The sequence below is a fragment of the Streptacidiphilus melanogenes genome, assembly GCF_000787835.1.
Lineage (GTDB): Bacteria > Actinomycetota > Actinomycetes > Streptomycetales > Streptomycetaceae > Streptacidiphilus > Streptacidiphilus melanogenes.
Map to the genome: position 1 here is coordinate 1 of NZ_BBPP01000052.1, position 52,963 is coordinate 52,963.

Below are 52,963 nucleotides of genomic sequence, written 5' to 3' on the forward strand. Positions count from 1 at the left end.
GTCCGGAGCAGCGCGAGCGGCGCAACCCGCCGCGTCAGCGCGGTCCGCGCCAGGGCTGACGGCCGCCCGCGCCGCCGCGCGGCGGCGCGGGCGGAGCGGTTTCCTCCGCCCGGTCCTGCGGGGACACTGCTGGGGACACAGCTCAGCAGGGGGGATCATGAAGTACTTCGCGAAGATGCGTCGCCCTACCGCGATCATCGCCCTGGCGGTGCTCGCCGTCGGCACGGCGATCGGCATCGCGCGGGCCGTCCAGGACGGCCCGGACTACACCGGGGGTCTGGGGCCCGCGCACGCCGTGGTGGGCTTCGGCCACCGGGCGCGCTGACGCGCTGACAGCGCAGAGCACCGCCGGTCGCGACCGGCGGTGCTCTCCTCGTACCCGGGGCCGTGCGCCTCTGTCAGAGGTGCGCCGAGGCCTCCTCCTGCAGCAGGGCGGAGATCTGGTTGGTGTCGTCGAAGATCCGGATCACGCCCTGGAGGTCGGGGGCGGTCGCGGAGTTGACGAGCACCACGAAGATGACCAGGTGGCCGTCGTTGGTCAGCAGGTAGCCCGCCTGGCTCTGGTCGGCCACCACGGGCCGCCCGTTCAGGTCGTCGATGCCGATGACGGTGCCGGGCTTGGCGAAGACCTTGCCCTTGGCCGGGCAGCCCGGGCAGGAGATCGCGTTCGAGCCGTTGACCCCCAGGATGGGCAGGGAGTACCGGAACGCGGTCGCGTCGGGGGTGTGCAGCCAGTAACCGAGGATCTCGGCGAGGCCGACCGGGGTGGCCTTCTCCGTCGCGTCGCCGCCGCGCCCGTCGTCGAACGCGAACTGGGTCGGGTCGACGTGCGCGACCTTGGTCAGGAAGTCGTGCTCGACCGCGAATCCGGCGCCGATGCAGTCCTTGCTGCCCGCCAGCACGGCCATGTTGCACAGGGCCAGGTTGGCGCCCAGGTTGTGACTGACCTTCAGGATGAGCTTGGCGTACTGCCGGTAGGGCGGGGAGACGAAGGCGGCCACCCGCGGGTCGCCGGCGTAGGACGCGGGCAGCGTGCGCTGCGGGTTGGGGCCGGTCGGCCTCGCGGTGACGGTGACGCCCGCGCGGCCGAGCGCCTCGATCAACGCGGTGCGGCCGAAGGCGTTGGGGTCCTTGATGTCGGAGGTCCGCAGCTGGGGCTCGCTCCCGGCCGCGATGGTGCCGGACAGGGTGATCCGGGTGCCGTCACGGGAGGCGCTGACGGTGATGTTCGTCGTGCCCCCGGCCGGGACCGTCTTCACGTGGGACACGACGCGGTACGGCGCGACCTGCGGGCGCCAGAACAGCTTGGCCGTGTGTCCGGGGGTGGTCGGGGTGGTGAGCAGGTCGATCAGGTTGTCGTTGATGATCAGCGGGGTGGGCTGCGGGTCCAGGGCCGGGGGCGTGAAGATCCTGGGGTCGATGACCACGTTCCCGTCGACGCGGGTGATGCCGGACGCGCGCACCTGCCGGGCGATCCGGTTCAGGCCCGCGAGCGGGTTCTCCGGGGTGAGGGTGGCCCCGGGCAGGTCGTTGGCGGACGTGTGGTCCACATTGGTGTAGTCGACCGAGCCGTCCGGCTTGGTGCGGCCGCCCATCGTCAGGTCGCCCTGGGCCACCAGCGCCAGGTTCCCCTGCAGCGTGGAGCCGCGGCGCGTGCCGGTCGCATAGACGGGTGTGGTGAACCGGTGGTCCGGGCCGAGGCTGTGCCAGGCCGCCGAGATGGTGACGAGCTTGGTGTCCGAGCCTGGGACGAAGGACTGGCGCGCGAACTGGGAGTGGATCACCGTGCCGTCCGAGGGGTCGACCTCGTACAGACCCCACTGCGCGTGCTCGTATCCCGGCTTGTGCATGATCGCCTCGACGGCGGGCGGGATGGGGAAGGCGTGGTCGTTCGCGCGCGCGGACGCGGTCGCCAGCGCAGTCGGTGCGGTGGCCGCCACGCTCGCCGCGGTCACGAGCGCGACGCAGGCGGCGGCCCAGGGCCGCAGCCGGCCCCTACGGAACATCGGTTTCACGGGATTCATGCACACCGTCGATTCTGGAAGGCGGACCTGGTCCGATATATCCTTAATTGCACTGATTTCCGCGGCAGCATCGTACGTCCCCGGACCCCGCGCACCCGCCGGCCCCACCGGCGGATGACGGCATGTCAGGCTCAGATCACCCCTTCGGCGGACCGCCTTGACGGGCGGTGAACAGCCGACGCACAGCGGGTTGTCGCACAGTTGTGACGCTGCACGAACCGTTTCAGCGATCTTGGTGCTTAGGGTTGGGCCGTGGCACCGACGCGTTCCGATAACCCAGGCATATCCCAGCAGCACTCGCCCCGACGTGTCGGGCGCACACTCCTCCTCGCCGCCCGGCTGGTCGGCGTCAGCGCACTGGCGGGCGTGGTCGTCGCCGGCCTCGCACTCCCGGCCGTCGGCGGTCTGGGCCTCGGCGCCAAGGGCGCCGCCGACAGCTTCAACAGCCTCCCCGGCGATCTCGTCGTGCCGACGCTCTCGCAGGCCTCGAAGATCTACGACGCCGACGGCGGCGTGATCGCCACCGTCTACTCACGGGACCGGACGGTCGTGCCGCTGAGCAAGGTCGCGCCGGTGATGCAGAGCGCACTCGTGGACATCGAGGACCACCGCTTCTACCAGCACGGCGCCATCGACCTCCAGGGCACGCTCCGCGCGCTGCTCAGGGACGGCGCCAGCGGCGGCGTCTCCCAGGGCGGTTCGACGCTGACCCAGCAGTACGTCAAGAACGTCTTCGTCGAGGAAGCCGGCGACAGCGCGGCCGCCGTCGCCGAGGCGACCCGGCAGACCCTCGGGCGCAAGATCCAGGAGCTGAAGTACGCGATCGAGCTGGAGCAGAAGCTCAGCAAGCAGCAGATCCTCGACAACTACCTGAACATCACCTACTTCGGCGGCGGCGCGTACGGCGTCGAGGCCGCTTCCGAGCTCTACTTCAGCGAGCACGCCGCCCAGCTGACCCTGCCCCAGGCCGCCATGCTGGCGGGCCTGGTCCAGTCGCCCTCCGCCTACGACCCGGTGCACGACCCGGCGGCGGCGCTCACCCGCCGCAACGAGGTGCTGGACGCGATGGCCACCTACGGCACCATCAGCAAGGCGCAGGACGCCCAGGCCAAGGCGAGCGGGCTCGGACTCAAGGTCACCGTCCCGAAGACCGGCTGCATCGCGGCCAAGCCCGGCGACGAGTTCTTCTGCAACTACGTGGAGCACGTGCTGCTGGACGACCCGGTCTTCGGCGCGACGCCGCAGGCCCGGCAGGCTCTGTTCGACCAGGGCGGACTGCGGATCAACACCACGCTCAACCCGCAGGACCAGTCCGCGGAGGAGCAGGCCATGCACGACAACATCTACGCGAGCGACAAGGCCGTCGCGGTCTCCAGCATGGTGCAGCCCGGCACCGGGCAGATCCTGGCGATGGCGCAGAGCCGCCCCTTCGGCCCCGGCGAGAACCAGACCGAGATCAACTACAACGTCGACGCGCTGCACGGCGGCGGCGAGGGCTTCCAGACCGGCTCGGTCTTCAAGGCGATCACTGCGGCCACCGCCCTGTCCGAGGGCTACCCGCTCACCTACCAGATCGACTCCCCCGCCGTGGCGGACTACCCGGCGATGACCGACTGCAACGGCGTGGTCCACCCGGCCGTCAGCGGCGACCGGAACGACACCCCCAAGCCGTACGGCAAGATCGACATGGTGACCGCCATGGCCAAGTCGGTGAACACCTACTTCGTCCCGCTGGAGGCCCAGGCCGGTCTCTGCAACGTCGTGCACATGGCCCAGCAGCTCGGCCTCGGCAACCAGGGCATGCTCAACCCGTCCGGGACCGCCCTGGAGCCGATCGCCCAGGCGCAGTCGCTGACCCTCGGCGTCAACGACCTGGCCCCGCTGCAGATCGCCGACGCCTACGCGGCCTTCGCGGCGAACGGCACCTACTGCGCCCCGACCGCCCTCACGTCCGTCACCAACGCGCAGGGCAGGAGCCTGGCGGTGCCGTCGGGCGACTGCCGGCAGGTGCTCCCGCCGACCGTGGCCCAGCAGGTCAACACGCTCCTCAACTCGGTCGTCTCGGACCAGGGCACCGGCGCCACCATCGGGCTCCCGTACTCGGACGCGGGCAAGACCGGTACGACGGACAGCGAGGCGCAGGCCTGGTTCGCCGGCTACACCGCCGAGCTCTCCGACGCCACCGTGGTCACCGACCCGAACCACCCGTTGAACTCCCTCAACGGCACGGACATCGGCGGCAGGAGCTACGACCCCGCCTACGGCTACCTCACCGCCGGTCCGGTCTGGCACGAGGCCATGGTCGGGGCCATGCGGGGCCTCCCCAACAACCCGCTGACCTTCGCGCCCGTCCAGTGAGCCCGCGCCGGGGCCACCGTGCCCCGGCCGGTTCGGCGCCGCGTCACGCGTAGTGGGTGATGTCCGCGACGGTGAAGCCCTGGGCCTGGATGTGCCGGTACAGGTTCGCCATCATCTGCACCATGGTCTCGCCCTTCAGCTGCGCCGGACCGCGGAAGTGGCAGAGGATGATGTCGCCGGGCCGGAGCCGGTGCGCGGCGGTCTGGTACTGCATGTCGTGGATCTCCATCGACTCCTTCCACAGCATCATGCCCCGCAGTCCGGCCTCCTTGACCGCCGTGACGGTCGTGGCGTTGTAGTTGCCGCCCGGCGGCCGGAAGATGTACGGCGTCGTGCCGTACTCCCGCTTGAGCTTCTCCTGCTGCCCGGCTATCTCCTCCAGCTGGCGCGCGGCGGACATCCGCGGCATGGCCAGCGGGTGGGTCAGCGTGTGGTTCTGGATCGACACGTACCCGGTCGCGTACAGCTCGGCGAAGTAGCGGTAGTCGTCCCTGATCAGGGTGTCCGCAAGGCTCAGCGTCAGCGGGATCTTGAAGTCCTTGACCATCTGGACGAACGCCGGGTCCTTCTCCACCCCGTCGTCGATGGTGACGAAGACGACCTTCTCGGTGATCGGGACCCGCGAGAAGACGAGCGGGTGCGCGGCGTTCAGCGTGACCGGCTTGACCGAGGGCGGGGGCGGCGGCGGGGCGAAGGGCTTCAGCCCCGGGTAGCGCCGGGCTATCAGTTCGGCGTCCACCCCGCTCGCCGGGGTGGACGAACTCGCCGAGGGAGTCGGCGACGGACCCGTTCCCGCGGCGTCCGAGGAGGAGCGGCCCCCGGTGCTGCCGCACGCCGTCGCGAACGAGCCCAGGGAAGCGAGAACCGCCGCGCCGCCCAGGAAGCGCCGACGTGACCACGAGGGTGTCCATAGTTCCGTCACAGGTCAGAAGCTCTCATGGCGTCCACAGCAACTTCAAACCACCCTGGCACAGGGTGGCTGATCACAACCTGATTCATACCGGGCGGCAGATATGTCAAAGTACGGTGCGAATAGGACGGAGTACGACCGAAGAGAGCAGAAACGGGCCGGGCGCCGCCACGATGGCGGCCACCCTCACCTGGGGCCCCTGGCCGTGGCGCCAGTCCGTGACCGTCCGGCCCGGCGGGCTGAGGCGGCAGGCGCGGCCGGCCGGCGGCCGGAATTTTTCGCGATCGTTTGTCCGCGCCCGGTCGATGTTGGCTGCGCACCGCCGCGCCTCCACCCGGCAACTCCCCGGTCCCGGCCGGCTACTGGGTCGCCGCCGACTGCCTCCAGGCCGCGGCCTGCGGGATGTACCAGGCCGAGAAGCTGAGCAACAGCTGACCCACCCCGCCCCGGGCCGCCCCGGCGCGGGGGGCTCGTCCTCCCGCGCCGGGGCTTCGGGATCAGCCCCGTTTGACCGTGATCTGCTGGGAGGTGGTCGCGGTGCGGCCGTTGCCGTCGGTCACGGTGAGGGTGACCAGGTAGCTGCCCGGCTTGGCGTACCTCTTGGTCGGCGAGGCGGCGGTGGAGTGGGTGCCGTCGCCGAAGTCCCAGGCGAACGAGGTGATCCTGGCTTTTCCGACGTCGCCGGACCGGTTGGTCAGGCGCAGCGTCAGGCCGCCGGTGGTCGCCCGGAACGCGGCCGTCGGCGCGCCCGCGCCGACGCAGGCGCCGGTCGCGCAGGCGTCGAGCCAGCGGGCGAAGTCGGCGTCGTAGCGGGTGCCGAGGCCGTCGTAGACCGCGTAGCCGCCCTTGTAGTCGCCGACCCGGAAGCGGGCCAGCATCTGCTGGACGATCGCGGGGTGCTTCTCGACCATGTACCGGACGGCCAGGTAGCCCCACGGGTAGGTGCGGGTCACGTCGCTGTTCTCGTAGGTGTTCTGGAACAGCGTGCTCAGCGCGTAGGTGTGCTTGGCCGCCTCGGCGACCGCCTCGGTGTCGGTGACGCCGCGGTAGGTGTAGGAGACGTACTCGGCCACGCCCTCGATCCACCAGACGTCCGGCACGGTCGTCTCGGCGGTGAAGTCGCCCAGCATGTCGTAGCGGCCGTCGAGGTCGTGGGTGAACTCGTGGTTGAGGTTCCAGACCCGGGCGGTGAAGCCGTCGTCCTTCGGCTGCTGGTAGACGATCGACATCGGCTGGTTCTTCGGGTCGGCCGGGTCGCCGGTCAGGGTGATGCCGCCGTTGTCGGTGTCGACCCCGAAGATCGCGCCCGCGTAGGTCTGGTAGTCCGCCGGGCTCGCGAACACCACGAACCTCACCGTGTTCTCGTACTGGTGGGGCAGCGGCCGGGTCCGTCCCACCAGCTTCTGGACGAACGGGTCCTGGCCGCGCAGGCTGGCGCAGACGGCGGCGAGGTCGGCCGGGGTGAGTGCCTGGGCCTGGACCGTGTGCGCGGCGTCGCAGGTGTGGTTGATCGGCAGGGCCGCCTTGGTCAGCCGCTGCGGCAGGTCGCACACGCCGTAGTAGCCGCAGTCGGACTGGTCCTCTCCCGCGGCGAGACCGGCCACGCCCACCCAGAGCGGTGCGGTCCGGCCGGTGATCGAGGAGGCGTCGAGCAGGCCCTTGACCAGCGGTCGTACCGTGCTCCGCAACGCCGGGTGCTCGACGAACCGCGCGGTCTCCACACCGGCGTTGGCGTCGAGGAACGCGTTCGCCGTGCCGAGCAGGCCGGTGTGGTGCAGGGCGAACGCGTCGAGGGTGCGGACCACCGACGGGTCGGCGGTGACCGCGGCGACGAAGTCCGGGAACTGGTGGCCCCGGTAGAGCGGGGTGAAGACGTCGTTGACGAAGTTCACCATGTACCAGGAGGAGTCGTAGGCGGCGCTGTAGCCGTCCAGCACCCGCTGGTACAGGGGGAGGTAGCGGGCCTGGAGGTCGGCGCTGTCGGTGAGGACCACGACGTCCCCGGCGACCTCGCCATTGGCGTCGCTGACGTCGCCGAAGTGCGGTGAGGCGACGAAGGCGTCGATGCCCCCGGCGACCGCCGAGGTGAGCGCGGAGTCGTAGGCGCCCACGTCGGCGCTGTCGTTGAACTGCACGTAGTAGCCGGCGCGGAGGAAGAGGACCAGCTGCCAGATGCCGGTCGAGTCGTCGCCGGTGTACGCGTGCGCGGCCGCCGTGAAGGCGTCGGCTATGGACGTCATCCGGCTCTCACGGAACACCGCGCCGGCCTCGGGGCCGGTGGCGCCGAAGAGGGTGTCGACGCAGTCGGTCGTCGCGGACTCGACGAAGGAGACCAGGGCGGCGCCGCTGCGGCTGCCGAAGTCGGCGGGCGTGCAGGACGCCGTCGCGGGACGGGCCGGCGCGCCCGGCCGCGGCGAGGTCGGCAGGGTCGGCGAGGACGGCTGGGTACGCGGCGGAAGCTGGGCCGCGGTCAGGCGCCCGGTCTGCACCGCCGCCTGGTCGGCGGTCCCGCCGGTGCGCGCACCGGTCGGCGGCAGCGGGCCGGCCGTGCGCGCGAGGGCCTGGGCGTCAGCGGGGTGTGCGTCAGCGGGGTGGGCGTCACCGGCGGATGCGGGGCCGGGGTCCGCGGTGGGCGCGGCAAGGCTGGGCGCCGCGAGCAGCCCGACGCAGGCCGTGGCCGTCGCCAGGGCGACGGCCAGTCTTCCGGACAGGGGAGATCGGTGACGCATCGTCACTCCTTTGCGGACCGTGCACGGATGCGCCTCGCAGGGGGAGCTGAGGCGTGTGTGGCACCGTCTCACCGCCGCCCGCAGGTCCACAATAAGGTGTGACATAGCATATGTCGGTGAACGGACATAACGCCGAGCCCCGAGCAGTCAGCCCGGAGCCAGTCAGCCCCCGGCGGTCAGCCCCGCAGGGCCCAGCTCTGGAAGTGCGCCGCCTGCGCGATCAGCTCCCGGTAGGACGCGGTGGCGGCGCCGTGGAGCGTCTCGGCGAGCTCGTCCGGCACCCCTTCACGCCGCCAGACGAGCAGATAGCGGCACCACAGCGGAGTGCCCGCCAGCGGTCTGACCACGACGCCCGAGATCGGCCGCAGCGTCGCCTGCACCACCGAGACGCCCAGGCCGTCGGCGATCATGTGCTGCAACTGGAGCTGGTCGCCCAGGAATTCGTGCACCGCCGCGGGGGCGAACCCGGCCCGGGCGCAGGCGGCGTGGAACACCCCAGGCCAGCCCGCACCGTCGTCGGGCGTCACGAACCAGGCGTCCTCGGCGAGTTCGGCCAGCTCGACCTCGGACCGGTGCCGCAGCCGGTGACAGGCGGGCAGCGCCACGAACGACGGCTCGGTCACGATGCCGCGGTGCCGGACCGCCTCGGAGTGGCGCAGGTCCAGACCCGGGTAGTCGGCGGCGACGGCGGCGTCGAGTTCGTCCCGCTCCAGCAGCCCGACGATGTCGGAGGAGGCGTATACGCTGCTCACCTGTAGCGTCAACTCCGGCTCACGGCTGCGCAGTCGGGACACCAGGCCGGGCAGCACGGGCGAGTTGGTGGACGCCAGCCGCAGGGTGCGCCGCGCGTCGGCGGCCGGGGCCGCCTCTCCGGCCGGACGGCCGGCGATCGCGTCCATCCGCGCCAGCACGTCCCGCGCGCGGCGCAGCACCTCCGCGCCGTAGGGGGTCAGTTCCACGCCCCGGTGGTTCCGCTGGAACAGCGCCTCCCCGAAGTGCCGCTCGATCCGGCGCAGCTGGGTGCTCATGGCAGGCTGCGAGTAGCCGAGCCCGGCGGCGGCGCGGCTGACGCTCCCCGCGTCCGCGATCGCGCACAGCGCCCGCAGATGCCGCAGCTCCAACTCCACCCGCGCACGCCCCCTCGGTCGCGCGGCCCGACCGCCCGGACCCGACGCCAACGGATCGTAGTCACCGACCCGTTGTCACGGACCCGCCGATCGGCTGCCGGACCGCGCACATCGGGGGGACGTCGCGCAGCCGGTCAGGGGAGCATGCCCAGGCCGCCGACCGCGCCCGGGACCATGCCCAGCGCGGTCGGCGCCATGCCGATGCCGCCCGTGAGCGCACCCGCGCCGGTGAGGGCGCCGCCCGTGACCAGCTTCATCGGCGAAACGTTCTGGAGGTTGTGCGCGGGCCCGGGCGCGTCGGCCGACGCGGGTGTGGCAGCGCCGAGAGCGGCGGCGGCCCCGGCGGCGAGGGCGGCGGTGGAGAGGAGGCGACGGCGGAGGTTGGTCATGCACGAAGAACGATCCGCCGCCGCGATGGGCAACGCCCATACGCGAAGAACAGCACGTTCGGGCCAGCCCGCCGGCCACCGGGCGCCGCCGCCTCACCCGCCGCCCGCCGCTCTCCACCCGCCGCCCTTCACCCGAGACGGCGGGTCAGCGGTCCTTGAACTCCTCGATCGCGGTCCGGACGGTCTGGCCCAGCGCCTCGCTGCCGGCGTGGCCGGAGTCCTCGACGATGTGGAGCGTGGCCTCCGGCCACCGCTTCGCCAGCTCCCAGGCTGTCTGCGGCGGGCAGCCCATGTCGTGGCGCCCGTGCACCAGCACGGTCGGAATCCCGGCCAGCTTGTGGGCGTCGCGCAGCAGTTGGTCCTCGTCCAGCCACGCGCCGTTGCTGAAGTAGTGGGCGCAGATCCGGACGAAGGCGATCTGCGCGTCGACCTCGCGGTCGCTGTACATGCCGGGGACGCCGTTGGGCTCGTTCGAGATCACCGCGTCCTCCCAGGCGAGCCAGTCGGCGGCCGCCTTCTCCCGGACGGCGCGGTCGGGGTTCTCCATCAGCCGGGAGTAGGCCGCGAGCAGGTCCCCGCCCCGTTCGTCCTCCGGCACGCCGTCGCGGAACCGGTCCCAGGCCTCGGGATGGAACTGACCCGCGCCCCGGTAGAGCCAGTCGATCTCGGAGCGACGGGTCGTCGTGACCGCCGGGATGACCATCTCGGTGACCCGCTCGGGGTGCTGCTGCGCGTAGGCCAGGACCAGCGTGGAACCCCAGGAGCCGCCGTTGAGCAGCCAGCGCTCGATGCCGAGGTGTTCGCGCAGCCGCTCCATGTCGTCGATCAGGTGCTGCGTGGTGTTGAGGCTCATGTCCGCCGCCGGATCGCTGGCGTGCGGGGTGCTGCGGCCGCAGTTCCGCTGGTCGAAGCGGATGACGCGGTACCGCTCTGGATCCCAGGCGCGCGTCGGGCGCTGCGGCGCGCCCGAGCCCGGGCCGCCGTGGACGTTCAGGGCCGGCTTGCCCCGGGGGTTGCCGAGCTGTTCGTAGTAGATGCGGTTGCCGTCTCCGGTGTCGAGGTAGCCACTGTCGTAGGGACCGGTCGGAGGGTAGAGATCAACCATGACCCCTGATCCTAGGCAGCGTTCGCCGTCCGCCCCAGCGGAATTCAGGACGGACGGCGATTCTGTCGGGCGGACGTTCAGCAGAGGTTGACGTGGCGGACGGCCAGGACCTGCCCGGCGGCGTCGATGAGGCGGGCGCGGGAGAGGTGGCCGCCGGCGACGGCGCCGGTGACCGCCGTCGCGATCGCGTTCGTCTCGCTGCTCACGTTGGAGACGAGGCCGAACATGACGAGGTCGGCGCCGGAGTTGAGCGCCTGGACGGCCGCCGCCGGGACGCTGAAGCCGGCCGCGGAGACGGCCTTGGCGGTCAGCGAGTCGGTCAGCACCAGGCCGTGGAAGCCCAGTTTGCCCTTGAGCTCGTAGGTGATCTGGGTCGGCGACAGGCCGCCGGGGTTGGTCGCCAGCCCGGGGACCGTGGCGTTGGACATCATCACGGCCGGAGCCCCGGCGGCGATCGCCGAGGTGAAGGGCGGCAGGCCCACCGCCTTCTCGGTCGCCCACGTCAGGGTGTGCGCGGGCCCGTCGTCGGTGTTGTAGCTGGCTCCGCCGAGGCCGGGGAAGTGCTTGAGCACCGGGATGACCCCGGCCGAGCGCAGGCCGTTCATGTAGGCGACCGTGTCGCGGGCCGCGACGCCCGTGTTCCCGCTGAAGGAGCGCCAGCCGTCCGGATCGGTGGCGCCGGGCGCGACGTTGCGGCCGTCGACGTCGGCGACCGGGGCGAGATCCATGTTCACGCCGGCGGCGGCCATCTTCTTGCCGACCGCAGCGACGTTCGCCTGGATCTGCGCCGCCGTCCAGTGCGCGCCCATGTAGGCGGGCCAGGGCAGCGATCCGACGAGGTTGGCCATGCGCTGGATCCCGCCGCCCTCCTCGTCGGTCATCACGAGCAGTCCGAGGTGGCCCGGCACGTGCGAGCGCAGCGTGGTGAGCTGGGAGCCGAGGTTGGACGGGGCGGAGCTGCCGAAGAGCAGGACCGCGCCCGCGCCTGCGGTGACCTCCGCGGTGACGGCGGACGGCGTGGTCTCCGACACCGGGACCGCGATCGTCATCATCGCCAGCCGCTGGTTCGACCAGGTGGCGAGCCGGCTCGCGTTCGTGCAGGTGGTGGCGGCGACGGCATCCGCCGCTGGTTGCGCGGCGGACGTCCGGGCGGTCGGACCGGACAGGGCGGCGGCGCAGCCCGACAGCAGCATCGCGAAACCGAGGGTGACGGCGGAGGCCCGCACCGGCAGTCCGCGTGAGGCGGAGGCGGTGGGAGAGGGATGCAGTCTCATGGCTGACTTCGTTCGAGGAGAGAAGGGACGAGACCGGGCGAGGCGAGTGTGCCCCATATCTGTGGTGCCGTATACATGGTGCGCCGCCGAGCCGCCTCGCACACGGAGAACTTCCTGCCAGCGGCACGGGACAAGCAGTCACGAGAGGATGTTGATGGCGCGGGCGATCACCAGGCCGACCACCACCAGTGAGACGGCCGCCTGGGTCATCATCAGCAGCTTGGCCCACGGCTTGATCGCGGACACGTCGGTCGGGCTGAACGCCGTCGCGGTCCAGAAGGCCAAGGACAGGTAGTCCACGTAGACGGGGACCCAGTCCGGCGGCCCGAAGCCCCCGTGCTGCATCTCGGGGAAGACGAAGGCCGGGTTCGCGAACGGCCGGTGGGCCCGCGCCGCCGCACCGCCGCGGTCCAGGTCCCAGTACCAGAGGCCGAAGGTGATGATGTTGGTCGCCCAGATCACCCCGCCGGTCTCGAGCAGGCCGGTCGCGTTGTTCGCATACAGCTTGTTGTTGGTGAGGATCTCGGCGACCAGCCGCCCGGCGGCGAAGAGGTTGGCTGTGGTGATGGCGGCGATGAGCAGGCTGGTCACCACGCGCAGCCAGGTGCGGCGCCGGTCGATGCGCCCCGGGTCCCCGACGATCAGCACCGTAAGCAGCGTGATCACGGCCGAGGGCACCAACCAGCGCGGCGCAGCCCGGTAGTCGGTCGGCAGGACCAGGTGCAGCGCCGCGGCCACCAACACCGCCAGCGCCACCGGCCACCAGTGCTCACCGCGCGCCGCCGGATCGCCTGCCGGATCGCCTTCCGCCGCCGGGGTCGGACCGCCCCGCTCAGGATCCGTTGCCACGGCTCATTGTCGGCGGCGGACGGCGGCGGTCCGCGTTGCGACACGCACGCGGACCGGCTCACCGTGCGGCCGTGCTGGCAGGATGACGGCATGGAACGTGTGCTTGGAATCGGTGGTTACTTCCTGCGGGCCGCCGACCCGGCGGCTCTCGGCGCGTGGTACCGGGACTGCCTGGGTCTGGACGCGGACGAGAACGGCCTGTGGCGGCCGGAGGCCGGGCCGACGGTGTTCGCGGCGTTCGAGTCCGGGACGGACTACTTCGGGTCAGGCTCTCAGCAGACCATGCTCAACTTCCGGGTGCGCGACCTGGACGCGATGCTCGCGCAGCTGCGCGCCAAGGGGGCGGACGTCGCCGAGGAGACGCAGGACATGGAGGGTGTCGGCCGGTTCGGCTGGGTGACCGATCCGGAAGGCAACCGGGTCGAGCTCTGGCAGCGTCCCGTGCAGTAGGTTCGGGGGTCGGCCCCGACCGCACGGCCCGGGGAGACGCTCATGCACGCAGGAAGACCGTCCGCGAGAAGATCCGGACGATGGCTCACGGTGGGGGCGGTCGCGACCGCGACGGCGCTCGGCTTCTCGGGGACCGCCTGGGCCGGGGGTGTGCTGCCGAGCGGGACGGCGGTCTCCTCGACGGTGGCTCAGGGGTACGACTACACCACGTCGTACGACTACTGGTCGGTGGCCGCGGTCCAGCCGTCGTCCGGGGCGAACTACGGGCTCACCCTGCTGAACGCCGGCGGCGGCTCGGTGGGCGGCAGCAACGTGGGGGCGAACAGGACCAACTTCGTCGCGGTGGACTCCAACTCCGGCACGGAACCGTTCGGCACCTGGTACCCGCAGGTCGTCCAGCACACGGCGGGCTCGTACTGGGTCGAGGCCCAGTACGGCGCGAAGGTCACGAACATCCCGGCGCCGACGCACCACGGCACCACCGGGGCGGGCGACCCGGACATCGCCTTCTCGGTGCTGAACGGCAACCAGGTGGCGACGATCTCGGACATCTATCTGACCGCGGGCGAGTCGTTCTGGGCCTCGACGCCCACCGCGGCGCAGTCGCTGTACCTGCTGGAGGCCACCCCGGGCCAGTCGTCGACCTACGCGCAGGGCCGGAGCACGGCCGCCGCCACGCAGAGCACCAAGGTGGTCGACAACTGCACCCTGTACACGGCCAAACAGACCGGGTGGCACGCGCTGGTGCTGGTCGGGGACGCCCCGCTGACCGGTAACTCCCAGGCGGGCATTGCGATCGGCGTCCACCAGTACGACCCGAGCCAGCCGACCTACTGCCCGATGGCGGACTTCCCCGGCCCCACGCCCTGACGCCAGGCGAACCGAAAAGTCATATGAACCATCCCCCTGGCCATTGACATGGCCAGGATGAGTCTGAATCCTCTGTCGCACCGCCAGAACGCCTGAACCACAGGCATGTTGACAGGGGAAACCATGCGCCGCACCATCTCGGCCGCGCTCCTCACGCTCGGCCTCGCCGCCACCCTCACCGTCCCGGCCACCGGCTCCGCCTCGGCGGCCGGGACGTCCGCGCCGGTGCCGCACCTGACCCACCGGATCGACCGCCACGCCAGCGGCGACTCCAACTGGGGCGGCTACGCCGTGACCGGCGGAACCTACCGGACCGTCACCGGCAACTGGACCGTCCCGGCGCTGGACTGCTCCGCCACCTCGGGCGACATATCCTTCTGGTCCGGGCTCGACGGATGGAGCAGCAGCAGCGTCGAGCAGATAGGCCTCGACGCCGTCTGCACCCGCAAGGGCGCCGTGCAGTACAACCCGTGGGTCGAGATGTACCCGGCGAACTCGATCTACTTCACCGAGACGGTGAAGGCCGGCGACACCATGACCTCCTCGGTGACGACCAACGGCAGCGGATCGTTCACGCTCACCCTCGCCGACCCCACCCGGGGCTGGACCAAGACCTACACCAAGACCCTGGCGAGCGCGCCGCTGAGCTCGGCCGAGGTCATCGTCGAGGCGATCGGCAGCGCCAGCATCCCGGCCTGCCCCGACTTCCACCAGGTCCAGTTCACCGACGTCACCGCCAACGGCCAGGCGTTCGCCTCCGCCGGAACGGTGAACACCACCAACCTCGAACGCGGCGGTGTCCTGCTCACCCAGGACGGCACCCTGAGCGGCACCTCCTTCCCGGTCTCCTGGCTGCACGCCTGACCCGACGAAGCTCGGCGCGCGAATGACGGCGCGGCAGCCGCGGATTCCGCGACTGCCACGCCGTGTGTTCAAGACGTGCTCAGGTCCTCACTTCCCTACGGTCCGCGTCAGCGACGCTGCCCGCTGCGCTGCCGGGACGGGTTCGGCACCCGGCCGGCCGCGACCACCTCGTGCTCCGCGCCGCGGCCCAGGGAGCTGGGCCACCAGAGCCGGTGGTCGAGGTCCATGGCCAGCGCCGTCACCAGCACCGAGCGGACCACGAAGGTGTCCAGCAGGACGCCGAGGCAGACCGCGAAGCCGATCTCGGCGAAGCTCACGATGGGCAGCGAGCCCAGCACCCCGAACGTGCTGGCCAGGATCAGACCCGCGGAGCTGATCACACCGCCGGTGGCCGCCAGGGCCGCCAGCGAACCCGCCCGGGTGCCCCGGTGGGCCGACTCCTCGCGCACGCGCGTCATCAGGAAGATGTTGTAGTCGATGCCGAGCGCGACCAGGAAGACGAAGACGAACAACGGGAACGCGTTGTCCTCGCCCTGGAAGTGGAACAGGTGCTGGAAGGCGAACGCGCTGACGCCGAGCGCCGCCGCGAAGGACAGCACCACGGTCAGGATCAGCACGACCGGCGCCACCACCGCCCGCAGCAGCAGGCCGAGGATGAGCAGCACGACCACCAGTACCAGCGGGATGATCACCTTGTTGTCGTGGTCGGAGGCCCGGGCCACGTCCAGCTTGACCGCCGTGTCGCCGCCGAGCAGGGCGTGCGCGCCGGGCACCGCGTGGACGGCGGCGCGGGCCGCGTCCACGGTGTTCTCGGCCGCGGTGCTGTCCGGGGCGTTGGTCAACGTGCCGGTGAAGTAGGCGAGATCGCCCTTCACCCGGGGCGTGGTGACGTCGGTGACGCCGGGGACGCCCTTGAGCGCCGTGACGACCTGGTCCGCACCGGAGGCGTCGGAGACCACCTGGAGCGGCGAGCCCGTCCCGGCCGGGTAGTGGGCGTCGATCACCGACTGGGCCGTGATCGAGTCCGGCTTGTTGGTGAAGGTGCCGGTGTCGCTCAGACCGTCGGCCTTGAGGCTGAACAGGCCCAGCGCCAGCGCCCCCAGCACCACCGTGGTGCCGATCCAGACGAACCGCGGGCGACGCGCGACGGCGCCGCCGACGCGGGCCCACACACCGGTCTCGGTCGGCTCGGCGGTGCCGAAGCGCGGCCGGGACGGCCAGAAGACCCAACGCCCGAAGATCACCAGCAGGGCCGGCAGCAGCGTCAGCATCGCCAGCAGCGCCACGGCGACGCCGATGGCACAGACCGGTCCGAGGCCGCGGGTGGAGTTCATCTGGGCGGCCGTCAGGCAGAGCATGGACACCGCGACGGTGGCCGCGCTGGCCATGATGGCCGGACCGGCGCGGTGCAGGGCCGCCGCCATGGCCTCGTGGCGGTCCTCGTGCCGGCGCAGCTCCTCGCGGTAGCGGGCCACCAGCAGCAGGGCGTAGTCCGTCCCCGCGCCGATGACCAGCACCGTCAGGATGCCCGCGCTCTGTGCGTTGACGGTCAGTCCGGCATGGGTGGCCAGCAGGTAGATGACCGCCTCGGCGACGGTCAGCGCCAGGCCGGAGGAGATCAGCGGCAGCAGCCACAGCGTCGGGCTGCGGTAGGTGAGCAGCAGCAGGATGATGACGATGCCCAGGGTGGCGTAGAGCAGCGTGCCGTCGATGCCGGTGAACGCCTTGCTCTGGTCGGCGCCGAAGCCGCCGGGGCCGCCGACGTGCGCGACCAGCCCCGGATCGCCGTGGTTGGCCGTGGCGCGCATCGAGTCGACGAGCGAACCGATGTCGGTCCAGCCGCCGTTGGACAGGTTGATGACGACGGCGACGGACAGCGCCTTGCCGTCCTGCGACGGCTGCGGCGGCGTCTCCGGCCCGACCACGTGGGCGAGCTTGGCGAACGTCTGCGCGTCGGACGCGGCCTTGGCCTGGTCGGCGGGGGTGATCCCGCTGTCACGCGAGTAGACGACGATGGTGGGCATGGTCTGCGTGGAGACGAACTGTCCCTGCAGATTCACCACCTTCGTGGACTCCGCATTGCCGGGCAGCCAGCTCGACGTCTGGTTGTTCTCGGCGCCGGTGAGCTTGCCGGCTAATTGGCCGAGCGCCATCAGCAGCAGGATCCACACGGCCAGGATCACCCACTTGCTGCGGCGTCCGGAAGGAAGGGCGGCAAGCCGCCGGGTGAAGTTCATCAGTAGGTAGCCCCCACTAGAGACAGCGCTGGTCAGCGCGTCAAGCGTGACGGGGCCCACTCGACTCCCGGTCGTGAACCGGTCGTGTCCGAAAAATGGGCCTGTTCCGTGCGGCCCGTTCCGGGGCGGCCCGCGCTCGGGGGCCGGGAACAGGCGGGCCGCGCTCGGGCGGGCCGGGAACAGGCCGGCCGCGCATGAGGCGCGGCGGATGCGCAGGCGGGACACTGGCGGCATGAACGCCCCCGATCCCGCGACCGTCGCCGCCAGAGCCGCCGAGCGCGAGCGGCTGCGCGCCGCCCATCTGCGCCCGCTCGGGCGACGTCCCGCCTCCTCCGCGCGCGGCATCCACCACACGGCGCTGATCAGCAGCGACGTGGAACGGACCATCCGCTTCTACCAGGACCTCCTGGAGTTTCCCCTCACCGAACTGATCGAAAACCGCGACTACCCGGGGTCCTCGCACTTCTTCTTCGACCTCGGCAACGAGAACCTGCTCGCCTTCTTCGACTTTCCGGGCCTGGACGTGGGCCCCTACGCCGAGGTGCTGGGCGGGCTGCACCACATCGCCATCTCGGTGGAGCCCGAACGCTGGCGACGACTGCGGCAGCGGGTCGCCGACGCGGGCGTCGCCCACGAGGTGCACAGCGACGTCTCGCTCTACTTCCGCGACCCCGACGGCGCCCGCATCGAACTGATCGCGGACCCGCTGGGCGAGATGTACGGCAGCGAGATCCTCGAACCGCGACCGACCGGGGCCGGCTGAGCGGCCCCGTCGAGTTGTTCGCCCGGGTGGGCGGGGTCAGGCTGATCTCATGGAGCCCGGGAGCCGAGAGCAGGCGGCCGGGGTGACCGGACGACCCCGCGCCGGCGAGATCGGGGCCGACCCGCTGCCCGGCATGTTCGCCCACGCTCCGGTGATCTTCGCCGCGCTCGGCGGGCCCACCCATCTGGTCGAGGGAGCCAACCAGGCGTTCTACGAGACGGTCGGCGTCGGCCGGGCCCGGGACGTGCTCGGCCGGCCGGTCGCGGAGGTCGTGCCCGAGCTGGTGCACCAGGGCCTGCTGCCCATGCTCGACTCCGTCTACCTGCGGGGCGAGCCGGTCGTCGCGCGCACGGCCGGCGTGCTGCTGGGGCCGGTCGGCAGGAGCCGCCTGCGGTACTTCGACTTCAGCTTCGAGCCGCGGCGGGACCGCGGCGGACGGGTCCGGGGCGTGGCCTTCCTGGCCGTGGACGTGACGCGGCAGCGCGCGGCCCACAAGCTGGCCGCCGAGCAGCAGGCGCTGCTGGAGCAGATCGCCCGCAACGCGCCGCTCGCCGAGGTGCTGGACGGCATGTGCCGGGCGATCGAGAAGCTCTCCCCCAAGGTGCTCAGCTCCGTGCTGCTGCTCGACGAGACCGGGACCAGACTGCTGCACGGCGCCGCCCCGAGCCTGCCCGAGTTCTACAACGAGGCCATCGACGGTTGCCCGATCGGCCCCCACGAGGGTTCCTGCGGCACCGCCGCCTTCCGCCGCGAGATGGTCGTGGTCAACGACATCGCCACCGACCCGCTCTGGGCCGACTACCGGGAGCTGGCCAACCGGGCGGGGCTCGGCGCCTGCTGGTCGTCGCCGATCATCTCCAACGCGGGCGACCTGCTCGGCACCTTCGCCATGTACCACCGCACGCCGCGGGCCCTGCGCGAGGAGGATCTCGACCTCAGCATCGTCTTCACCCGCACCGCGGCGCTCGCGATCGAACGCCACCGCACCGAGGCCGCGCGGCAGCAGGCGCACGAGCGCGAACACGCGCTCAGCTCCGACCTGGAGTTCGTCCTTCGGACCAGCACCGCGGTCAGCGAGGAGGCGTCCTACCCGCAGAACCTCCAGCGGCTGGCGCGGCTCGCGGTGCCGGCTCTCGGGCCGGTCTGCGTGATCGACGTGCTGGAGTCCGGCCGCGTCCGGCGGGTGGCGGTGGCCGTCGCCCCCGAGCTCCCCCAGCGGGTGGAGGCGCTGCTGGCGGCCGAGGCGTCGGCCCACGCGGAGAACGGACCGGTCGGCCGGGTGCTGGCGACAGGCCGGAGCGAGATCGGTCATACCGCCCCGGGCGGCGCGTGGCAGGAGCTCGGTCTCGACATCAGCGGCCAGGTCTGCGTCCCGCTGACCGCGCGGGGACGCACCTTCGGCGCGCTGACCCTGATCTCGACCGTGGACCGGCCGCTGGGCGCCCGCGCGATCGCCCTCGCCGAGGAGCTCGCCCGCACCGCCGCGGCCGGCGCGGAGACCACCCGCCAGCACGCCCAGCGGGCCCGGCTCGCGCACGACCTCCAGGCGGGCCTGCTGCTCGCCGCACTGCCCGAGGTCCCCGGCGCGCGGCTGGCCGCCTCCTACCGGCCGGCGGGCGAGGGCCTGGACATCGGCGGCGACTTCTACGACGTCTTCGCACTCCCCGGGGACTGGTGGGGGCTCGTCATCGGCGACGTCTGCGGGCGCGGCGCCTACGCGGCGACCACGACGGCCCTGGTCCGCAACACCGCCCGCGCGGTCGCGCCGCTGCTGCCGACGCCGGGGGCGGTCGCGGAGGCGGTCAACGAGGCGCTGCTGGCCCGGCCGGACAGCGACGAGAGCTTCGTGACCCTGATCTACGCCGAACTGCGCCGGGTGCGCGACGGCATCGCCGTGAGCATGGTCCGGGCCGGCCACCCACCGCCGCTGCTGCACCGGGCCGACGGCACCGTGACCACCCCCAGCCCGGCCGGCGAACTCCTGGGGGTCTCCCCCGACCTCGAGCTGACGATGGAGTCCTTCACCATGCGCAGCGGCGACCACCTCGTCCTGGTGACCGACGGCATCCTGGAGGCCCGCGACCCGGCCGGCACCCTCTTCGGCGAGGACCGCCTCGTCTCCTCCCTCCGCCCGACCGCGGGCACCACGGACGCCGACCAGGTCCTCGACGCCATCACCGCGGCCGTCGACGGCTTTGCGGGCGGCCTCACCGACGACGACCAGGCCGCCCTGGTCCTGGTCGCCGAGTAGCCGGGGCCGAGTAGCCGGGGCCGGGCGGCCCGGGCTCACCGGTTCGTCAGACCGCGGCGACCGGGGCGTAGGACGGTTGCCACATGGCGGCGCGGATGCGGGATTCGAGGTCGGCGTCGAGGGTGGTGCGGGCGACGCCGTCGTGGTGGGCGGCGCGGGCGACGGCGGCGGCGACCGCGACGGAGGTCTCCCGGAGGTGGCGGGTCGGGGGGAGGATCGGGGAGCCGGGGGTGCTCGAGGGGACCTGACCGGCCACGGCGAGGGCGGCGGCGCTGAGCATGCCGTCGGTGATCCGGGTGGCCCGGACCACTATGGCGCCGAGGCCGAGGCCGGGGAAGACGAGGGCGTTGTTGGCCTGGCCGATCTCGTACGTCACGCCCGCGTGCTCGACCGGGCCGAACGGGCTGCCGGTGGCCACCAGCGCGCGACCGTCGGTCCAGGCGAGCAGGTCGCCCGGGGTCGCCTCGGCGAGCCGGGTCGGGTTGGACATCGGCAGGATGATGGGTCGGGCGGCGTCCGCAGCCATGTCGCGGACGATCGCCTCGGTGAAGGAGCCGCCCTGGCCCGAGGTGCCGACGAGGATGGTCGGCCGGCAGCGGTGCACGACCTCGGCCAGGGTGATCCCGGCCGAGCCCGCGCCGCGGACCCAGCCGGCGACCTCCGCGGCGGAGCGGGCGTAGGGACGCTGGAAGTCGCGCAGGTCGGTCATGTCGTCGGTGAGCAGCCCGTAGCGGTCGACGCACCAGATCCGGCGGGCGGCCTCCTCGCGGTCGACGCCGTCGGCCACCAGGGCGTCACGGAGCTGGTCCGCGACCCCGATACCGGCGGTTCCGGCCCCGAACACGACGGCCCGGTGCTCCCGCAGCGGGGTGCCGCTGGCCCGCACGCCGGACAGCACGGCGGCCAGGTTGACCGCGCCGGTGCCCTGGACGTCGTCGTTGAAGGTGAGATGGCCGTCCCGGTAGCGCGTAAGGATCCGGCGGGCGTTGCCCGTGCCGAAGTCCTCCCAGTGCAGGAGCGCCGCGGGGAAGAGCCGTGCCGCGGTCTCGACGTAGCAGTGCAGGAAGGCGTCGTAGGTCGCCGCGTCGACCCTGGGGTGACGGTTGCCCAGGTAGAGCGGGTCGTCGAGCAGTTCCTGGCGGTTGGTGCCGACGTCCAGCACCACGGCGAGGGTGCGGGCCGGATCGATCCCGGCGGCCGCGGTGTAGACGGCGAGCTTGCCCACCGAGATGCTGATGCCGCCGACGCCCCAGTCGCCGATGCCCAGGATCGCCTCCCCGTCCGTCGCGACGATCAGGTCCACGTCGTCCGGGCCGAGGCCGCTCGCGCGCAGGGAGCGCTCGACGTCCTGCGGCGCGTCCACGGAGAGGAAGAGACCGCGCGGGCGCCGGTAGTCGTGGCTGTAGTGCTCGATCGCGGTGCCGATGGTCGGCGTGTAGACGATCGGCAGCATCTCCTCCAGGTGCTCGCTGACCAGCCGGTAGAACAGCACCTCGTTGCGGTCGTGCAGCGCGGTCAGGTTCAGGTGCTTGGCCAGGTCGTCGGGCTGGGCGAGGTACTGCCGGTACGCGCGCGAGCTCTGCTGCTCGATCGTGAGCACGGTGGGCGGGATGAGGCCGACCAGACCGAGGCTGTCCCGCTCGTCCGGCGGGAAGGCCGTGCCCTTGTTCAGCCGCGGATCGGTGAGCAGCGCCCGGCCGCGGAGGACCGTCTCCCAGCGCTGATCCTGCGGGTTCCACCTCGTCGGCTGCACTGTCATCCCCGTCCGTTCCTGGTCGCAGGCGCACTCATCGTCTCCGCGCCCGCGGCGCCGGGCAATCCGGGACGGGCCACCCGGGGCGCCGCGCGGCCCTCCTGCGGTGAAGGCCGCGGTCAGTCGGTCTCCTTGACGGCGTGCAGCATGGTGACGCCCAGCCACGGGCCGCTGTACCAGTACCGCGGGCCGAGGTCACGCAGCGTGCCGTGCCCCAGATGGGCGGCGTACTGCCGGGCCATGGGCCAGAAGTCGGCCACGAGCAGCTGCCCGCCCGGACGCAGCACGCGCACGGCCTCGTCCAGCGCCCGCAGGCGTCGCTCGCGCGAGGGGATGTTGTGGATGGCCAGCGCGCTCGTCACCACGTCGAAGGAGCCGTCCGCGAACGGCAGGTCCGTCATGTCGGCGGTGCGGACCTCGACCCGGTCGAGGACTCCGGCCGCGGCGGCGTTGGCGAGCGTGGCCTCGGGGCGGTTGCCGCTCTGGTCCGTGCCGGACCACAGGTCCACGCCGACGGCGCGGCCCGACGGCAGGTGCGCGGCCGCCTGGACCAGCACCGCGCCGCGACCGCAGCCGAGGTCCAGCAGCCGCTCGTCGCCGCTCAGCCCGGCCCGGTCCAGCTCCTGCTCCCAGACGCGCAGCTTGCCGCGCAGCGTGGTGTGCAGGTAGACGCCGGTGCCGGCGAGCAGCACCGTTCCCAGGGCGGCGGCCGCCGTGCTCCCGCGCCGCCACCGTCGTGCGGTCAGCCCGCACGCGGCGCCGGCCAGGCCGAGCGCGGCCGGGAAGGCCGGGGCGTCGACGCCGTACCGCAGGCGGTCACGGTGTGCGGGCGGGGCGGTGTTCGCGCTGGTCGAAGTCATGCCCGCAGTGTCGTCGACGCGTCGGTCCGGCGTCTTGGACGAATGTTCCCCGGATCCGACGAGCGGTCACCCGGCCGCCAGATACCGCGGCGCGGCCCACGCGACGTCGTCGACCGCGAGCCAGGGTGCGGCCGCGACGGCCGTGGGGGTCGTTCCGGTGAAGGCCTTCACGTCGCGGTGGAGGTGGGACTGGTCGGCGTAGCCGCTCTCCGCCGCGACCAGCGCGGCGCTGTCCCTGGCGGCGAGACGGTGGGCCACGTGGTCGAAGCGGACGAGCTGGGCCGCGCGCTTGGGCGTGAGGCCGATCTGGGAGCGGAAGCGCGACCACAGGCGCTTGCGGCTCCAGCCGACCTCCTGCGCCAGCGCGTCGACCCGGACCGCTCCCCGCGCGCTCACCGTCTGCCGCCAGACGTGGGCGACTTCCGGATCGACCGCACGCCCCGCGGCGTAGCGGCGGGCGACCGCGGCCTCGGCGATCGCGAACCGCTCGTCCCAGGTCCTGGCGGTGCGCAGCCGCTCCTGGACGCGCGCGGCGTCGCGTCCCCAGAGGTCGTCGAACGGCACCACGGTTCCGCCGGTCTCCCCCGCCGCCGCGCCCAGCACCGCGTGCGCGACCGGCGGCGACAGCCGGACCTGGAGGCACGCCACGGCGCTGCCGCTCCCGCGCACCCCGCCGGGATCGAGACCGACCACGACGCTGCCGTGCGCCCGTCGGCCCCCGTCGTCGCCGACGGCGAGCGGGCCGTCGCCGAGGTCGAGGGCCAGGGTGACGGCCGGGTAGGGGACCACGCCGAGATCGACGGGCTCCGCGGTGCGGGCGCTGAACCCCGCCATGTCGACGCCCGGGACCGGGCAAGGGCGCCGGGACGGGGTCGCGACTTCCCACAACGCGGCTGCGTCGCGGGCCGATTGGAGCGACTGGACCGATCGCATGCCGCCCAGGTTAGGGCTTGTCCGCGGAACGCGTGGACCGTGGCACCTGCGGCTGCGCCGCGCGGGCCACGGGCGACATTCGTCCGAGACGCGACGCCCGGGCCGCGTCGACGCCGGCACCGCCCGCACGCTCCGCGAACTGAGGCGCACTCCGCGCTCACCGCCTCGCGTCAGGCGTCGGCGAGCGCGGACCGGTACCACGGGGCCGCCTGCGCGAAGGCGGACTCGAACCCGGGACCGGGGGTGAGGCGCAGGTCGCGCCAGAGTGGGGCGCTGTCGAACCAGTGGTCGGTGCGCAGCATGTCGAGGGCGTGCCGGGAACCGGGGTCGTCGGCCAGCATTCCGCAGGCCTGGTCCACGGTCATCTCGTACGGCGGCCAGGTGAGTTCGGACAGGTCGGCGACGGCGCGCAGCAGGGTCGCCGCGGTGACGGGTGCGGGGTGGGACGCGTGGTAGGTCGTGGTCGTCAGCCGGATGGCGGGCGCGAGCCCGGCGGCGACGGCGAGGCGGGCGAGCTCCTGCACGGAGACGAGCGAGAGGCAGGCAGACCAGCCGTCGACGGTGCCGGGCAGGGCCCGCAGCAGCCGGCTCACGCCCGGCACCACCCACGCGTCCCCCGCCCCGTACACGAGGTGCGGGCGCAGCACCAGGCCGCCGTCGGCGAGGACCGCGTCCTCGGCCGCGGCGCGCGAGGCGGAGGTGGGCGAGGCCGGGTTCCGGGTCAGCTCCGCCGGGGTCGCGCCGCAGAAGGCGCCCCGGCCGTAGACGGAGGCCGTGCTCACGTAGACGATCCGGGACACCCCGGCGCGGCGCGCCTCGGCGACCAGGTTGCGGGTGCCCTGCGCGTTGACGGACTCGTTGTTCTGCGCCGAGCCGCCGATATAGGAGGCGCAGTGCAGCACGACGTCGATCCCCTCGCACACGCCGCGCAGCGAGTCCGGGTCGCGGAGGTCGGCGCAGACCACCGCGCACGCGGGACCGGTGACGACCGCCGGGCGGCGGTGCGACATGAGTCTGAGGGCCGCGCCCTGCCGCGCGGCCTCCTCGACGACATGCCGTCCGAGGAAGCCCGCCGCGCCGGTGATCAGAACGGTGGTCATGCTGTGCTCTCCTGTCGGCAGGGTGGTCAGTCGTTCGGGCGGCCGAGCAGCAGGTCGGCGCGGAAGACCTGCTCGCCGTGCTGGGTGGCGCTCACCCGCACGCGGACGGTGTCGACGCGGTCGGCCCGGGGCGCGGCGCCGGGCTCGATCCTGGCCTCCAGCCGGCACGGGGCGTCCAGTTCCGCGTAGCGCAGGAACGAGCTCTCCATGCCCAGCAGCACCGCGCCGGGCTGCCGGGTGACGGCCCGGGCGGCCTGCCGGGCGGCTTCGAGCAGCAGCATGCCGGGCACGTGGTCGACCGGGTGGTCGAAGAAGATCGGGTGGTCGGTGTCGACGCGCAACTCCCAGTGGCCAACGGCCCCGGCGGCACCCGCCCCGGCGGCACCGGCCCCGGCGACGGGAGCCGGAGCCGCGGCGAGCAGCACGTCCTGCGGCGTGGCCCGGCCGACCGACGCGGGGTCGACCGGTACAGGCAGGGGACGTCCGGTGGTGACGGGCCGTCCGGCGCGCATGCGCCGGTGCACGGCGTCGCTGGTGCAGCTGAACCGCGCGCCGCCGGTGGCGACGGGCCGTCCGGCGCGCAGCACCGTCACCTCGTAGCGCATCGCCGCGATGGTGCGGCCGCGGCGCACGATGTCGCGGCAGACGGTGCGCAGTTCCACGTCCGTCGGCGTCGGACCGGCCGTGAACGCCGCGGGGGTGGCGGCGAACGACAGGTCCCACATGAGGAACTGGTGGCCGAACGGCACGTGGTACTCGGCGTGCGAGAGCAGCAGCCCGGCCTGCCGCACCGACTCGGCCAGGAGCATCGGGTCCTGAAGGCCGAGAGCAGGGGTGAACAGCGCGTGTCTCCTGGGCCACTGGGCGCGCACGACGAAGGCGTCGCGGTCGCCGTCCGGAGCGGCGCCCCAACCGGTGAGCAACACCTCGGCCACAGAGGCGCGGTGGACGTATTCGCGAGGCACGGTCGCGGTGAGCGGCGGCGAGGCCGCGGCGACGTCGTTCCTCCGAGCTTGTGCGAGACCCAGCACGTTCGGCTCCCTCCCCAACGGAAAACCCGTACACGATCAACATACAGGCAGGTCTGCATGTTTCTGAGCGCCAGGCGTTAAGAATCCGACAGAGATGCCTTGTTTGCGCCCAGATTGCCGCCACATTGCGAGCTTGTGAAGCCAACCCCACGCATACTCACGTGGCTTGACGCGCTCTATGTCCGAATCTGACCATTCTGGACCGACGTTGACAACCAGACAAGTCTGCCTGGTACTGTCCCCCCATGGTCGCTCAACAGTTCGCAGTGGCGCACGGGGAGGGGCAACCCACTTGCAGACCGTTACCGAAGAGACCGGGCAGGCGGGGGACACGCAGGGGCTGCGGGTGCTGGTCGTGGAGAACGACCCGGACGCCGCCAAGAGCCTGGTGCACGAGCTGCGCAGACACGGCCACGCCGCGAGAAGCGTGGGCACCGGAGGGCTCGCGCTGCAACTGCGCCCGGGAGTCGACCTCGTCCTGCTCGACCTGGACCTGCCCGACCTCGACGGGCTCGAGGTGTGCCGCAGACTCAGGGCGGAGGGCGACACCCCGATCATCATCGTGACCGCGCGCGGAACGGAACTCGACCGCGTGCTGGGCCTGCAGGCCGGCTCGGACGACTACGTGGTCAAGCCCTACGGCCTGCGGGAACTGCTGGCCCGGATCGACGCGGTGATGCGCCGGGCCCACCCCTCCGCACCGCCCTCGGCACCGGTCATCACGCACGGCACACTGCGCATCGACGCCCGCACCCGGGAGATCGCCCTCGGCGGTCGGCGGATCCCGCTGACGCCCAAGGAGTTCGACCTGCTGCACCTGCTGGCCTCGCAGCCCGACACGACCCTCTCCCGTCGCCAGCTGCTCCGCCAGGTCTGGGACGACGAGTGGTCGCACCAGGGACGCACCATCGACACCCACGTCAGCAGCCTGCGCAGCAAACTCGGCTCGGGCAGCTGGATCGTGACGGTGCGTGGAGTGGGCTTCCGGATCGGCGAAGCGCGATAACATACAGGCAAGTCTGTTTGGTCTACGACCCCGAGCCGCGAGGACTAGAGGATGGCCCAACAAGAGCGCGGAATCCGATCGAGACGCTCGATCCTCGAAGCCGCCGCCGAGGTGTTCGGCGAGCGCGGGTACGACGCCGCCAGCACCAACGAGATCCTCAGCCGGGCCGGGCTCACCCGCGGCGCGCTGTACCACCACTTCCCCTCGAAGGAGGCCATCGCCGCGGCGCTGGTGGAGGCGCAGAGCGAGGCGCTGGTGCCGCCGGACCGCACGGTCAAGCTCCAGGCCGTGATCGACATGTCGCTGGAGTTCGCCCGGCGCCTGCAGTGGGACACCGTGCTGCGGGCCAGCGTGCGCCTGGCCGTCGAGCAGTCCTCGTTCGCACAGTCGGCGCAGGCCCCGTACGACGAGGCCATCGCCGTCATCGAGCACCTGCTGCGACAGGCCGACCGGCAGGGGGAGCTGCTGCCAGGGATGGAGCTGCGCGAGGTCGCCTCGACCGTGGTCGGGTCGTTCACCGGGCTGCAGGTGATGTCGCAGGTCTACAGCAACCGTCAGGACCTGCCCGCGCGGGTCTCCGCGCTGTGGCGGCTGCTGCTGCCGGGCCTCGCCGCTCCGGGCATCATGCCGCGGCTGCGGACCAGCGCGCCCCCGGCCGAGGCGGAGGCCGGAGCCGTCGCCCCGGACCGGCAGACGGCTCCGGCATGACCTTCACAGCAGGCCGTCCGCCAGGCGGGCGTCCCCGCCGACGGCGCTCCTCAGCTCCTCGACCAGCGCGGCGATGCGCTCCTCGTCGCGCCGGTAGTGGGTCCACTTGCCGACCCGGGTGGAGCGCACCAGCCCGGCGCGCTCCAGCACGGCCATGTAGGCCGAGACGGTGGACTGGGCCAGGCCGCTCTTGGCCTGGATGTGACTGACGCAGACGCCGACCGCCCGGGGATCGGTGACGGCCGGCTCGACCGGGAAGTTCCGCTCCGGCTCGCGCAGCCACTGGAGCACCTGCAACCTGACCGGGTTGGCCAGCGCCTTGAGCGCCTCCAGCAGCGACGCGAGGTCGTCCGTCGCGGCTGCGTCCGTCGCGGATGTGTCGTTTGTGATCATGAGCCTTCCTGGCGGCGCGGGACCGGCACCGATCCATCGATGATAAGCGATGCGTCGGCTTGACAGAACATATCGACGTTATGCGATGCTTCGATGCGTTGGGGTTCACACGGCACGGTCCCGCACCGCTTGCCATGGCACTGAAGGGATTTGACATGCCTATCGGGCTCATCGCCCTGGCCCTGGGGGGCTTCGGCATCGGCCTCACCGAGTTCGGGATCGTGGGGCTGCTCCCCGAGGTGGCAGGCGACTTCCACGTCTCCGAGTCGGTAGCCGGCTACCTGATCTCGGGCTATGCGCTCAGCGTCGCGATCGGCGCGCTGCTGCTGACCGCCGCGGTCTCCCGCCTGGACCGCAAGAAGGTCCTGGTCGGCCTGATGGCGCTGTTCATCGTCGGCAACCTGGTCTCGGCCGTCGCCGGCAGCTACGACGTGCTGCTCGTCGGCCGCATCGTGGCGGCGCTCTGCCACGGCGCGTTCTTCAGCGTCGGTGCGGTGGTCGCCTCCGACATGGTCGCCGAGAACAAGAAGGGCAGCGCCATCGCGCTGATGTTCGGCGGCCTGACCGTGGCCAACGTGCTCGGCGTGCCGCTGGGCACCTTCCTCGGCCAGCAGGCCGGCTGGCGCTCCACCTTCTGGGCCATCACCGTCATCGGCGTCATCACACTGATCGGCATCCAGGTCCTGGTGCCGCGCGGCACCGAGTCCGCCCGGACGAACCTGCGCAGCGAACTCGCGGTCTTCCGGCGGGGCCAGGTCTGGGTCTCCGTCACTCTCAGCATCCTGGCCTTCGGCGGGGTCATCGGCGGCTACACCTACATCGCCTTCACCCTCACCAAGGTGAGCGGCTTCGCGACGACGACCGTGCCGTGGCTGCTGGTCCTGTTCGGCGTCGGCACCTTCATCGGGAACTTCGTCGGCGGCAAGGCCGCGGACAAGTCGGTGAACGCGGCCCTGATCGGCATCATGGCGCTGCTCGCCGTGGTCATGGCGGCGTTCGCCCTCACCGCGCACAACAAGATCGCCACCGTGGTCGCCCTGCTGCTGATGGGGGCCGTCGGCCTCGCCTCGGCGCCCGGCCTGCAGGTGCGCACCATGACGTACGCGTCGGACGCGCCCACCATGGCCTCGGGTGCCAACATCGCGGCCTTCAACGTCGGCAACGCGCTGGGCGCGTGGCTCGGCGGGCTGGCGCTGGCCGCAGGCGAGGGGTACGTGGCCCCGCTCTGGGTCGGCGCCGGACTCGCCCTCGCCGGGCTGGTCGTCGTCGCCGGCGGCTCCCTCGGCCGCGGCACGGCCCCGTCCCAGACCGCGGCGGCGTCCGACGGGGCGCTCCACGCGGACATGACCGAGGCCGGGGTCTCGTAGGAAACATCCAAAGAACTACCTGTCCCACTCCCCCAAAAAAGAGCCGGGGCCGGAGAGCGAAAGTTCTCCGGCCCCGGCTCCTTTCTTGCGCCCGAGTGCACCTCTGACATTTCTCTGACATTCCAGTGAGGAAACGTTCACGCGCCTCTGACCTGGCATGACAGAACCCTGAACCAAGATCGCTTGAAGGTCCGTCAGCCCCTGCGGAGAATTCTCGAAGATGGCTTTTCCAATTCCGCACAGGACAATCCTGAGAGGGCGATTCGCGTGTCCCGCTCCCTTTTTCGCGCCGTCCCGGCTCCTCGGGGGGCCGTCGAACTCACGCTGCCGGCCGACCACGCCCTGGACGCGAAGAACCGGGCGCGCGTCGCCGGATTCTTCCCCGGCCTGGGCAGCCGGTCCTTCTACCGCAACCTCGACCGCACCCTGCTGGACTGCGGCGTCCCCGAGGTCGCCGGCATCTACCGCGAGGCGGCCCGCACCCTCGGCGTCGCCGGAAGGCCGGACCTGCTGCTTCTGGCGTCCACCGCCCCCCGGCGGGGCACGCTGGAGCGTCAGGGCTTCATCGGGGCGGCCCTGCTGGTGCACGGCCTGGTCCTGGACGCGTGGCTCAGGCACCGGATCGCCGAGTCCGGGACGCCCGCCGACGTGGTCGCCTACACCGGCGAGAGCTTCGGCGTGCTCACCGCCGCCGTGGCCGGCGGGGCGCTGACCGTCTCCGACGGGGTCCGCATCGCCCACGCCTTCACGCCGCTGATGCTGCTGGCCGCCGGGGGCGCCGACAGCGACGAGCCGTTCGCCCGGGACCTCGCCCGCCACCTGCCCCCTTCGGTGCTCGGGGCTCCGCTGGTCCCTGAGCCGTGCCACGTGCTGGCCCTCACCGCGCCGGGCACCGAGGCCCTGGAGGCGGTCCTGGCCGCGATCGCCACGCGCTTCCCGCTCACCGACGTGGAACCGCACAAGGCGTACGCGCCGACCCAGGCCAACCTGTACGTCCGCGCGGGCTTCCGGGCGCGGTTCGACCGCTTCGTCGCCGCCTTCCCCGAGGTGACCGTCGGCGAACTGAAGGACCCGACCGTCTTCCTGGCCCACTCGGCGCGGATGCGGCCGGCGCGGCAGGCCCTGGACGCCTTCCTGGACGCGAACGGCATCCGCTTCCGGCAGCCCCGGGTGCCGGTGGTGTCCAACCACGACATGTCGCTGCTGACCACCGCCGCGGACGTGCGCCGGGGCGTGCTGGCCATGACGGACCAGGTGATGGCCTCGCGGGAGACCTGCGAGACGCTGAACGGCCTCGATCTGGACCTGGTGCTGGAGTTGGGGCCGGGCGGCAAGTCGCTGCGGCTGCTGCGGGACAACGCCGTCGAGGTGCCCTTCACCGAGTACACCGCCCGCCGCGAGGACGACGAGCACGTGCTCGGCGCCGTCACCGCGACCGGCCGGGCCCTGGCCCGGCTGGAACACCTCTACGGCCGTGACGAGCCGCTGGGCGACCCGGATCTCGAACTGGTCCGCGACCTGTTCCGCCGCGCGGGCCGCAGCGCGTTCGCCGAGGAGTACACGGCCCGCGCGCTCGAACGGGTCGTCACCGTGCAGATGCTGCGCCCGGACCGCAACGGCACCCACGCGTTCTACCGACTCCTCGAACTCCTCCAGCACACCTGGAACCACCGCGAGCACGTCGACACCGCAGGCGGTGAACTCGTGGCCAGGGCGCGCCTGAAAAAACGGCTGACCGGGGCGGACCCTGAGCGGCTCGGCCGGGCCGAGCTCGAACTCGACGTCCTCACCCCGTCCGGGCGCTCCGCGCACCGGACGGCGCGGACCACCCGCCCCGAGGTGCTGGTCGTGCACTTCGACGCGCCGGTCGGGCTGGACGAGGACGCACTGGCCGACCGGATCCGGCTGCTTCAGGTCGAGCAGCCGGCGGCGATGCGCATCCGCGACGCGCTCCGGCGCGAACTCGGGCTCGAGGAGGACGCGCTGCCGCCGCAGGGCCTCCGGATGCTCTACCAGTACCTGCTGTTCGACGCGTTGCAGCAGCACCGACCCGCGCTGTTCGCGCAGAACGAGCACTACCTCGCGGGCGGCGACCCCCTGGGCTGGCTCACGGCACTCGCCGTCTCCGGCGCGGCCCCGCTGGCCACCGTGATCGGCCTGTTCGTCGACGGGCCGCGTCCGGAGGCGCTGGAGCGGATGCTGGACGGGCTCGCCGAGCCGCAGATCCCGCTGGTCTCCCCCGCGGGCGTGCCGGTGCAGTCACGCAGGGACCTGGCGGAGACCACCCGCGGCATGCTCGGCGACGGACCGTCCCACCGCTGGGCCCACGACGGCCGTGCGCGGATCCACCTGGGCGGCAACTGCCAGGTGATCTCCCTCGGTTCACGGTTGACGGCGGCCGAGGTGGACGCCGGCCCGCACCACGCGGACCTGGTCCGGGTCGGGGAGCCGGCCGAGATCTGGCGCCGACGGCGCAACCCCGCGCTGGACCGGCTGGAGAGCGCCTGCGCGCTGGCGCTGACCCAGGAGAACGCGCAGGTGCTGGAGACCGCGCGCAGCCGCCGCGTGCTCTCCAGCACGGTCTACGCCTACATCGGCATCGACGAGTCGGTGGTCAGCTTCGGCAAGGGCGGCAGCGAGTCCATGACCGTCTTCGTCCGGAAGCAGGGCGAGGAGCGGGTCACCGTCCGCAAGATCCTCAGCGAGGCGCTGACCACCGCGCGCTGGAACCCGCAGGGGACGGGCGTGATGCTGCCCCCGTTCGCCAAGGCCAGGAAGCAGGCCGAGTACCTGCGGGCGCTGCCCGCCTCGGTACGCCCCTACTTCCCCGAGGTCTTCGACGTCGCCGAACGCGAGGTACCGGTCCCGCCGCACCGCCGTCGCACCGGACAGGCGCACGGCCCGGCGGGCGGCCCCGCAGTGGACCGCGAGGTGCTGTACGAGATGAGCTACGTGGCCGGGGAGGAGGTCAGCCGGTTCGTCGAGCGGCACTCCCCGCCGCCCGTGCTGGTGGCCCGGCTCTACGAGCAGGTCGTCCGGGTGCTCAACGAGCGGGTGCACAGCGTCGGCCGGGTGCCCGCTCCCGGCGAGACCCTGGACGTCTCCTACTTCCGCAAGATCGAGGACCGGCTCGACCTGTGCCGTCGCACCGCGCCGCGCACCTTCGGCGAGCATCTGCTGGGCACCGAGCGGATCGTCGTGAACGGCGTGTCGTACCTGAACTCCGGCGCGCTGCTGCGCCGGTTCCGCGGCAACCCGGCCTATGCGCGGGTCCTGGAGCCCCGCTTCCACTCCCTGGTCATGGGCGACACCAACACCGAGAACATCAAGATCACCGACAGCGGCCCGCTGCTGCGCGCCCAGCGCCTGATCGAGTCCGGCGCGCCCCGGGAGAAGGTGGACGCCGCCCTGACGGCCGTCACCGCCGAGGCGCTGGGCATCCGCTTCCTGGACCCGCGGGCGATCGGCTTCAAGAGCGAGGGCGCGGACACCCGCGACGACGCGATGTACGACAACAAGCCGTGGCACAACTCGATCGGCCACTACGACGAGATCCACTTCGAGCACTTCACCCTGGCCGTCGACGCCGGCGAGGACCGCACCCCGCGCGTCGACGTCGGCTTCCTGGAGGGGAACCCGTACCAGCGGGCCTACCGGGTGCGGGATGTGACGGCCAAGGGCGGCGCCGTGCACCCCGAGGCCCCGCAGGGCATGGAGGACCACTTCGCCCCCGTGATGACGGCCGCCCTCGGTCTGGACGACCCCGCCTCGCCGTTCCTGGAGCAGGACCCCTACTGGCTGGTCCGCTTCGTCTTCATGATGGGCCAGCACTTCACCGCCATGCCGCCGTTCCACTTCCAGCAGGAGCTCGACGGCACGCTGGTGGACGACCACCGCAGCCAGCGCCGCCCCGTCGCGATCTACTGCGAGGGCGTCAAGTGGCTGAACTGGGCCCTGGAGATGCTCGACGGCACCCGCACCGAGTTCCTCGGCCTCCCCGTGCCCGCGCTCCCCCACCTGCGTGCCTGAGCACGACCTGCCACCGACACCCCCCGCCCCGCCCCGCCCCCGGAAGGAGTCCTCGCATGACCACCGTCTCGTTCCCGGTCCCGGTGCACGGCCTGCACGAGCTGACGACCGAGACCCGCGTGATCGCCACCCCCTGGAGCCGCATGGTCCGCGGCATCGGCCTCGGCCAGCACCCCGTCGCCTACGACCCCGAGGCCGCCGCGCGCATCCGGCGCACGTTCGGCCTGCTCGACGACCGGGGCGCCGGAAGCAGCCCCTACACCCGGTTCTCCTCGCTGCTGGCCGACTTCGTCCTCGCGACGGTGCACCCGTCGCGAGGCCCGCACCGCCGCGCCACGCCGGAGGAGCTGGCCCCCGTCCTGGCCGCCCTGCGCGCCGAGGAGAACCCGTACTTCCGGGTCATGGCCGGGTGCATCCTGACGGACGCCGTCGCCAAGCTCGGCCTGCCCCGCTCACTGCTCGTCGACGACGGGACGGACCTGCCGGCGGAGCTGCTGGAGGTGGTGGACCGGATCGAGCCGGACCGGGCCAAGGACGAGAACGCGGGACGCCACGGGCACTACGAGCGCCTGTCCGCCTGCACGGCGGTCTTCCTGGCGACGGGTCAGCTGGGCCTCGGTGACCGGCTGGTCTCCGGGCCGCGGAACCGGGTCCGCGAGGCGCTGGACCTGCTGGACCAGGTCCCCGCGCCCTTCTTCCGCGGCCGCGGCGGCTCCATGCTGCTGTCGGTCGTCTCCCTGCTCGGCCACGGAGGGCTGATCTCCGACGACGACGGCCGGGACCGGCTGCGGGAGGTCCTCTCCCATCTCGACCGCGCCGACGAGCCGGGCGACCCGAACCTGCGCCCGGCGTTCCCCCAGCCCATGTCGGACGCCTTCGTCCGGATCTACCCGCTGCTCACCGTGCTCAACGCGGTCGCCATGACCGACCGGGCGGAGGCGTACCTGACCCACGGCCGGGACCGGCTCGCCGAGGCCCGGGAGCTGATGGCAGCGCTCACCCCGGTCGAGCGGACCCACATGGGCCTCTACTACCTGGTGGCGCTGCACAACCTCGGCCGGCTGCGGGACCAGGTGCCGGACCTGGACGCCTTCGTCGAGGACGTCGTGGGCCAGTGGGAGCACATCGACCCCGGCGCCGACTACTTCCTGCGGGGGATCTCCTACGCCTACATCGTGCAGACCGCGATGCTCACCGGCCGGATGGACCTGATCGGCGAGCCCCTGCTGAACCGGTGGGTGGACGGGTTCCCGCGGATGGACCGCAGCGACGACGACCGGGTCAACCGGCCCTACCCGTTCGCCTACGCGCTCAACGTCCTGGCCGAGATCGGCCGCACCGACCTGCTGTTCCACCCGAGGGAGAGCTACGGCGGGGCCGCCCCGGTCGATTGGGTCGTCGGCCGCCTCTCGGAGGGAGGCCGCGAGGAGCACCGGCTCTACATGCTGAACCACGCGCTGGTCAGCTGGGCGCTGCGGCTCCGCGGCCCCGGGCGGCGGGAGACGCCGCTGTTCGACGGCTTCACCCCGTTCCGTAGCTCCGGTGCACGGTGAACTCGTAGACCAACCGGCCTTCGTCCACCATCCGCTGACGGAACGCCGCCCCGTCGAGCTCGCCGCCGAACCAGCTGAGCGCGCCGGTGGGGCGGCCCTGCATCTCCCGGAACAGGCGTTCGCTCTGCTCCGGGACGTCGGGGCCCTCCAGGATCGTCACCGTGGTCTCCAGCGTGAGCCAGCGGTACGAGTCGCTGAAGACGAAGACCGTGCAGCGCGGGTCCTGACGCAGCCGCGCGGTGCGCACCCGGTCCTGCGTGCCGCTGCTCCACAGACGCCCGTCGACCAGCACGACGCCCACACGGGCCGTCTTCGGGATGCCGTCGGGGGCGACGGTGACCATGGCGGCCATGTGGTGGTCGGCGAGGAACGCGAGATCCCGATCGGAGAGCTGCACAGCGTCAGCCTACGCGGACATATCCCTGTGAACCGGTGCACAACACGCGGCACCTGCCGCGCTGCTCACGGAGCGTTACGTGCGCCGCCCGCCGGGTGGCGGCCGGCCCCCGCGGCAGGCACCTTCGGGCCAGGCGGGCCCGCCCAGCGGCCCTCGACCCGGAGGGACCGCAGGGACGATGCGACTGTCACGGCTTCTCGTCTCCGCCGGCGCCGTCACGGCCCTGGCCGTCCCCGGCGCCTTCTACGCCCTCGGCGGCGCCGCCGAGGTGCGGCAGAGCTCCGCGTCACCCGCCGCCTCGCCCTCCGCCGCCCCGCCCGGCCAGCAGCCACCGCAGCTGTCCGAGTCCCAGGTCGACGGCGCCCTGGGGAAGTTGGACGGCGTGGTCGGCAACGCCATGCGACAGACCGGCGTGCCGGGCGTCGCGGTCGGCGTCGTCTACCGGGATCAGGCCGTGTACGCGAAGGGCTTCGGCGTGCGCGAGGTGGGCAGGCCCGACCAGGTCGACACCGGCACCGTGTTCCAGCTGGCCTCGATGTCCAAGCCGCTGGCGTCCACCGTGGTCGCGGAGGCGGTCGGCCGGAAGGTCGCCGACTGGGACGCCCCCGTGGTGACCTACGATCCCGGCTTCGCGCTCAAGGACCCGTACGTGAGCGCCCATGTGACGGTCGCTGACCTGTTCTCGCACCGCAGCGGCCTGCCCGACCACGCCGGCGACGTGCTGGAGGACCTGGGCTACGACGGCGACTACATCGTCTCGCACCTGCGCCTGGAGCCGCTGGCCCCGTTCCGTGCGAGCTACGCGTACACCAACTACGGCGTCACCGCCGCCGGGAACGCGGTGGCCTCGGCGGCCAAGTCCTCCTGGCCCGACCTGGCCGCGAACACCCTGTTCAAGCCGCTCGGCATGGCCCACAGCAGCTACCGGCGCGGCGACTACGAGGCCGCCGCCGACAAGGCGAGCGCCCACGTCCGGGTGAACGGCCGCTGGCAGCCGTCGACGACCGAGAATGCCGACTCCCAGGCCCCCGCGGGCGGAGCCAGCTCGACCGTTGACGACCTGACCCGGTGGATCCGGTTGCAGCTGGACAACGGGGCCTACGGCGGCAAGCAGCTCGTCGACGCCACGGCTCTGGACCGGACCCGGCTCCCCCACTCGATCGCCGCGCCGCCGCGGGCCCCCGGCGGCGAGCCCGGGTTCTACGGCCTGGGCTGGAACGTCAACTACGACCAGCTGGGCCGGCTGCGCCTGAACCACTCCGGCGCCTTCGACCTCGGCGCGGCGACGACCGTCACGCTCCTGCCCACCGAGCAGCTGGGCATCGTCGTGCTCACCAACGGGCAGCCCATCGGGGTCCCGGAGGCGATCGCCGCCGCGTTCTTCGACATCGCCCAGAACGGCCGGCAGACCGTCGACTGGCTGGCCCTCTACGGCAAGGTGCTCGGCGCCGCCGCCGACGCGGGCGCCTCCCCCACCGACTACGCCAAGCCGCCCGCGTCCCCCGCCCCCGCCAGGGCGAACAGCGCCTACACCGGCGTTTACAGGAACGACTTCTACGGCCCGGCGACCGTCAGCGCCGCCGCGAACGGGCAGCTGTCCCTGGTGCTCGGGCCCGACCGGCAGACGTTCCCCCTGACGCACTACACCGGCGACACCTTCAGCTACCGCACCCGCGGCGAGAACGCCGTCGGCCTCTCCGGCGTCACCTTCCACTCCGGCCCCACCGGCACGGCCGACTCCGTCGTCCTCGAGAACCTGAACACCACCGGCCTGGGGACCTTCACCCGCTGAGGCCGCCCGCTCGGCGGGTGCGGGCGAGGAGGAGGGCGACGTCGTCGGTGCCGTCGTGGTGGTGGAGGGCGTCGAGGAGGAGGTCGCAGGTGGCCTCGAGGGAGGGGCGGTCGCGGTTGAGGAGGTCGGTGAGGGCCTGCAGGCGGGTGTCGATGGGGTGGTCACGCGTCTCGACCAGGCCGTCGGTGTAGAGGAGGAGTTCGTCGCCCTCGCCGAGGGTCAGGCGGACGTCCTCGAAGGCCGCGCCGCCGACGCCGAGCGGGACGCCGGTGGGGAGGTCCAGCAGGCGGGGCGCGTGGCCGCGGCGGGTGTACACCGGCGGCAGGTGCCCGGCGGAGGCGAGGCGGCAGCTGCCGTCGTGCGGGTCGTAGACGGCGTAGACGCAGGTGGCGATGGTCTCGTCGAGGCCCCCGGCGATGCCGTCGAGATGGGTGAGCACGGTGGCGGGGTCGAGGTCCAGTCGGGCCAGGGTGCGGGCGGCGGTGCGCAGTTGGCCCATCGTGGCGGCCGCGTTGATGCCGCTGCCCATCACGTCGCCGACGACCAGGGCGGTCTTGTCGCCCGCCAGGGCGACGACGTCGAACCAGTCGCCGCCGACCTCGACGACGCTGCCGGCCGGCTGGTAGCGGTAGGCGACCTCCAGACCGGGCGGCTGGGTGGGACGGGCGGGCAGCAGATGCCGTTGCAGCGCCAGGGCCGCGTGGCGCTGGCTCTGGTACCAGCGGGCGTTGTCGATGCAGACCGCCGCGCGGGCGGCCAGCTCGGTGGCGAGGAGGACGTCGTCCTCGCCGAAGGGGTGCGGGTTGCGGGCGCGCATCATGTCGAGCGCGCCGAGGACCTGCCCGCGGGCGCGCAGCGGCACGGCCATGTAGGAGTGGATCCTGGCCTGCTTCAGCAGCTCCGCCGCGGCCTCGTCGCGGGCGATCCGCGGCAGGTCGGCGTCGGTGACGTGGGCGACCAGCAGCGGTCGTCCCTTGCGGACGCTGCGGGTGACCAGCCGGCTCGCGTCGTACCTGGCGATCTCGCCGACCGGGTCGGCGGCCTCCGCGAGCGGGGTCCGGTAGGCGGTCTTGATCGCGAGGGCTCGGAACATGGCCGGGCTGCCGTCACCGGTCCGCGCCGTGCTGTCGGAGAGCACCGAGTCCAGGACGTCGACCGCGGCGAAGTCCGCGAACTCGGGTACCAGCACGTCCGCGAGCTCGCGGGCGGTGACGTCGAGGTCCAGGGTGGTGCCGATGCGCTCGGAGGCGTCGGCGATCACGGTGAGCCGACGGCGGGCCGCGGCCGCGGCGATCTCCGAGCGGTGCTGCTCGGTGACGTCGACGATCGAGGACGCCACCCCGACGATCCGTCCGCCGGGGTCGTCCAGCCGGTAGTACGACACGGACCAGGCGCGCTCGACCGTGGGCCGCGCCGGGGTCCGGCCCACGGTGAGCTGGTCCAGCAGCGGCGTCCCGGTCTCCAGCACGGTGCGCATCGCTGACTCGATCCCCCGCGCGTCGAGGAAGGGCAGCGCCTCGCCGGTGGTGTGCCCCAGCTGTTCGAGCGCGGAGATCCCGTTGATGCGCTCCAGCGCCGGGTTGACCAGGATGTAGCGCAGGTCGGTGTCGACCGCGGCGAGCCCGATCGGGGACTGCTCGACCAGGCGCAGCGAGAGCGCCAGGTCGCGCTCCAGGCGGCGCAGGGTGGCCTCGTCGCTGGCGAGCAGCAGCGCGTAGTGGCGCCCCTGCCCGTCCTCGAGGCGCATGTTGCGGAACTCGGTCAGCCGGGTGGAGCCGTCCTTGTGGCGGACCGGGAAGACGCCGGCCCAGGCGCGGCCCCGGGACATGATGCCGGCGAACCAGGACAGCACCCACGCGACGTGCTGCTCGTCGACCAGGACGCGGGCTGCGGGCCGCCCCAGCGCCTCGGCGGCGGAGTAGCCGAACAGGGCCTCGGCCTGCGGGCTCCACAGGGCGATCCGCCCCTCGGAGCTCAGCACGATCGCCGCCACGCCGAGGACGTCCAGCAGTCCGCCCGGCTCCAGCGACGGGTCCTGCTCCGGCCCGCTCCTGTCCGCGGCTCCCATCCGGCCACCTCCCTCCGCCGGCCCGCACCACCGCGGTCCCGGCGCCCGGGAATCACCCCCCTATCGTCTCGCGACCACCCCAACCCGCCAGCCGGCCCGCACGGACTTCGTACCGAACGTGGCCAGGGCGCCGCTCTCAAGGCGGCGACAGACCAGGGGGCCACGGCAAAGCGCCCGCCGAGTGGGATGCGCGGCTTCGGGGGTCGCCTGCCCCCAGAGGGGGCGGCCCTGTGCCACGTGAGGCGGCTCCGGTGGCATCGCGCCCACCGCGCGGGCGCGCGGCGGCGGGGCGGTGACCACACGGCTCCTGCGCGAGGACGGCCGCAGCCCCGTGGGCTGAGGGCCGGGCGAGGCCGCGGATGCGAGCCTCAGGGGTCCGGAAGGAGGGTCTGTTCGCACCAGATGGTCTTGCCGTTGGCGGTCTGGCGGGTGCCCCAGCGTTGGGTGAGTTGGGCGACGAGGAGGAGGCCGCGGCCGCCCTCGTCGAAAGTGCGGGCGCGGCGGAGGTGAGGGGCGGTGCCGCTGCCGTCGGCGACCTCGCAGATCAGGGTGCGGACGGGCGCGCCTCCCTGGGCGGCGAGCGGCTCCGGGTGGATCAGCCGCAGCTGGATGGGCTCGCGGCCGTACCGGATGGCGTTGGTGACGAGCTCGCTGAGGACCAGCTCGGTGACGAAACCGGCCTCGTCCAGGCCCCAGGCGGCGAGCCGGAGGTTCGCCTCCGACCGCAGGCCGGCGACCGCCGCCGGGTCCGCGGGCACGTCCCACGTCGCGACCCGGTCGGCGCCCAGACGCCGCACCCGGGCGACCAGCAGCGCGGCGTCGTCCGCGGGCCGTTCCGGCAGCAGCGTGGTGACGATCCGGTCGCACAGCGCATCCAGCGAACCGCCGTCGGCGGCGACGGACAGCGCCTGCTGCAGGGAGTCGAGCCCGGCGTCGATCGCGCGCTGCCGGTTCTCGATCAGGCCGTCGGTGTAGAGCGCGAGCAGGCTCCCCTCGGGCAGGACCGTCTCGACGGCTTCGAAGGGGAGCCCGCCGAGACCGAGCGGGGGCCCGGCGGGCAGCTCCAGGACCGTCGCCCTGCCGTCGGGGTGGGCCACCGCGGGCGGCGGGTGTCCTGCACGGGCGAGGGAGCAGCGGCCCGAGACGGGGTCGTAGACGGCGTACAGACAGGTCGCGCCGACGTCCGCGACGGGGGTGCGCTCCGCGCCGGTCGCGGTGTCGGTGTCCGTGTCCGCGGCCAGCCGGATGACGAGGTCGTCGAGGTGGGTGAGCAGCTCGTCGGGCGGGAGGTCGGCGTCGGAGAGGGTCCGCACGGCGGAGCGCAGCTGGCCCATGGTCGCGGACGCCTGGAGCCCGTGGCCGACCACGTCGCCGATGACCAGCGCCACCCGCGCGCCGGACAGCGGGATCACGTCGAACCAGTCGCCGCCCACGCCGAGCCGGGGGTCGGCCGGAAGGTACCGGAAGGCCGCGTCGACGGCGGACTGGTCCGGCAGCCGCCGCGGCAGCAGGCTGTGCTGGAGGGTCAGCGCCGCGGTGTGCTCGCGGGCGAAGCGGTGGGCGTTGTCCAGGCAGACGGCGGCCCGGGCGACCAGCTCCTCGGCCAGGGTCAGGTCGTCGGCCGCGAACGGGTCGGGGTGCCGGGAGCGGAGGAACTCCACCACGCCGAGGGTCGTGCCGCGGGCGATGACGGGGACCACCATCCACGAGTGGATCCCGTAGGTCCGGCAGGTCGCGGAGCGGGCGGGGTCCTGGGCCAGCCACACGCCGATGGCCCGGTCCTCCACCTGGTGCAGCTCGGAGCGGCCGGTCTCCAGACAGTGGGCCTGCGGCGAGGCGTCGGTGTAGAAGTCGGCCTCGCCGACCTCGACCACGGCCTCGGGCGCGCCGTCGAGGACGGACCGGTGGGCCACCCGGCGCAGCACCGCCCCGGTGACCGGCCCCGGGGCCGGCTCGCTGCCGCTGAGCAGGTCCTCGACGAGATTGACGCTGACGAAGTCGGCGAGCCTGGGCACCGCCACGTCCGCCAGCTCCTGCGCCGTGGTGGCGACGTCCAGGGTGGTGCCGATGCGCATGCCCGCGTCGTAGAGCAGCTTCAGCCGCTCCCGCGCCTCCTCCGCCCGGTCGGCCACCGTCAGCAGCTCGGTGGTGTCCCGCAGGGTCGCCACGTATCCGGAGGGACCGCTGCGGGTCTGTGTGGGCCGGAAGTTGACGGCCAGTAGGCGGTCACCGGCCGGATGCACCTCGTCGGTGACGGTCCGCCCGGACCCCAGCAGCTCGGCCATGCCCGGCTCCAGGCCGAGTTCGTCCAGCGGCAGCCCCTGGGCGTCCGGGGACAGGCCGAGCAGGTGCTGCGCCTCGTCGTTGGCGAGCACCAGCTGCTGGTCGGCGTCGAGGATCAGCACGCCTTCGCGCACGCTGTGCAGCACCGCGTCGTGGTGCTCGTACATCCGGGTCATCTCGACCGGACCGAGGCCGTGGGTCTGGCGGCTCAGCCGCCGGCTCACCAGCAGGGCCCCGCCCGCGGCGAGCACCAGCGCTCCCCCCGCCAGAGCGATCAGGAGCGGCTGCTGGCGGTCCGCGGTGGCCGCGACGTCGGTGGTCTGGACGCCCGTGGTGACGAGTCCGACCACGTTGCCCTGGGCGTCCTTGACGGGGACGAGCGCGCGGACCGCGTTCTGCGGGGAGCCCTTGAAGATCTCGGTGAAGGACTCCCCGGCGGCCGCCCGGGCGATGTCGCCCTGCGCCCGCTGGCCGATCAGGTGCGGCTCCGGGTCGGTGTACCGGATCCCGTCCTTGCTGAGCACGTCGACGAAGTCGACGCCGGAGCCCTTCTGGGCCTCCAGGGTGAGCGGCTGGAGCTCCGCCGTGGGATCGGGAGACTGGAGGGCCTGGACCAGGCCGGGGGCGTGGGCGAAGCCCTCCGCGACGGCGAGTGCCCGGTCGCGGGCGTCGCTCTGGGCGTCGTGCGTGGTCTTGATTGCCAGGGCGATCGTCGCGGCCACCACGAGCAGCAGCAGGACCGTCAGCTGCCACACGAACGCCTGGCCCGCGACGCTCCAGCCCCGGCGCCGACCGGGTCGTCGTGCGGGCCGCCGTCCGGGCCCTCCGCTGGGCGAGGCCGACCGCGCGGGGCTCCCTCGCACCCAAAAGTGGCCGAATCTGCCCATAAGTAGTCTTTACCCCGTTGCACCGCGCCTAGGCGGGACCGCGGCGAGCGCAGGAATCCGCTCCTACTCGAACCGGGAGGGGTCGCCCGCGCCCCGGCGGACGATCTCGGCCTCGCCGCCGGAGAAGTCGATCACCGTGGTCGGCTCGGTCCCGCAGTCCCCCGAGTCCAGCACCGCGTCCACCACGTGGTCGAGCCGTTCCTTGATCTCCCAGCCCTGCGTCATCGGCTCGTCCTCCTCCGGCAGCAGCAGCGTGCTGGAGAGCAGCGGCTCCCCCAGTTCGGCCAGCAGCGCCTGGGTGACGACGTGGTCCGGGATGCGAACCCCGACCGTCTTCTTCTTCGGGTGCAGCAGCTGCCGCGGCACCTCGTTGGTCGCGGGCAGGATGAAGGTGTAGCTGCCGGGCGTCGCCGCCTTGATCGCGCGGAACACGTTGTTGTCGACGTGCACGAACTGCCCGAGCTGGGCGAAGTTCTGGCACACCAGCGTGAAGTGGTGGCGGTCGTCGAGGTGCCGGATCGAGCGGATCCTGGCCAGGCCCTCGCGGTTGCCCAGCTGGCAGCCGAGGGCGAAACAGGAGTCCGTCGGGTAGGCGACGAGCGAGCCGGACCGGATCAGGTCGACCACGTTGTCGAGGATGCGCTGCTGCGGATTCTGCGGATGCACGTCGAAGTACTTCGCCATCCGCCGAGCCTACGGGATCGGGCGGCCAACTCCCCGGCGCCACAACCCCGGACATGCCGGAGGGCGGCCCCGCGCGGGGCCGCCCTCCGGTTTCGCGCCGTCACGCACGGTCGCGGGGTCCTACCGTCAGTGGACGAACCCGATCTCCGGGTAGGTCTTGCTGGGCCCGTCGAGCAGGGTGCTGTGGTGGCCGCGCAGTTCCTGGTCGAAGAAGGCCGCGAGGTAGACCCGCTGGACCTGGATCGCCCGGTCCGGGTCGATCGTGCCGAACTGCTGCTGGACCTGGTACGGGGACTCCCCGGTCAGGCGCGCGTACTCCGGGACCAGGGCCTCGTTGTCGCTGAAGGACAGGTGCGCCGCGCCCGCCAGCTGGATGTCGAGGTGGTAGCCCGTCAGGTGCGACCACAGGGTGCGCCACGACGAGTCGTCGTTGCGGTTGTGGGTCGCGGAGCTGAAGAGCAGGAACGGGCGGTTGAGGTTCTTGCTCGGCGCCGAGCCGAAGAACTGGCCGTCCAGGTCGGCCCCGGCCTTGATCCGCGAGTCGAGCTGCATGGCGGTGTCGACCGCCGCACCGCCGAGCGACCAGCCGAACATGCCGATGTGGGACATGTCCACCGCGCCCGCCAGCCCCTTGGGGAGCGTGGCGTGGTCGGCGTCCGGGTTGCCGCCGTTGGCGATGGTCTGGAGCTGGTTGATGACGAAGCGGATGTCGGCGGCGCGCACGGCGAGCGTGTCCGAGGAGTGCGCGTTGGACGGCATCGTGTCGACCTCGACCCGGCTGCCGGGGAACTGCACCTCGTTGGCGTCGTGCGTGTGGTCGACCGTGACGACGATGTAGCCGCGGCTGGCCATGTCCTCGGCCAGGGCGGTGCCCATCGAACGGTCCGAGTGCAGCCCGGTCGAGTAGAGCAGGACGGGAAGCTTGCCGAGCTTGGTGTCGACGGGGGCGAGCACGTGGCCGGCGGTCGTCGGCAGCGTCACCTCCTGCGTGTTCAGGCCGCGGGAGGCGAGGAAGTCGGCACCGGAGAGGGACGGCATGTACGGCGCCGCGTAGTGCCCGGACGTGGAGGACGCCGGGTACCAGACGGACACCATGATCTCGCGCGGCCTGGTGCCGGGCACGTACGGGTCGGTGCGGGACTTGTCGACGAGGTGCATGCTGAACGTGCCCACGCCGTACTGCCCGGTCGGTGCGGGGATGCTGAGCTGCTGGGGGGCCATGCCCACGCGGTGGGCGGTCACGCCCGGGGTCGCCGGCTTGACGGCCTGGTGCTGGAGCGGCGCCTCGTCGTTCTGCGGTGCCCAGGGCGTGTCGTCGTCGGGCGAGAACCCGGAAGCCGTGGGCTTGCCGGACGTCTTCCCGGCCGCCATCGCGGGCGCGACGCCCGCTCCCAGGACGATGGCCAGCAGGCCCGTGGTGCCGACCGCTCTGGCGATCAGTCGACGGCGCGGGCGCGGGCGACGGTGGTGCATGGAACCCCCTTTTCGGTTTTTCGTTCCGATCACGACCGGGCGATCGGATTCCGCACACAGTACCGCCGCTGACGCGCGTTGACTCAAGGGCCCTGACGTTCCGTCGAGAGGGCCCGGCGGGGGTCAGTGCTGGCTGCGGCAGTCGTACAGGGAGGTCGTCCCGTTGGTCGCCTCGCCGTAGGCCATCGGCGAGACCAGCGTGCAGTGTGCGGTCACCCAGCGACTCGCGTCGGTCTTCGGCCTGATGGACGTCGTGATGACGTACCGGAGCTGTCCCTGCTGCACCAGCGAGGTCATGTCCTGCGCGGACGGGAACGGGGTGTTCCCGGTGAAGCCGCCGGTCACCAGGACCGGATCCGACGTCGCGCGCAGCAGTGGCTCCGCGGGCTCGGCGCTCTGGGTGGCGACCAGGTAGTGGGTGGTGCCGCGGTTCTGCTCCAGGTAGGTCAGCAGCTTGCCGTAGCGGCCCGAGGGGGCGCCGAAGCCGACGGGCGAGCCGGCCTGGTGGTGCAGCAGCTGCGTGTAGCCGATGCCGACAGGGCCGGCCAGCGGCGACGTCGCGCTGCCCGCGTACAGCGGGTCGAGCACGGAGAAGCACCACACGAGGGGGGCCAGGACGACCGCCAGCAGCCCCGTCGCGGCGGCCGCCGCGGTGACCGCGTCGATCCGTGGGCGCGCCGCCTTTCCGCCCCGGGCGAGACCCGCCGCGGCGGCGAGGGCCAGCAGGCCGACGACGGGGACGAGCCAGACGTTGAAGCTCTTGTACTTGGAGCTGACGACCGCGGCCCACAGCACGCTGACAAGCAGTGCCGCGAGCAGGGCGCGGCTTCGGTCGCCGCCCTCCCGGTAGGCGGCCCAGGCCGTGGTCAGGCCGGCCGCGGCCAGCGCGGCGATCGCGGGGGCCAGCACGACCAGGTAGTAGTCGTGGATGCCGGAGGACGCCCCGAAGACCAGGGTGTTGATGGCCAGCCAGCCGCCCCAGAGCAGGTAGCCGGCGCGCTGCTGGTCGGTGCGCGGCTCGCCGCGCCGCCAGACCAGGCCGATGCCGAGACCCAGCAGGGCGATCGGCAGGAACCAGCTGATCTGCGGCGCCGCGGTGTGGTTGACCAGCACCGTCCAGCCGGAGCCGCCCACCGGGCGGCTGGCGGCCGTGCCCGCCACGCTGCCGAACCCGGCGGTGTTCCCGACGCCGCCGCTGCCGAAGCGGGAGAGGCCGTTGTAGCCGAAGACGAGCGCGAAGGGGCTGTTCCCCGTCGTCCCGTCCAGATACGGGCGGCTCCCCGCGGGTGTGACCAGGACCCACAGCATCCACGCGCAGGACGTCAGCAGGGCGACCAGACCGGCGACGACGGTGTTCCTGACGCGCCGTCGCAGATCCCCCTGCGCCGCGTACAGGGCGACCAGGGCGAAGACCGGCAGGACCATCCAGGCCTGGAGCATCTTGGCCTGGAAGGCGAGCCCGATCCACACGGCGGCGGCGATCAGCGGACGCAGCCCGCCGGTCCGCACCGCGTTCATGATGCTGCCGGCCGCCAGCACCAGCAGCAGGGTGAGCAGCGTGTCGGCGATGTTGCGCCGGTCCAGGGCGGTGGCGATCGGCGTCACGGCCAGCAGCAGGGCTGCCAGCAGACCGCTGACGGCGCCGGCCCACTTGCTGACGACCCGGTAGAGCACCAGGACCGTGGCGACGCCCTCGGCCGCCTGCGGCAGCGCCACCGCCCAGACGTGCAGGCCGAAGATCCTGACCGACAGCGCCTGCAGCCACAGCGAGCCGGGGAGCTTGTCGACGGTGATGCTGGCGCTCGGGTCCAGCCCGCCGTAGAGGAAGGCGTGCCAACTGGAGGCCATGGAGCGCACGGCCGCGGTGTAGTACGGGTGCAGTGAGGTGCCGCTGATGCCCCAGCCGTACAGGTAGGCGGCCAGCAGGCAGACCAGGACGAGACCTGCGACGACCCAGCCCGGCGTACGCTCGGCGGCGCGGCGGCGCGCCCGGTGGGCCCGCCGGCCGCCCGCCTCAGCCGAGAGGGGACCGAGATCGGTGGTCGTCATGGAGTGGCACCTCTGCGGCGGGGGTGAGCGGACAAGGGGTGATGCATCGGGAGTCTAGGCCAGTTCTCTTCGCGTACCCTCACCGGTTCAAAGGCAGAGCGGAATATACGAACAATCAGGACATACCTACTGACATCTCTTCGCACAGAAATCGCACAGCCTCGAACGTGTCGACAAAGTCTGGTAGGAAGGGGCCACTCATGTGACGCTTTTGTGCCTGTGAGCTCGCTAGCTTCGGGCAGATGAACGCCCTGGCGAGGAGCCGCGCCCTCCCTGATCCAGAGGTGAATACCCTGTCCACGCCCGCCGTGACGCCGGGGCAGCCGTCGCCGATCGTCCGCAACCGACCTCGTCGGCACAAGACCCGGCTCCGGGCCGACATGCCGCTGCTCGGCGGCGTCCGGCCGCCGATCGCCGTGCTGCTCTGCCTTCTGCTCGCCGTGGTCGCCCTGGCGATGCTCGCGCTGGGCACCACCGTGGCCGAGGACGTGCCCCAGGCCGTGCTCACCTCCCAGCAGCACATCGCCGCGGACACCGCCTCCGAGATCCGCGCCTCCGTCAACCAGGACGTGGCGGCGGTGCGCGAGTCCGCGACCGCGCTCGCCGGGGCGCAGGCCGCCGACGACGCCGCCTACCTGAAGATCTTCACCTCGCTCGGCACCCACTGGCGCGGGGCGGCCCTGGTCGACCCGGCCACCGGCAAGGAACTGGCCGTCTCCGGCGAGAAGTTCCCGGCCGGCGCGGTCACCGGCGTCGCCGCGGGCGACACCATCGCACCGAAGCTGGTCACCCTGAAGAGCGGGGACACCAGGCTGCTCGCCTTCGCCTCGGTGGACCTGCCGGGCCAGGGCACCCGCCTCCTGGTGGGCTCCGACGTCCTCTCGGTCCAGGCTCCCGGCGGCGACCTCACCCGCACCGTGGAGCTCGTCAACCAGCACGGCAAGGTGGTCGCCACCACCGGCCCCGCCCTGACGACCACCCAGGACCGCCGCATCCCGGCCGACGTCGCCTCGGCCTCGGCGCAGCAGGGCGACATCAACAGCACGACGCGGCCCTCCGGCTTCCTGCTCGGCAGCCTCGTCAGCGGCAAGCGGACCGTCGCGGGCTGGGCCGACGTCGCGTCACAGGCCGATGGCAGCGCGGACTCCCTGCACCTGGTCGCCGTGGTCGCCGTCAGCACCGCGCAGACCTCCGCCGTCACCGGCAACACGCTGGTGGCCCTGACCGCCGCCGCGTCCCTGCTCGTCGCCACGCTCATGATCACCGCCCTGCTGGTGCTCGGGCTCCAGCGACCGCTGCTGCGGCTGCACCTCGGCGGCGCCCGGCTCGCCCGCGCCGACCTCTCCCGCCCGGCTCCGCAGCCGCGGCTGGGGGAGTCCGCACGGATCGGCCACGCCCTGGAGGCACTGCGGGTCCAGCAGCTGGGGGCCTCCGCGCAGGAGTTCCAGCCGCTGCGCCGGTCCTTCGGCGCCCGCGCCCTGGTCGTGCTGTGCGGTGTGCTCCTGCTGGCCTGGTCCGTGCCGCTGCTCTTCCTCGTCGACCGCCCGGCCACGAACACCGTCCCGGCCCAGATGATCAGCGACCAGCAGCTGCGCACCGTCTCCGCGGCCGGCCGCATCAGCAGCAGCCTGGCCACCGGCTCCACCGACGTCGCCGGGATCGCCACCGCCATCGGCAGCCTGAGCAGCTCCGACCAGATCAAGCAGTTGCTCAACCGGACGCTGAAGGAGCACGGGCGCTACAGCACGCTGTACGTGCTGGCCCAGGACGGCGCCGTCATCACCCGGGTGGGCAGCAGCCCGCGTCACCAGCTCCACTCCGTGCCCGACGGTGACGGCGTGCTGCAGCTCAACACCGGCGGCAAGGTGCCGTCGATGGCCGTCTACGCCAGCGTGCCCAAGAGCGCGGCCGCCTTCGTGAAGAAGCCGACCGCCCTCGGGGCCCGCGGGCCGGTCGCCGTCGTGGGCGAGTTCGACACCACGTACCTCAACAGCATCCTGAACCACGCGGGGATGGGTCACGTCTGGCTGGTGGACGCCCGGCACAAGGTGATCGGCTCCGCCGCCGGGTTCAAGGCCTTCCAGGACCTGCCCGACTCCTCGCTGACCGACCTCGCCGTCAACAACCCGTCCCAGCCCGCACACACCCTGGCGCCCACCTCCGACGGCACGGCCATCGCGGCCAGCGCCGCGGTCGCCGCCATCCCGGGCGTCTCCCGCCAGCCCAGCTGGCAGGTCGTCAGCGCCGAGCCGGTCGCCTGGCTCGACCTGAGCGCCAACCGCACCCAGCACCTGACCATGCTGGTCGGCATGATCGGCCTGACCGTGTCCGTGATCTGCCTCGGCTGGCTGCTCGTGGTCGTCGTGCGACCGCTGCGCGAACTCGCCGGCATCGCCGAGAGACTGGCCTCGGGCGACCGCAAGACCGTGCTGTACCCCGTGCACCACGACGAGGTCGGCTCCATCACCCGAAGCCTGGAGATCATCCGTCAACGTCTCGTGGCCGGGAGCCATGCCGCCGCGTCCTCCTCAGCCACCGCGTCCACAGCCACCGCGCCCCGGTACTGACCGATCCGAAGGAACGATTCGGTGCTCTTCCTCTACTGCGTGCTCATGATCTGCTGCGCCGGGCTGCTCCTGGCCGGCGTCGTCGAGCAACGGCGGCACTACACCTCGCTGGAGCAAATACCCGTGCGGGTGCTGGTCAACGGCATCCGCGGCAAGAGCTCCATCACCCGTCTGTGCGCGGGCGCGCTGCGCGGCGGCGACCTGGTCACCGTCGCCAAGACCACCGGCACCGCCGCCCGGTTCATCCACCCCGACGCCACCGAGGAGCCGGTCTACCGCAAGTTCGGCCTGGCCAACGTGGTGGAGCAGATCGGCATCGTGCGGCGTGCCGCCGTCTACCGGCCGGACGCGCTGGTGATCGAGTGCATGGCGGTCATGCCGGCACTCCAGGAGATCAACCAGCAGAAGCTGATCCGCTCCACCATCGGCGTGCTCTGCAACGTGCGTGAGGACCACCTGGCGGAGATGGGGCCGACGCTGGACGACGTCGCCCGGTCGCTGTCGCGCTCCATGCCCGAGGGCGGGGTCTGCGTCACCGCCGAGCGCGACCGGCTGCACATCCTCCAGGAGGAGGCCGACAAGCGGAACTGCCGGCTCGTCGCGGTGGACCCGGAGACCGTCAGCGACGAGGAGCTGCGCGGCTTCAGCTGGTTCACCTTCAAGGAGAACGTCGCCATCGCCCTGGCCGTCGCCGAACTGCTCGGCGTCGAGCGGCAGACCGCGCTGCGCGGCATGTGGGAGGCCCCGCCGGACCCGGGCGTGCTCTCGGTCGAGCGCTACCGGACGCCCGAGGGCAAGCGGCTGCGCTTCGCCAACGTCTTCGCCGCCAACGACCCCGAGTCCACGCTGATGAACGTGCAGCAGCTGCTGGACCTCGGGGCGATCCGCCGACCGGTGAACGTCGTCATCAACTGCCGCCCCGACCGGGTGGAGCGCAACGGGCAGATGGGCGCGATCGTGCCCGATCTGGACCCGGAGACGGTCTTCCTGATCGGCCATCCGACCAAGAGCGCGCGCGACGGCATCCCCGACGGCTGGCGCGGCCAGATCGTCGACCTGGGCGGCGACAAGCGCGACCCCGAGGAGCTCACCCGCGACCTGCTCGCGGCGCTGCCGGCGGACTCCTCCCTGGTGGCCGTCGGCAACATCCACGGCCAGGGCGAGCTCTTCCTGGACTGCCTGGCCGAGCTGCCGCCGGACGACGAGGAGGACGACGCCTACACCCCGGCGGCCGCCCCCGCGAGCCGGTACGAGGAGTTCCCCGAGGGCATCGAGGACCCGTGGGCGTCGTGGCCCGGCGCCCAGCTGCCGGACTCGCCCACCATGACGCTGCGTCTGCCCCTGCAGCTCCAGCGTCGCCGAAGTCAGCAGCCCCGGCAGCAGTCGTCGTCCTGGTTCGGCGACGACCACAGGAGCGGGCAGCACCGGACCGAGGAGCACGGGGCCGACGAGCACCCGACCGAGGAGTACCGGAGCGCCGAGCGCTACGGCGACGAGCCCTACAGCGAGCAGCACTGGGCCCCGGACCAGCGCTGGTCCGGCAACCAGCCGACGACCGACGACCACCACGACACCAGCCGCCACCACGAGGAAGCCCTGTGATCCCCGCCAACGTCACCCCCCAGACCGCCGCGCTGGGTATCGCCCTGGGCCTCGTCTTCTCGCTGATCTGCTACCTCACCACCAACCTCTCGCCGGGCGGCATGATCACCCCCGGCTGGCTGGCGCTGACCCTGGTCACCGACGTGCAGCGGTTCGGGCTGGTCATCGGCGTCACCGTGCTGACCTTCCTGCTGACGGTGGCGCTCCAACGCGTCGTGATCCTGTACGGCAAGCGGCTCTTCGCCGCGGTGGTGCTCACCGCGGTGGTCCTGCAGATGACCGTCATGCTGGTGCTGCAGCAGGCGTTCCCGCTGCTGTACACCGCGCAGACGCTGGGCTTCATCGTGCCGGGCCTGATCGCCTACCAGCTCGTCCGCCAGCCCAAGGCCGCCACCATCATCTCCACCACGGCGGTCACCCTGGCCGCCTATGTTGTCCTGGCAGCAGGTCTGCTGCTGGGGGCACTGCCCACCGCCTGACCCACCCCCACGCCCGACCCTCGACGGCGTCCAGCCTCGACCCTGGAGTCCCGATGTCCTCGCCGCTCTCCCGCCGCCGCCTGCTCGCAGGCGCCGGTGGCGTCGCCCTGGCCGGTACGGCCGCCGTGCTCGGTTACGAGCTCAACAAGGGCAAGCCCGTGGCGTCGGGGCCCTCGCTCGGCAGCGCCGACGCGTCGTCCGACGCCCCGACGACACAGTCCGGCTACCGCTTCCAGCGCCAGAGCTCCCCCGGCCGCACGGTGGTCCAGGACGGCTCCGGCAACCAGCTCGCGGTCTTCACCGACGGAGCCCGCACGGCCGTGCTGGCTGGTCCGAGCCGGACCTTCAGCGAGCCCAGCACCACTCAGGCCACGGTCACCACCAGCACCTGGGTGCGGGTCCTGCCGAAGGCCTGGAAGCAGGGCCAGGAGAAGAGCGCCTGGTTCACCCAGTGGTTCCCGAAGGCCCTGCACGACACCAGCCCGGACGTCCTGGGGGTGGCGTTCGAGTACAGCAGCGCGGGGGCGGCGAGCCACTACGACTCGGCGGGCGTGCGCTATGCGGGCCGGGCCCACTTCGGCCCCCGCAACCCCGGGGTGACCAGCTCCCTGGACTTCGGCTACCACGACGAGAAGTCCGACTTCTACGACTACCTCGGCATTCCGTGGACCTTCTCGGACGGCACCCACGCGCAGCCCGAGAAGGACCGCTACGGCGACGCGGACTGCTCCGGCTTCCAGCGGCTGGTGTGGGGCTACCGGATGGGCATCCCCATGCACAACACCAACACGGCCGGCGTCGGCCTGCCGCGCCGCGCCTACGCCATCGCCGCCGCCGGGCCCGGGGTGCTGCTCATCCCCAACACCGGCGCCCAGGCCACGGATCTGAGCGTGCTGCAGCCGGGCGATCTCGTCTTCTTCGCCATCCGCAAGGACCAGCCGAGCGTGATCGACCACTGCGGCATGTACCTGGGCCCGGACAACGCGGGCCGCCCCCGCTTCTACTCCAGCCGGTCCGCGGCCGACGGCCCGACCATGGGCGACCTGGCCGGCCACGCCCTGCTGGACGGCACCGACTTCTACGCCCGCGGCTTCCGCTCGGCCAGGAGACTCTGACCCGTGCGCCGCTGATGTCACGTTCCGCGCCGCTGTCCTGTCCCCATCAGTGGACGAAGGGCCAACGGGCCCGGACCCAGCGGAAGGAGCGTGGCCATGAAGGCCCTCATCGTGTGCACCTCGGTGTCCCACGGGAACACCCGGCGGATCGCCGACGCCATGGGGCAGGCACTGCGGGCCGAGGTCGTCGAGCCGGAGCAGGTCGACGTGGAGCGGCTGTCGGGGTTCGACCTTGTGGGCTTCGGCTCTGGGGTCTACCTGCGCCGGTTCCACCCGCGGCTGCGCCGCTTCGTCCGGGCCCTCCCGGCGGGCGGGCGCGGCCGGGCGTTCGTCTTCGCGACCAGCGGCCTGCCGGGGGTGCGCTTCCAGCCGCTCGAACGGGCGTTGGGGCAGAAGGGCTTGCAGGTGGACGGCACGTTCTCCTGCCGTGCCTTCGACACCTTCCTCCCGTTCAGGCTCGTGGGCGGCCTCAACAAGGGGCTGCCCGGCCCGGCCGACCTGGAGCGGGCGCACGCCTTCGCCGAGGGGCTGGCCGGCTCCCCGGCGAAGGCGTAGGCGTGGCTCCGCGTCGCCTCAGGAGGCGTTCAGTGCGGTGTCGTCGAGGACGAAGCTGGTCTGCAGGCTGGAGTCCTCA

General features: G+C 72.4%; 40 protein-coding genes. 19 read left to right on the forward strand and 21 right to left on the reverse strand.

The window, feature by feature from the left end; all coding sequences use genetic code 11:
- Positions 1-157 precede the first annotated feature (157 nt).
- Entirely contained in the window at positions 158-325 is a 168-nt protein-coding gene (locus tag TR49_RS44220) for a hypothetical protein (protein WP_160311688.1), read from the forward strand.
- 73 nt (positions 326-398) lie between these two features.
- On the opposite strand, the gene dacB is transcribed toward TR49_RS44220, so the two are convergent.
- The gene (gene dacB, locus TR49_RS34530) at positions 399-2,006 is read right to left on the reverse strand and encodes a D-alanyl-D-alanine carboxypeptidase/D-alanyl-D-alanine endopeptidase (RefSeq protein WP_052434900.1); all 1,608 of its coding nucleotides are present in this window, start codon (positions 2,004-2,006) and stop codon (positions 399-401) included.
- 270 nt (positions 2,007-2,276) lie between these two features.
- On the opposite strand from dacB, the gene TR49_RS34535 reads away from it, so the two are divergent.
- On the forward strand, positions 2,277-4,382 hold the full coding sequence (locus TR49_RS34535) for a transglycosylase domain-containing protein (protein ID WP_084725725.1): 2,106 nt from the start codon (positions 2,277-2,279) through the stop codon (positions 4,380-4,382).
- Between the two features lie 43 nt (positions 4,383-4,425).
- On the opposite strand, the gene TR49_RS34540 is transcribed toward TR49_RS34535, so the two are convergent.
- Positions 4,426-5,121 (reverse strand): polysaccharide deacetylase family protein, encoded by a 696-nt coding sequence (locus TR49_RS34540; protein WP_236653657.1) that lies wholly within the window; start codon positions 5,119-5,121, stop codon positions 4,426-4,428.
- Positions 5,122-5,580: 459 nt separating this feature from the next.
- On the opposite strand from TR49_RS34540, the gene TR49_RS44225 reads away from it, so the two are divergent.
- Positions 5,581-5,727, forward strand: a complete 147-nt coding sequence (locus TR49_RS44225; protein ID WP_160311689.1) for a hypothetical protein — start codon at positions 5,581-5,583, stop codon at positions 5,725-5,727.
- A 62-nt stretch (positions 5,728-5,789) separates the two neighbouring features.
- Here TR49_RS44225 and TR49_RS34545 read toward each other — a convergent pair whose 3' ends face one another.
- From TR49_RS34545 to TR49_RS34570, 6 genes are all read right to left on the reverse strand, one after another.
- Positions 5,790-8,021 carry a collagenase gene (locus TR49_RS34545; RefSeq protein ID WP_063770248.1) on the reverse strand — a complete coding sequence of 744 codons (2,232 nt, stop codon included), beginning with the start codon at positions 8,019-8,021 and terminating at the stop codon, positions 5,790-5,792.
- Positions 8,022-8,197: 176 nt separating this feature from the next.
- Positions 8,198-9,148, reverse strand: coding sequence for a LysR family transcriptional regulator (locus tag TR49_RS34550; RefSeq protein ID WP_042389115.1), 951 nt, complete (start codon positions 9,146-9,148; stop codon positions 8,198-8,200).
- Positions 9,149-9,282: 134 nt separating this feature from the next.
- Positions 9,283-9,537, reverse strand: coding sequence for a hypothetical protein (locus tag TR49_RS34555; RefSeq protein WP_042389118.1), 255 nt, complete (start codon positions 9,535-9,537; stop codon positions 9,283-9,285).
- Between the two features lie 145 nt (positions 9,538-9,682).
- Positions 9,683-10,642 carry a prolyl aminopeptidase gene (pip, locus tag TR49_RS34560; RefSeq protein ID WP_042389121.1) on the reverse strand — a complete coding sequence of 320 codons (960 nt, stop codon included), beginning with the start codon at positions 10,640-10,642 and terminating at the stop codon, positions 9,683-9,685.
- Positions 10,643-10,719: 77 nt separating this feature from the next.
- Positions 10,720-11,916, reverse strand: coding sequence for a glycoside hydrolase family 3 N-terminal domain-containing protein (locus tag TR49_RS34565; RefSeq protein ID WP_042389124.1), 1,197 nt, complete (start codon positions 11,914-11,916; stop codon positions 10,720-10,722).
- Between the two features lie 138 nt (positions 11,917-12,054).
- Complete coding sequence (locus TR49_RS34570) at positions 12,055-12,765, reverse strand: hypothetical protein (RefSeq protein ID WP_063770249.1); 711 nt, start codon at positions 12,763-12,765, stop codon at positions 12,055-12,057.
- A 90-nt stretch (positions 12,766-12,855) separates the two neighbouring features.
- On the opposite strand from TR49_RS34570, the gene TR49_RS34575 reads away from it, so the two are divergent.
- The 3 genes from TR49_RS34575 to TR49_RS34585 all read left to right on the forward strand — a co-directional run bounded on the left by TR49_RS34575 (position 12,856) and on the right by TR49_RS34585 (position 14,949).
- Positions 12,856-13,215, forward strand: coding sequence for a VOC family protein (locus TR49_RS34575; protein ID WP_042389202.1), 360 nt, complete (start codon positions 12,856-12,858; stop codon positions 13,213-13,215).
- Positions 13,216-13,305: 90 nt separating this feature from the next.
- Positions 13,306-14,085 carry a hypothetical protein gene (locus TR49_RS34580; RefSeq protein WP_042389126.1) on the forward strand — a complete coding sequence of 260 codons (780 nt, stop codon included), beginning with the start codon at positions 13,306-13,308 and terminating at the stop codon, positions 14,083-14,085.
- A gap of 123 nt (positions 14,086-14,208) precedes the next feature.
- Positions 14,209-14,949, forward strand: a complete 741-nt coding sequence (locus TR49_RS34585) for a G1 family glutamic endopeptidase (RefSeq protein WP_052434903.1) — start codon at positions 14,209-14,211, stop codon at positions 14,947-14,949.
- 107 nt (positions 14,950-15,056) lie between these two features.
- Here TR49_RS34585 and TR49_RS34590 read toward each other — a convergent pair whose 3' ends face one another.
- Positions 15,057-17,186 carry an MMPL family transporter gene (locus tag TR49_RS34590; RefSeq protein ID WP_042389128.1) on the reverse strand — a complete coding sequence of 710 codons (2,130 nt, stop codon included), beginning with the start codon at positions 17,184-17,186 and terminating at the stop codon, positions 15,057-15,059.
- Between the two features lie 232 nt (positions 17,187-17,418).
- Between TR49_RS34590 and TR49_RS34595 the strand changes: the two genes are divergently transcribed.
- Both TR49_RS34595 and TR49_RS34600 read left to right on the forward strand, forming a co-directional pair.
- Positions 17,419-17,949, forward strand: a complete 531-nt coding sequence (locus TR49_RS34595) for a VOC family protein (protein WP_042389130.1) — start codon at positions 17,419-17,421, stop codon at positions 17,947-17,949.
- An 82-nt stretch (positions 17,950-18,031) separates the two neighbouring features.
- On the forward strand, positions 18,032-20,200 hold the full coding sequence (locus TR49_RS34600; RefSeq protein ID WP_236653658.1) for a GAF domain-containing SpoIIE family protein phosphatase: 2,169 nt from the start codon (positions 18,032-18,034) through the stop codon (positions 20,198-20,200).
- A 46-nt stretch (positions 20,201-20,246) separates the two neighbouring features.
- On the opposite strand, the gene TR49_RS34605 is transcribed toward TR49_RS34600, so the two are convergent.
- The 5 genes from TR49_RS34605 to TR49_RS34625 all read right to left on the reverse strand — a co-directional run bounded on the left by TR49_RS34605 (position 20,247) and on the right by TR49_RS34625 (position 25,877).
- A complete protein-coding gene (locus tag TR49_RS34605; protein WP_042389134.1) occupies positions 20,247-21,959 on the reverse strand; it encodes an NAD-dependent malic enzyme in 1,713 nt (570 codons plus the stop codon).
- A gap of 113 nt (positions 21,960-22,072) precedes the next feature.
- The gene (locus TR49_RS34610) at positions 22,073-22,813 is read right to left on the reverse strand and encodes a class I SAM-dependent methyltransferase (RefSeq protein ID WP_042389135.1); all 741 of its coding nucleotides are present in this window, start codon (positions 22,811-22,813) and stop codon (positions 22,073-22,075) included.
- A 66-nt stretch (positions 22,814-22,879) separates the two neighbouring features.
- Entirely contained in the window at positions 22,880-23,647 is a 768-nt protein-coding gene (locus TR49_RS34615; RefSeq protein WP_152627612.1) for a helix-turn-helix domain-containing protein, read from the reverse strand.
- A 269-nt stretch (positions 23,648-23,916) separates the two neighbouring features.
- A complete protein-coding gene (locus TR49_RS34620; RefSeq protein ID WP_042389141.1) occupies positions 23,917-24,846 on the reverse strand; it encodes an NAD-dependent epimerase/dehydratase family protein in 930 nt (309 codons plus the stop codon).
- 26 nt (positions 24,847-24,872) lie between these two features.
- Positions 24,873-25,877, reverse strand: coding sequence for a ScbA/BarX family gamma-butyrolactone biosynthesis protein (locus TR49_RS34625; protein WP_042389144.1), 1,005 nt, complete (start codon positions 25,875-25,877; stop codon positions 24,873-24,875).
- 292 nt (positions 25,878-26,169) lie between these two features.
- Between TR49_RS34625 and TR49_RS34630 the strand changes: the two genes are divergently transcribed.
- Positions 26,170-26,883, forward strand: coding sequence for a response regulator transcription factor (locus TR49_RS34630; protein WP_236653659.1), 714 nt, complete (start codon positions 26,170-26,172; stop codon positions 26,881-26,883).
- A 51-nt stretch (positions 26,884-26,934) separates the two neighbouring features.
- A complete protein-coding gene (locus TR49_RS34635; protein WP_042389148.1) occupies positions 26,935-27,591 on the forward strand; it encodes a ScbR family autoregulator-binding transcription factor in 657 nt (218 codons plus the stop codon).
- 3 nt (positions 27,592-27,594) lie between these two features.
- On the opposite strand, the gene TR49_RS34640 is transcribed toward TR49_RS34635, so the two are convergent.
- The gene (locus TR49_RS34640; protein WP_042389150.1) at positions 27,595-27,984 is read right to left on the reverse strand and encodes an ArsR/SmtB family transcription factor; all 390 of its coding nucleotides are present in this window, start codon (positions 27,982-27,984) and stop codon (positions 27,595-27,597) included.
- Between the two features lie 155 nt (positions 27,985-28,139).
- Between TR49_RS34640 and TR49_RS34645 the strand changes: the two genes are divergently transcribed.
- The 3 genes from TR49_RS34645 (at position 28,140) to TR49_RS34655 (ending at position 34,933) form a co-directional block, all read left to right on the forward strand.
- On the forward strand, positions 28,140-29,351 hold the full coding sequence (locus TR49_RS34645; protein ID WP_042389155.1) for an MFS transporter: 1,212 nt from the start codon (positions 28,140-28,142) through the stop codon (positions 29,349-29,351).
- 267 nt (positions 29,352-29,618) lie between these two features.
- Positions 29,619-33,380, forward strand: coding sequence for an ACP S-malonyltransferase (locus tag TR49_RS34650; protein ID WP_236653660.1), 3,762 nt, complete (start codon positions 29,619-29,621; stop codon positions 33,378-33,380).
- A gap of 56 nt (positions 33,381-33,436) precedes the next feature.
- Complete coding sequence (locus TR49_RS34655) at positions 33,437-34,933, forward strand: hypothetical protein (RefSeq protein WP_042389157.1); 1,497 nt, start codon at positions 33,437-33,439, stop codon at positions 34,931-34,933.
- Here the strand turns inward: TR49_RS34655 and TR49_RS34660 are convergent.
- Complete coding sequence (locus TR49_RS34660) at positions 34,902-35,330, reverse strand: pyridoxamine 5'-phosphate oxidase family protein (RefSeq protein WP_052434904.1); 429 nt, start codon at positions 35,328-35,330, stop codon at positions 34,902-34,904. The genes TR49_RS34655 and TR49_RS34660 overlap by 32 nt on opposite strands.
- 178 nt (positions 35,331-35,508) lie before the next feature.
- Between TR49_RS34660 and TR49_RS34665 the strand changes: the two genes are divergently transcribed.
- Entirely contained in the window at positions 35,509-37,122 is a 1,614-nt protein-coding gene (locus TR49_RS34665; RefSeq protein WP_042389159.1) for a serine hydrolase, read from the forward strand.
- Here the strand turns inward: TR49_RS34665 and TR49_RS34670 are convergent.
- The 5 genes from TR49_RS34670 to TR49_RS34690 form a co-directional block, all read right to left on the reverse strand.
- On the reverse strand, positions 37,112-39,190 hold the full coding sequence (locus TR49_RS34670; protein WP_042389161.1) for a SpoIIE family protein phosphatase: 2,079 nt from the start codon (positions 39,188-39,190) through the stop codon (positions 37,112-37,114). The two genes, TR49_RS34665 and TR49_RS34670, sit on opposite strands and share 11 nt — an antisense overlap.
- 368 nt (positions 39,191-39,558) lie before the next feature.
- The gene (locus TR49_RS34675; RefSeq protein WP_084725729.1) at positions 39,559-42,360 is read right to left on the reverse strand and encodes a SpoIIE family protein phosphatase; all 2,802 of its coding nucleotides are present in this window, start codon (positions 42,358-42,360) and stop codon (positions 39,559-39,561) included.
- A gap of 63 nt (positions 42,361-42,423) precedes the next feature.
- Positions 42,424-43,044 carry an L-threonylcarbamoyladenylate synthase gene (locus TR49_RS34680; protein ID WP_042389165.1) on the reverse strand — a complete coding sequence of 207 codons (621 nt, stop codon included), beginning with the start codon at positions 43,042-43,044 and terminating at the stop codon, positions 42,424-42,426.
- A gap of 126 nt (positions 43,045-43,170) precedes the next feature.
- Positions 43,171-44,517 (reverse strand): alpha/beta hydrolase family protein, encoded by a 1,347-nt coding sequence (locus TR49_RS34685; RefSeq protein WP_236653661.1) that lies wholly within the window; start codon positions 44,515-44,517, stop codon positions 43,171-43,173.
- A 123-nt stretch (positions 44,518-44,640) separates the two neighbouring features.
- Positions 44,641-46,566, reverse strand: a complete 1,926-nt coding sequence (locus TR49_RS34690; protein ID WP_042389168.1) for an ArnT family glycosyltransferase — start codon at positions 46,564-46,566, stop codon at positions 44,641-44,643.
- 284 nt (positions 46,567-46,850) lie between these two features.
- On the opposite strand from TR49_RS34690, the gene TR49_RS34695 reads away from it, so the two are divergent.
- From TR49_RS34695 to TR49_RS34720, 5 genes are all read left to right on the forward strand, one after another.
- Positions 46,851-49,133, forward strand: coding sequence for a HAMP domain-containing protein (locus TR49_RS34695; RefSeq protein ID WP_052434905.1), 2,283 nt, complete (start codon positions 46,851-46,853; stop codon positions 49,131-49,133).
- A gap of 21 nt (positions 49,134-49,154) precedes the next feature.
- Positions 49,155-50,735 carry a poly-gamma-glutamate synthase PgsB gene (gene pgsB, locus TR49_RS34700; RefSeq protein WP_084725731.1) on the forward strand — a complete coding sequence of 527 codons (1,581 nt, stop codon included), beginning with the start codon at positions 49,155-49,157 and terminating at the stop codon, positions 50,733-50,735.
- Positions 50,732-51,214: a poly-gamma-glutamate biosynthesis protein PgsC/CapC gene (locus TR49_RS34710; RefSeq protein ID WP_042389169.1), complete on the forward strand. Its 483-nt coding sequence runs from the start codon at positions 50,732-50,734 to the stop codon at positions 51,212-51,214. Before pgsB ends, TR49_RS34710 begins: the two co-directional genes overlap by 4 nt.
- Positions 51,215-51,267: 53 nt before the next feature.
- Positions 51,268-52,329: an NlpC/P60 family protein gene (locus TR49_RS34715; RefSeq protein WP_042389172.1), complete on the forward strand. Its 1,062-nt coding sequence runs from the start codon at positions 51,268-51,270 to the stop codon at positions 52,327-52,329.
- Between the two features lie 96 nt (positions 52,330-52,425).
- Positions 52,426-52,884: a flavodoxin family protein gene (locus tag TR49_RS34720; protein WP_042389187.1), complete on the forward strand. Its 459-nt coding sequence runs from the start codon at positions 52,426-52,428 to the stop codon at positions 52,882-52,884.
- Positions 52,885-52,963: the final 79 nt, after the last annotated feature.

Coding starts and splice junctions, on each gene's coding strand:
- TR49_RS44220 (WP_160311688.1), top strand. CDS start 158: ATGAAGTACTTCGCGAAGATGCGTCGCCCTACCGCGATCATCGCCCTG.
- dacB (WP_052434900.1), bottom strand. CDS start 2,006: ATGTTCCGTAGGGGCCGGCTGCGGCCCTGGGCCGCCGCCTGCGTCGCG.
- TR49_RS34545 (WP_063770248.1), bottom strand. CDS start 8,021: ATGCGTCACCGATCTCCCCTGTCCGGAAGACTGGCCGTCGCCCTGGCG.
- TR49_RS34555 (WP_042389118.1), bottom strand. CDS start 9,537: ATGACCAACCTCCGCCGTCGCCTCCTCTCCACCGCCGCCCTCGCCGCC.
- pip (WP_042389121.1), bottom strand. CDS start 10,642: ATGGTTGATCTCTACCCTCCGACCGGTCCCTACGACAGTGGCTACCTC.
- TR49_RS34565 (WP_042389124.1), bottom strand. CDS start 11,916: ATGAGACTGCATCCCTCTCCCACCGCCTCCGCCTCACGCGGACTGCCG.
- TR49_RS34575 (WP_042389202.1), top strand. CDS start 12,856: ATGGAACGTGTGCTTGGAATCGGTGGTTACTTCCTGCGGGCCGCCGAC.
- TR49_RS34585 (WP_052434903.1), top strand. CDS start 14,209: ATGCGCCGCACCATCTCGGCCGCGCTCCTCACGCTCGGCCTCGCCGCC.
- TR49_RS34590 (WP_042389128.1), bottom strand. CDS start 17,186: ATGAACTTCACCCGGCGGCTTGCCGCCCTTCCTTCCGGACGCCGCAGC.
- TR49_RS34595 (WP_042389130.1), top strand. CDS start 17,419: ATGAACGCCCCCGATCCCGCGACCGTCGCCGCCAGAGCCGCCGAGCGC.
- TR49_RS34605 (WP_042389134.1), bottom strand. CDS start 21,959: ATGACAGTGCAGCCGACGAGGTGGAACCCGCAGGATCAGCGCTGGGAG.
- TR49_RS34610 (WP_042389135.1), bottom strand. CDS start 22,813: ATGACTTCGACCAGCGCGAACACCGCCCCGCCCGCACACCGTGACCGC.
- TR49_RS34615 (WP_152627612.1), bottom strand. CDS start 23,647: ATGGCGGGGTTCAGCGCCCGCACCGCGGAGCCCGTCGATCTCGGCGTG.
- TR49_RS34620 (WP_042389141.1), bottom strand. CDS start 24,846: ATGACCACCGTTCTGATCACCGGCGCGGCGGGCTTCCTCGGACGGCAT.
- TR49_RS34635 (WP_042389148.1), top strand. CDS start 26,935: ATGGCCCAACAAGAGCGCGGAATCCGATCGAGACGCTCGATCCTCGAA.
- TR49_RS34640 (WP_042389150.1), bottom strand. CDS start 27,984: ATGATCACAAACGACACATCCGCGACGGACGCAGCCGCGACGGACGAC.
- TR49_RS34645 (WP_042389155.1), top strand. CDS start 28,140: ATGCCTATCGGGCTCATCGCCCTGGCCCTGGGGGGCTTCGGCATCGGC.
- TR49_RS34655 (WP_042389157.1), top strand. CDS start 33,437: ATGACCACCGTCTCGTTCCCGGTCCCGGTGCACGGCCTGCACGAGCTG.
- TR49_RS34665 (WP_042389159.1), top strand. CDS start 35,509: ATGCGACTGTCACGGCTTCTCGTCTCCGCCGGCGCCGTCACGGCCCTG.
- TR49_RS34670 (WP_042389161.1), bottom strand. CDS start 39,190: ATGGGAGCCGCGGACAGGAGCGGGCCGGAGCAGGACCCGTCGCTGGAG.
- TR49_RS34675 (WP_084725729.1), bottom strand. CDS start 42,360: ATGGGCAGATTCGGCCACTTTTGGGTGCGAGGGAGCCCCGCGCGGTCG.
- TR49_RS34680 (WP_042389165.1), bottom strand. CDS start 43,044: ATGGCGAAGTACTTCGACGTGCATCCGCAGAATCCGCAGCAGCGCATC.
- TR49_RS34685 (WP_236653661.1), bottom strand. CDS start 44,517: ATGCACCACCGTCGCCCGCGCCCGCGCCGTCGACTGATCGCCAGAGCG.
- TR49_RS34690 (WP_042389168.1), bottom strand. CDS start 46,566: ATGACGACCACCGATCTCGGTCCCCTCTCGGCTGAGGCGGGCGGCCGG.
- TR49_RS34715 (WP_042389172.1), top strand. CDS start 51,268: ATGTCCTCGCCGCTCTCCCGCCGCCGCCTGCTCGCAGGCGCCGGTGGC.
- TR49_RS34720 (WP_042389187.1), top strand. CDS start 52,426: ATGAAGGCCCTCATCGTGTGCACCTCGGTGTCCCACGGGAACACCCGG.